The organism is Streptomyces sp. NPDC048248, from assembly GCF_043201875.1.
GTDB lineage: Bacteria > Actinomycetota > Actinomycetes > Streptomycetales > Streptomycetaceae > Streptomyces.
Genome location: NZ_JBICZL010000021.1, coordinates 1 through 54,979 on the forward strand (window position 1 = coordinate 1; position 54,979 = coordinate 54,979).

Annotated in this window: 55 protein-coding genes (1 of these 55 cut by a window edge); 31 read left to right on the forward strand and 24 right to left on the reverse strand. The window is 70.3% G+C overall.

Features of this window, described 5'->3' with window-relative positions:
* Positions 1 to 303: 303 nt before the first annotated feature.
* Complete coding sequence (locus tag ACGFZW_RS33120) at positions 304 to 1,662, forward strand: sugar transferase (RefSeq protein WP_393897088.1); 1,359 nt, start codon at positions 304 to 306, stop codon at positions 1,660 to 1,662.
* A 90-nt stretch (positions 1,663 to 1,752) separates the two neighbouring features.
* Here ACGFZW_RS33120 and ACGFZW_RS33125 read toward each other — a convergent pair whose 3' ends face one another.
* Positions 1,753 to 2,697: a GDP-L-fucose synthase family protein gene (locus tag ACGFZW_RS33125; protein ID WP_393897000.1), complete on the reverse strand. Its 945-nt coding sequence runs from the start codon at positions 2,695 to 2,697 to the stop codon at positions 1,753 to 1,755.
* A gap of 174 nt (positions 2,698 to 2,871) precedes the next feature.
* Between ACGFZW_RS33125 and gmd the strand changes: the two genes are divergently transcribed.
* Genes gmd through ACGFZW_RS33140 form a run of 3 tightly spaced genes read left to right on the forward strand, consistent with a single transcriptional unit; the run spans position 2,872 to position 5,539 of the window.
* A complete protein-coding gene (gene gmd, locus ACGFZW_RS33130) occupies positions 2,872 to 3,885 on the forward strand; it encodes a GDP-mannose 4,6-dehydratase (protein ID WP_393897001.1) in 1,014 nt (337 codons plus the stop codon).
* Entirely contained in the window at positions 3,882 to 4,418 is a 537-nt protein-coding gene (locus ACGFZW_RS33135; RefSeq protein ID WP_393897002.1) for a putative colanic acid biosynthesis acetyltransferase, read from the forward strand. Before gmd ends, ACGFZW_RS33135 begins: the two co-directional genes overlap by 4 nt.
* Entirely contained in the window at positions 4,415 to 5,539 is a 1,125-nt protein-coding gene (locus ACGFZW_RS33140) for a glycosyltransferase (protein ID WP_393897003.1), read from the forward strand. The genes ACGFZW_RS33135 and ACGFZW_RS33140 overlap by 4 nt, the downstream gene beginning before the upstream one ends.
* 45 nt (positions 5,540 to 5,584) lie before the next feature.
* Here the strand turns inward: ACGFZW_RS33140 and ACGFZW_RS33145 are convergent, their stop codons facing one another.
* The gene (locus ACGFZW_RS33145) at positions 5,585 to 6,808 is read right to left on the reverse strand and encodes a glycosyltransferase (RefSeq protein ID WP_393897089.1); all 1,224 of its coding nucleotides are present in this window, start codon (positions 6,806 to 6,808) and stop codon (positions 5,585 to 5,587) included.
* A gap of 186 nt (positions 6,809 to 6,994) precedes the next feature.
* On the opposite strand from ACGFZW_RS33145, the gene ACGFZW_RS33150 reads away from it, so the two are divergent.
* The 5 genes from ACGFZW_RS33150 (at position 6,995) to ACGFZW_RS33170 (ending at position 13,813) form a co-directional block, all read left to right on the forward strand.
* Positions 6,995 to 8,494, forward strand: a complete 1,500-nt coding sequence (locus tag ACGFZW_RS33150; RefSeq protein WP_393897004.1) for a hypothetical protein — start codon at positions 6,995 to 6,997, stop codon at positions 8,492 to 8,494.
* Positions 8,491 to 10,167 (forward strand): lipopolysaccharide biosynthesis protein, encoded by a 1,677-nt coding sequence (locus tag ACGFZW_RS33155; protein WP_393897005.1) that lies wholly within the window; start codon positions 8,491 to 8,493, stop codon positions 10,165 to 10,167. The genes ACGFZW_RS33150 and ACGFZW_RS33155 overlap by 4 nt, the downstream gene beginning before the upstream one ends.
* On the forward strand, positions 10,164 to 11,735 hold the full coding sequence (locus ACGFZW_RS33160) for an oligosaccharide flippase family protein (RefSeq protein ID WP_393897006.1): 1,572 nt from the start codon (positions 10,164 to 10,166) through the stop codon (positions 11,733 to 11,735). The genes ACGFZW_RS33155 and ACGFZW_RS33160 overlap by 4 nt, the downstream gene beginning before the upstream one ends.
* Positions 11,736 to 11,892: 157 nt before the next feature.
* Positions 11,893 to 13,362, forward strand: coding sequence for a fibronectin type III domain-containing protein (locus ACGFZW_RS33165; RefSeq protein ID WP_393897007.1), 1,470 nt, complete (start codon positions 11,893 to 11,895; stop codon positions 13,360 to 13,362).
* 22 nt (positions 13,363 to 13,384) lie between these two features.
* Positions 13,385 to 13,813 carry an adenylyltransferase/cytidyltransferase family protein gene (locus tag ACGFZW_RS33170; RefSeq protein ID WP_393897008.1) on the forward strand — a complete coding sequence of 143 codons (429 nt, stop codon included), beginning with the start codon at positions 13,385 to 13,387 and terminating at the stop codon, positions 13,811 to 13,813.
* 27 nt (positions 13,814 to 13,840) lie between these two features.
* Here the strand turns inward: ACGFZW_RS33170 and ACGFZW_RS33175 are convergent, their stop codons facing one another.
* Positions 13,841 to 14,572 carry a CDP-alcohol phosphatidyltransferase family protein gene (locus tag ACGFZW_RS33175; RefSeq protein ID WP_393897009.1) on the reverse strand — a complete coding sequence of 244 codons (732 nt, stop codon included), beginning with the start codon at positions 14,570 to 14,572 and terminating at the stop codon, positions 13,841 to 13,843.
* A gap of 41 nt (positions 14,573 to 14,613) precedes the next feature.
* On the opposite strand from ACGFZW_RS33175, the gene ACGFZW_RS33180 reads away from it, so the two are divergent.
* The 3 genes from ACGFZW_RS33180 (at position 14,614) to ACGFZW_RS33190 (ending at position 17,071) form a co-directional block, all read left to right on the forward strand.
* On the forward strand, positions 14,614 to 15,918 hold the full coding sequence (locus tag ACGFZW_RS33180; RefSeq protein WP_393897010.1) for a glycosyl hydrolase family 28-related protein: 1,305 nt from the start codon (positions 14,614 to 14,616) through the stop codon (positions 15,916 to 15,918).
* A 303-nt stretch (positions 15,919 to 16,221) separates the two neighbouring features.
* Complete coding sequence (locus tag ACGFZW_RS33185; RefSeq protein ID WP_393897011.1) at positions 16,222 to 16,434, forward strand: hypothetical protein; 213 nt, start codon at positions 16,222 to 16,224, stop codon at positions 16,432 to 16,434.
* A gap of 199 nt (positions 16,435 to 16,633) precedes the next feature.
* On the forward strand, positions 16,634 to 17,071 hold the full coding sequence (locus tag ACGFZW_RS33190; RefSeq protein ID WP_393897012.1) for a CBS domain-containing protein: 438 nt from the start codon (positions 16,634 to 16,636) through the stop codon (positions 17,069 to 17,071).
* 99 nt (positions 17,072 to 17,170) lie between these two features.
* Here the strand turns inward: ACGFZW_RS33190 and ACGFZW_RS33195 are convergent, their stop codons facing one another.
* The gene (locus tag ACGFZW_RS33195; RefSeq protein WP_393897013.1) at positions 17,171 to 17,935 is read right to left on the reverse strand and encodes a class I SAM-dependent methyltransferase; all 765 of its coding nucleotides are present in this window, start codon (positions 17,933 to 17,935) and stop codon (positions 17,171 to 17,173) included.
* Between the two features lie 285 nt (positions 17,936 to 18,220).
* Entirely contained in the window at positions 18,221 to 18,505 is a 285-nt protein-coding gene (locus ACGFZW_RS33200; RefSeq protein ID WP_393897014.1) for a hypothetical protein, read from the reverse strand.
* Between the two features lie 334 nt (positions 18,506 to 18,839).
* On the opposite strand from ACGFZW_RS33200, the gene ACGFZW_RS33205 reads away from it, so the two are divergent.
* The gene (locus ACGFZW_RS33205; protein ID WP_393897015.1) at positions 18,840 to 19,757 is read left to right on the forward strand and encodes a MerR family transcriptional regulator; all 918 of its coding nucleotides are present in this window, start codon (positions 18,840 to 18,842) and stop codon (positions 19,755 to 19,757) included.
* Positions 19,758 to 20,089: 332 nt separating this feature from the next.
* Complete coding sequence (locus ACGFZW_RS33210; RefSeq protein ID WP_393897016.1) at positions 20,090 to 20,380, forward strand: hypothetical protein; 291 nt, start codon at positions 20,090 to 20,092, stop codon at positions 20,378 to 20,380.
* A 104-nt stretch (positions 20,381 to 20,484) separates the two neighbouring features.
* Here the strand turns inward: ACGFZW_RS33210 and ACGFZW_RS33215 are convergent, their stop codons facing one another.
* The gene (locus ACGFZW_RS33215; RefSeq protein WP_393897017.1) at positions 20,485 to 21,180 is read right to left on the reverse strand and encodes a CAP domain-containing protein; all 696 of its coding nucleotides are present in this window, start codon (positions 21,178 to 21,180) and stop codon (positions 20,485 to 20,487) included.
* 381 nt (positions 21,181 to 21,561) lie between these two features.
* Here ACGFZW_RS33215 and ACGFZW_RS33220 point away from each other — a divergent pair, with 381 nt between their 5' ends.
* Positions 21,562 to 22,869 carry a phytase gene (locus ACGFZW_RS33220; RefSeq protein ID WP_393897018.1) on the forward strand — a complete coding sequence of 436 codons (1,308 nt, stop codon included), beginning with the start codon at positions 21,562 to 21,564 and terminating at the stop codon, positions 22,867 to 22,869.
* Between the two features lie 92 nt (positions 22,870 to 22,961).
* Here ACGFZW_RS33220 and ACGFZW_RS33225 read toward each other — a convergent pair whose 3' ends face one another.
* Positions 22,962 to 23,846, reverse strand: coding sequence for a SigB/SigF/SigG family RNA polymerase sigma factor (locus ACGFZW_RS33225; protein WP_393897019.1), 885 nt, complete (start codon positions 23,844 to 23,846; stop codon positions 22,962 to 22,964).
* A 357-nt stretch (positions 23,847 to 24,203) separates the two neighbouring features.
* Here ACGFZW_RS33225 and ACGFZW_RS33230 point away from each other — a divergent pair, with 357 nt between their 5' ends.
* Positions 24,204 to 24,668: a hypothetical protein gene (locus tag ACGFZW_RS33230; RefSeq protein WP_393897020.1), complete on the forward strand. Its 465-nt coding sequence runs from the start codon at positions 24,204 to 24,206 to the stop codon at positions 24,666 to 24,668.
* 158 nt (positions 24,669 to 24,826) lie between these two features.
* On the opposite strand, the gene ACGFZW_RS33235 is transcribed toward ACGFZW_RS33230, so the two are convergent.
* On the reverse strand, positions 24,827 to 25,036 hold the full coding sequence (locus ACGFZW_RS33235; protein WP_393897021.1) for a hypothetical protein: 210 nt from the start codon (positions 25,034 to 25,036) through the stop codon (positions 24,827 to 24,829).
* Between the two features lie 224 nt (positions 25,037 to 25,260).
* Here ACGFZW_RS33235 and ACGFZW_RS33240 point away from each other — a divergent pair, with 224 nt between their 5' ends.
* Entirely contained in the window at positions 25,261 to 25,479 is a 219-nt protein-coding gene (locus ACGFZW_RS33240) for a hypothetical protein (RefSeq protein WP_393897022.1), read from the forward strand.
* A gap of 158 nt (positions 25,480 to 25,637) precedes the next feature.
* Here ACGFZW_RS33240 and ACGFZW_RS33245 read toward each other — a convergent pair whose 3' ends face one another.
* From ACGFZW_RS33245 to ACGFZW_RS33265, 5 genes are all read right to left on the reverse strand, one after another.
* On the reverse strand, positions 25,638 to 25,847 hold the full coding sequence (locus ACGFZW_RS33245) for a hypothetical protein (RefSeq protein WP_393897021.1): 210 nt from the start codon (positions 25,845 to 25,847) through the stop codon (positions 25,638 to 25,640).
* Positions 25,848 to 25,988: 141 nt separating this feature from the next.
* Positions 25,989 to 26,774 (reverse strand): VOC family protein, encoded by a 786-nt coding sequence (locus ACGFZW_RS33250; RefSeq protein WP_393897023.1) that lies wholly within the window; start codon positions 26,772 to 26,774, stop codon positions 25,989 to 25,991.
* Between the two features lie 125 nt (positions 26,775 to 26,899).
* A complete protein-coding gene (locus tag ACGFZW_RS33255; protein ID WP_393897024.1) occupies positions 26,900 to 27,349 on the reverse strand; it encodes a DUF2267 domain-containing protein in 450 nt (149 codons plus the stop codon).
* A 72-nt stretch (positions 27,350 to 27,421) separates the two neighbouring features.
* Entirely contained in the window at positions 27,422 to 27,847 is a 426-nt protein-coding gene (locus tag ACGFZW_RS33260) for an Hsp20/alpha crystallin family protein (protein WP_393897025.1), read from the reverse strand.
* 179 nt (positions 27,848 to 28,026) lie between these two features.
* The gene (locus tag ACGFZW_RS33265) at positions 28,027 to 28,722 is read right to left on the reverse strand and encodes a hypothetical protein (RefSeq protein WP_393897026.1); all 696 of its coding nucleotides are present in this window, start codon (positions 28,720 to 28,722) and stop codon (positions 28,027 to 28,029) included.
* A gap of 555 nt (positions 28,723 to 29,277) precedes the next feature.
* Here ACGFZW_RS33265 and ACGFZW_RS33270 point away from each other — a divergent pair.
* Positions 29,278 to 30,333, forward strand: coding sequence for a YhjD/YihY/BrkB family envelope integrity protein (locus ACGFZW_RS33270; RefSeq protein WP_393897027.1), 1,056 nt, complete (start codon positions 29,278 to 29,280; stop codon positions 30,331 to 30,333).
* A gap of 42 nt (positions 30,334 to 30,375) precedes the next feature.
* Here the strand turns inward: ACGFZW_RS33270 and ACGFZW_RS33275 are convergent, their stop codons facing one another.
* Positions 30,376 to 30,606, reverse strand: coding sequence for a DUF6480 family protein (locus tag ACGFZW_RS33275; RefSeq protein WP_393897028.1), 231 nt, complete (start codon positions 30,604 to 30,606; stop codon positions 30,376 to 30,378).
* Between the two features lie 715 nt (positions 30,607 to 31,321).
* On the opposite strand from ACGFZW_RS33275, the gene ACGFZW_RS33280 reads away from it, so the two are divergent.
* The 6 genes from ACGFZW_RS33280 (at position 31,322) to ACGFZW_RS33305 (ending at position 39,068) form a co-directional block, all read left to right on the forward strand.
* Positions 31,322 to 31,669: a MerR family transcriptional regulator gene (locus tag ACGFZW_RS33280; RefSeq protein ID WP_393897029.1), complete on the forward strand. Its 348-nt coding sequence runs from the start codon at positions 31,322 to 31,324 to the stop codon at positions 31,667 to 31,669.
* 462 nt (positions 31,670 to 32,131) lie between these two features.
* Positions 32,132 to 32,335, forward strand: a complete 204-nt coding sequence (locus ACGFZW_RS33285) for a cold-shock protein (protein WP_393897030.1) — start codon at positions 32,132 to 32,134, stop codon at positions 32,333 to 32,335.
* A 252-nt stretch (positions 32,336 to 32,587) separates the two neighbouring features.
* Positions 32,588 to 35,191 (forward strand): class III lanthionine synthetase LanKC, encoded by a 2,604-nt coding sequence (gene lanKC, locus ACGFZW_RS33290; protein ID WP_393897031.1) that lies wholly within the window; start codon positions 32,588 to 32,590, stop codon positions 35,189 to 35,191.
* A 60-nt stretch (positions 35,192 to 35,251) separates the two neighbouring features.
* Positions 35,252 to 35,392: a SapB/AmfS family lanthipeptide gene (locus ACGFZW_RS33295; RefSeq protein ID WP_393897032.1), complete on the forward strand. Its 141-nt coding sequence runs from the start codon at positions 35,252 to 35,254 to the stop codon at positions 35,390 to 35,392.
* 119 nt (positions 35,393 to 35,511) lie between these two features.
* The gene (locus ACGFZW_RS33300; RefSeq protein ID WP_393897033.1) at positions 35,512 to 37,284 is read left to right on the forward strand and encodes an ABC transporter ATP-binding protein; all 1,773 of its coding nucleotides are present in this window, start codon (positions 35,512 to 35,514) and stop codon (positions 37,282 to 37,284) included.
* A complete protein-coding gene (locus tag ACGFZW_RS33305) occupies positions 37,281 to 39,068 on the forward strand; it encodes an ATP-binding cassette domain-containing protein (RefSeq protein WP_393897034.1) in 1,788 nt (595 codons plus the stop codon). The genes ACGFZW_RS33300 and ACGFZW_RS33305 overlap by 4 nt, the downstream gene beginning before the upstream one ends.
* A gap of 119 nt (positions 39,069 to 39,187) precedes the next feature.
* Here the strand turns inward: ACGFZW_RS33305 and ACGFZW_RS33310 are convergent, their stop codons facing one another.
* The 3 genes from ACGFZW_RS33310 to ACGFZW_RS33320 all read right to left on the reverse strand — a co-directional run bounded on the left by ACGFZW_RS33310 (position 39,188) and on the right by ACGFZW_RS33320 (position 41,770).
* Positions 39,188 to 39,886, reverse strand: coding sequence for an alpha/beta fold hydrolase (locus ACGFZW_RS33310; protein ID WP_393897035.1), 699 nt, complete (start codon positions 39,884 to 39,886; stop codon positions 39,188 to 39,190).
* Between the two features lie 211 nt (positions 39,887 to 40,097).
* Entirely contained in the window at positions 40,098 to 41,048 is a 951-nt protein-coding gene (locus ACGFZW_RS33315; RefSeq protein WP_393897036.1) for an SDR family NAD(P)-dependent oxidoreductase, read from the reverse strand.
* 134 nt (positions 41,049 to 41,182) lie between these two features.
* Complete coding sequence (locus ACGFZW_RS33320; RefSeq protein ID WP_393897037.1) at positions 41,183 to 41,770, reverse strand: response regulator transcription factor; 588 nt, start codon at positions 41,768 to 41,770, stop codon at positions 41,183 to 41,185.
* 319 nt (positions 41,771 to 42,089) lie between these two features.
* On the opposite strand from ACGFZW_RS33320, the gene ACGFZW_RS33325 reads away from it, so the two are divergent.
* Positions 42,090 to 43,238 carry a right-handed parallel beta-helix repeat-containing protein gene (locus ACGFZW_RS33325; protein ID WP_393897038.1) on the forward strand — a complete coding sequence of 383 codons (1,149 nt, stop codon included), beginning with the start codon at positions 42,090 to 42,092 and terminating at the stop codon, positions 43,236 to 43,238.
* Between the two features lie 87 nt (positions 43,239 to 43,325).
* On the opposite strand, the gene ACGFZW_RS33330 is transcribed toward ACGFZW_RS33325, so the two are convergent.
* The gene (locus ACGFZW_RS33330; protein ID WP_393897039.1) at positions 43,326 to 44,153 is read right to left on the reverse strand and encodes a pectate lyase; all 828 of its coding nucleotides are present in this window, start codon (positions 44,151 to 44,153) and stop codon (positions 43,326 to 43,328) included.
* Positions 44,154 to 44,605: 452 nt separating this feature from the next.
* Between ACGFZW_RS33330 and ACGFZW_RS33335 the strand changes: the two genes are divergently transcribed.
* Positions 44,606 to 44,854 carry a muconolactone Delta-isomerase family protein gene (locus ACGFZW_RS33335; protein ID WP_393897040.1) on the forward strand — a complete coding sequence of 83 codons (249 nt, stop codon included), beginning with the start codon at positions 44,606 to 44,608 and terminating at the stop codon, positions 44,852 to 44,854.
* 161 nt (positions 44,855 to 45,015) lie between these two features.
* On the opposite strand, the gene ACGFZW_RS33340 is transcribed toward ACGFZW_RS33335, so the two are convergent.
* The 4 genes from ACGFZW_RS33340 to ACGFZW_RS33355 all read right to left on the reverse strand — a co-directional run bounded on the left by ACGFZW_RS33340 (position 45,016) and on the right by ACGFZW_RS33355 (position 48,006).
* On the reverse strand, positions 45,016 to 45,444 hold the full coding sequence (locus tag ACGFZW_RS33340; protein ID WP_393897041.1) for a pyridoxamine 5'-phosphate oxidase family protein: 429 nt from the start codon (positions 45,442 to 45,444) through the stop codon (positions 45,016 to 45,018).
* 172 nt (positions 45,445 to 45,616) lie between these two features.
* A complete protein-coding gene (locus tag ACGFZW_RS33345) occupies positions 45,617 to 45,943 on the reverse strand; it encodes a plasmid stabilization protein (protein ID WP_393897042.1) in 327 nt (108 codons plus the stop codon).
* 193 nt (positions 45,944 to 46,136) lie between these two features.
* Positions 46,137 to 46,694, reverse strand: coding sequence for a hemerythrin domain-containing protein (locus ACGFZW_RS33350; protein ID WP_393897043.1), 558 nt, complete (start codon positions 46,692 to 46,694; stop codon positions 46,137 to 46,139).
* A gap of 523 nt (positions 46,695 to 47,217) precedes the next feature.
* Positions 47,218 to 48,006 (reverse strand): SigB/SigF/SigG family RNA polymerase sigma factor, encoded by a 789-nt coding sequence (locus tag ACGFZW_RS33355; RefSeq protein WP_393897044.1) that lies wholly within the window; start codon positions 48,004 to 48,006, stop codon positions 47,218 to 47,220.
* A gap of 445 nt (positions 48,007 to 48,451) precedes the next feature.
* On the opposite strand from ACGFZW_RS33355, the gene ACGFZW_RS33360 reads away from it, so the two are divergent.
* From ACGFZW_RS33360 to ACGFZW_RS33375, 4 genes are all read left to right on the forward strand, one after another.
* The gene (locus ACGFZW_RS33360; RefSeq protein ID WP_393897045.1) at positions 48,452 to 48,613 is read left to right on the forward strand and encodes a hypothetical protein; all 162 of its coding nucleotides are present in this window, start codon (positions 48,452 to 48,454) and stop codon (positions 48,611 to 48,613) included.
* Between the two features lie 21 nt (positions 48,614 to 48,634).
* The gene (locus ACGFZW_RS33365; RefSeq protein WP_393897046.1) at positions 48,635 to 49,012 is read left to right on the forward strand and encodes a hypothetical protein; all 378 of its coding nucleotides are present in this window, start codon (positions 48,635 to 48,637) and stop codon (positions 49,010 to 49,012) included.
* Between the two features lie 338 nt (positions 49,013 to 49,350).
* A complete protein-coding gene (locus tag ACGFZW_RS33370; protein ID WP_393897047.1) occupies positions 49,351 to 50,640 on the forward strand; it encodes an ATP-binding protein in 1,290 nt (429 codons plus the stop codon).
* 270 nt (positions 50,641 to 50,910) lie between these two features.
* On the forward strand, positions 50,911 to 52,116 hold the full coding sequence (locus tag ACGFZW_RS33375) for a cytochrome P450 (RefSeq protein ID WP_393897048.1): 1,206 nt from the start codon (positions 50,911 to 50,913) through the stop codon (positions 52,114 to 52,116).
* A 42-nt stretch (positions 52,117 to 52,158) separates the two neighbouring features.
* Here the strand turns inward: ACGFZW_RS33375 and ACGFZW_RS33380 are convergent, their stop codons facing one another.
* A complete protein-coding gene (locus tag ACGFZW_RS33380; RefSeq protein WP_393897049.1) occupies positions 52,159 to 53,061 on the reverse strand; it encodes a glycoside hydrolase family 19 protein in 903 nt (300 codons plus the stop codon).
* Positions 53,062 to 53,352: 291 nt separating this feature from the next.
* Complete coding sequence (locus tag ACGFZW_RS33385) at positions 53,353 to 54,513, reverse strand: glycoside hydrolase family 64 protein (RefSeq protein ID WP_393897090.1); 1,161 nt, start codon at positions 54,511 to 54,513, stop codon at positions 53,353 to 53,355.
* 389 nt (positions 54,514 to 54,902) lie between these two features.
* Here ACGFZW_RS33385 and ACGFZW_RS33390 point away from each other — a divergent pair, with 389 nt between their 5' ends.
* Positions 54,903 to 54,979: the 5' end (the start) of an SAM-dependent methyltransferase gene (locus ACGFZW_RS33390; RefSeq protein ID WP_393897050.1), read on the forward strand. It continues 505 nt past the right edge of the window; 77 of the gene's 582 nt are visible here — the first part of the coding sequence; it begins with the start codon at positions 54,903 to 54,905; the stop codon falls past the right edge of the window.

Consider the following 54,979-nt stretch of genomic DNA (forward strand, 5'->3'; position numbering starts at 1 on the left):
TAATTTTTATTAAACCCCGGCAACAAAACAAAAAAAAATTTAGTAAACCGGCTGGGGGGCCGCCCCGCTTGTTCCCGCGCCCCCCCCCCCCCCCGGGGGGGGGGCGGGGGGGGGCCCCCCCCCCGCCTCGTAAGAATGGGGACGACCAAGTGGGGGGCCATGGGGTTGTTCGAAGCTGCCGGATCACGGGTGATCGAGTCACCCGCCGGGACAGCCAAGCTGCACCGCGCGTGGGAACACGAGAAGAGAGGTAGACACAGGCCGGCATTACGGGGACTTCTCCAACTTGCTCTTTTCGTGGACATGTTGGGTGCCGCGGTGCCGGTCGGGGTGCTCTGCGCCGCGACCCGGCAACCGCACCCGCTGCTCGCCGCGGCACTGGCCGGCGCGTCCTGGCTCGCCGTAGCAGCAGCAAAGAATCGTTACGTCAAGGGCTCGGTGGGCGACAGCGGTTCGGTGCTGCCTGTCTTCCGGGACTGGCTGACCACGGTGGGCGTGTTCGCGGTCGCGTGCCTCGCCGCGCGCGTCGAGATCTCCGCCGAGGTCTGGGTGCTCGCGCTGCTGCCCTGTCTGGTGGTGACCGTGGTCCGGCGCAAGCTCATGCACCGGTATCTGCTGGCCATCCGCCGACAGGCGCAGGGGCTGCGCCGTGTCCTGATCGTCGGGGAGTCGGGCGCCGTCGATGTCGTGCTCGCCGAATTGGCACACCGCACCGACCACGAGTACATCGTCGTCGGCAGCTGCCTCGTCGGGGACGGTGCCACGGACTCGGCGCTGCCCTTGCCGGCCCGGCTCGCGGTCGACGGTGCCGCGCCGGAGGGGGCGGAGGACGGAGAGACCGTGCTGCGTTGCGCGGTCGAGCTCGATGCCGATCTCGTCTTCGTGGCGCCGGGTCGGCAGATGACGGCCGAGCGGATACGCAGGCTCGCCTGGGCCCTGCATGACGAGGGCCGGGATCTGGCCATTCTTCCCGGCCTGATCGATGTCTCGCAGCACCGGGTCAGGCTGGCCAAGGCGGCCGGCTTGACGGTGATGCACATAGACCCCGCGGCGAAGCGCGGGTTTCCGGTACTGCTGAAGCACGCCACCGACCGGTTGGGGGCGCTGCTGCTGCTCGTACTGCTCTCCCCCGTCTTCGCGGTGGTGGCCGCGGCGATACGGGTCTCCTCCGCGGGGCCGGTGTTCTACTGCCAGATCCGGGTCGGTCGTCATCAACTGCCGTTCCGTATGTGGAAGTTCCGCACGATGGTCGTGACCGCCGACCGGATGCGGGCCGCGCTGGAGGCGGCGAACGAACACGACGGGGCGATGTTCAAGATGCGTCGGGACCCGCGGGTGACACGGGTGGGGAGGGTGCTGCGCCGCTTCTCGCTGGACGAGCTGCCGCAGCTGTACAACGTCCTCGTGGGCCATATGTCCTTGGTGGGCCCGCGGCCCCCGCTTCCCGAAGAAGTCGAGCGCTACGACGGGACGGAGCTGCGCCGGCTTGCCGTCAAGCCGGGGCTCACCGGACTGTGGCAGGTCAGCGGGCGGTCCGATCTCTCCTGGGACGAGACGGTCGCGCTGGATCTCAGCTACGTCGACAACTGGTCGTACGCCCGCGATATCGACGTCCTGGTGCGCACCCTGCGTGCCGTGGTGGACGGGCGCGGTGCGTACTAGATGAGCGAGTTGCGCCATGGAAGGCCGCGGGGTGCGGCCGGTGTCCCGCCTCTGGGCGGACGCCGACCGCACCCCGCGGGCGCGGCGGGATCACACCGGGGCCGGCTCCGACCGCCACGCGTGATAGGTCCGGGCGATGCCCTCGGCGAGCGGAATGGTCGGCGCCCAGCCCAGGGCGCTCAGCCGGCTGATGTCGAGGAGCTTGCGCGGTGTGCCGTCAGGGTGGGACGGGTCGAAGGAAATGCGGCCCTCGTAGCCCACGGCGGAGGCGACATGGGAGGCGAGGTCGGCGATGGTGAGGTCCTCGCCGCATCCGACGTTGACCGTCTCCTCCGCGTCGTAGCGGCGCAGCAGCAGTTCGCATGCGGCCGCCAGGTCGTCGACGTGCAGGAACTCGCGCCGGGGCGTTCCGGTGCCCCAGAGCGTGATGTCCGGCAGCTCCTTCTCCTTCGCCTCGTGAAAGCGGCGGATGAGCGCCGGCAGCACATGCGAGGTGGCGAGGTCGAAATTGTCGCCGGGCCCGTACAGATTCGTCGGCATGGCGGAGATGAAGGACGCACCGTACTGCCGGCGGTAGGAGCGGATCTGGAGCAGGCCGGCGATCTTGGCGATGGCGTACGCCTCGTTGGTGGGCTCCAGCGGGCCGGTCAGCAGTGCGTCCTCGGTGATGGGCTGGGCTGCGAGCTTGGGGTAGATGCAGCTCGATCCGAGGAAGAGAAGCCGGCGCACTCCCGCTCGGTGGGCGCCGGCGATCACGCTGAGCTGGATGCTGAGGTTGTCCTCCAGAAACTGCACGGGGTAGGTGCTGTTGGCCATGATGCCGCCGACCTTCGCCGCGGCCAGGACGACCGCATCGGGCCGGGCCGCCCGGAGATAGGCGGCGGTGGCGTCACCGTCACGCAGATCGAGATCGGCGCGGGTGCGGGTCAGCACCTCGTAGCCGCTCGCGGCCAGGCGCCGGGCCACGGCGGATCCCACCAGACCGCGGTGGCCTGCGACAAAGATTCGTGCGGGTGTGGGCAGCAAGTCATCCATGGCGCGGATTGTGCCAGTCAACCCGATAGATCCACCGGCCATTTCAGGAAATATCTGCCGCACTCGGCTCTCGACCGCCGGCCACCGAGCGGGTAGCGTCCCTCCGCCGGAGATCTCCGGCGGGGGAATTCACCGAACAACCATTGAGCGCGTCACTTCTCGTGGGGGGAAGCCATGTCCAAAACCGCAGTCATCACCGGTATCACCGGCCAGGACGGTTCGTATCTCGCCGAATTGCTGCTGAGCAAGGGCTACACCGTGCACGGGCTGATGAGACGCTCGTCCAGCTTCAACACCGAGCGCATCGACCACATCTACCAGGACCCGCACACCCCGGACCGGCGGCTGGTGCTCCACCACGTCGACCTGTCCGACGGTGTCGCGCTGGTGAACCTGCTGCGTGACGTGCAGCCCGACGAGGTCTACAACCTCGGCGCCCAGTCCCATGTCCGGGTCTCCTTCGACGCCCCGCTGTACACCGGGGACGTGACGGGTCTGGGTGCCCTGCGGCTGTTGGAGGCCATCCGGGCCAGCGGTGTGCAGACCCGGCTGTACCAGGCCTCGTCCTCGGAGATGTTCGGCGCCACCCCGCCGCCGCAGAACGAGTCGACGCCCTTCCACCCGCGCAGCCCGTACGGCTGCGCCAAGGTCATGGCGTACTGGTCCACGGTCAACTACCGTGAGGCATACGGCCTTTACGGGGTCAACGGCATCCTCTTCAACCACGAGAGCCCCCGCCGCGGCGAGACCTTCGTCACCCGCAAGATCACCCGCGCGGTGGCCCGCATCCAGGCCGGCCTCCAGGAGCACCTCTACCTCGGCAACCTCGACGCGGTCCGCGACTGGGGCTACGCGCCGGAGTACGTGGAGGCCATGTGGCTGATGCTCCAGCAGGACGAGCCCGATGACTACGTCGTGGCGACCGGTGTCCCCGCGACGGTGAGGGACTTCCTGCGCGCCGCCTTCGACGCGGTGGGGCTGGACTGGGAGCGCAGTGTGCGCTTCGACCCGAAGTACGAGCGCCCGTCCGAGGTGGACGCGCTCATCGGCGACCCGTCCAAGGCCAAGAGCCTGCTGGACTGGTCCGCGAAGGTGCAGTTCGACGAACTCGCCCGGATCATGGTCGAGTCCGATGTCCGCGAGCTGGAGGACGAACTGGCCGGCCACCGGGTGCGGGTGGACCGATGACCGCTCCCGTCACCGCCCGTAGCCTGCGCGGTTTCAGCGGCGCAGGCTATGACAAGGGGCGCGGGCTGCTGATGCAGGCCGCCTGGTTCGCCGCGCTCAACGTGCTGTTCGTGAAGTGGTGGTTCCCGCCGCGCCTGCGGCCCGCGCTGCTGCGGGCCTTCGGCGCCCGTGTCGGGGACCGGGTGCTCATCCGGCACCGGGTGCGCGTGCAGTGGCCATGGAAGCTGACCGTCGGCGACGACGTCTGGGTGGGCGAGGACGCCTGGCTGATCAATCTGGAGCCGATCACCATCGCCGACGACGTCTGCGTGTCCCAAGGCGCCGTCCTGTGCACCGGCAGCCACCAACGCCGCTCCCCCACCTTCGAGTTCGACAACGCACCGATCCACCTGGAAGCGGGATCGTGGGTGGCCGCGCGCGCCATCGTGCTGCGCGGCGTCACCGTCGGGGCGGGCGCTGTGGTCGGCGCAGGGGCGGTCGCCCACCACGACGTCTCCCCAGGAGACGTGCTGACCACCGGGGGCCGAGGATGAGAATCACCCATGTCGTGACCCTGGTCAGCGATGACGGGGCATACGGGGGGCCGGTAAGTGTGGCCACCGCCCAATTGGGCGAACTGTCCGCGCGCGGCCACGACGTCGAGCTGGTTTCGCTGTGGCGGGGGCGAAAGGCGCCCCCACGCATGGTCGACGACGTTCCGCTGCGCGCGTTCAGGGCCCGCACGCTGGTGCCCGGCCAAGGGTTCCTCGGGCTGTTCCACCCGGCGCTGCTCCCGGCGCTCTGGCGCCGGGCGGGCCGGTCCGACGTATGGCACATCCATGCCGGGCGCGACCTGGTGTCGCTCGCGGCGCTCGCCGTGGCCGTGCTACGCCGCCGCCCCTTCCTGGTGCAGACGCACGGGATGGTCCAGCCTCGGCGATCTGCCATTGCCGCGGTCTTCGACAGGCTGTACGTCCCATTGCTGCGCAGAGCGCGCGCGGCCCTGGTCCTGACGGAGGAGGAAGAGGCAGGGCTGCGCCGGGTACTGGGCAGGGACGGGCCGCGTCTGGTCCGGCTCGCCAACGGCGTGCGCGCCCGCTCCGACACCACGGAGGGCAGCGAGACGGACGTGCTCTTCCTCGCCCGGCTGCAGACCCGCAAACGCCCCGAGGCGTTCGTGCGTATGGCCTCGCTGGTGCACCGCAAGCGCCCCGACGTGTCGTTCACACTGCACGGCTCGGACGAGGGGCGGCTGGCGGAGGTCCGGAGCCTGATCGCGAGCGAGGGCCTGGCCGACGCGGTGACGTACGGCGGTGCGCTGGAGCACGACGCCGCGGTGGAGCGGACGGCGCGGGCCACCGTGTATGTCCTGCCCAGCGTGGACGAACCGTTCCCGATGAGCGTGCTGGAGTCGTTGGCGGTGGGCACGCCCGTGGTGTGCACGCACAGCTGCGGCATCGCCGCCGAACTCTCGCGCCGGGAAGCGGCGTTGGTGACGGACGGTTCACCGGAACAGCTGGCCGACGCGGTGCTGCGACTGCTGGAGGACCGTCCGCTGCGGGAGCGCCTGACCCGGGCAGGGCTCGACGCCGTCGATACGGAGTTCTCCCTGGCGGCGGTGACCGACCGACTGGCGGAGTGGTACAGCTCCGTCAGCCGGCCCGCCACGAAGTGATGCTGTCGGCGGCTGCCGGGCGGACGCCCCGCAGCCGCCGACCGATCACGACCGGTCCACCCCTGCGGGGCGCTGCGCGAGGCCAAGCAGCGCGGTGATCCGGTCCAGACCTGCCCGGCTGCTGAGGTGCCGTTCGGCGTAGCGCGGGCCGTGCGCCCCCAGCCGGGTGGCACCCTCCGGGTCGTCGGCGAACGAACGGATCTCCGCCAGCAGCGCCTTGGGGTCCTCGGGCGCCACCACCGAGCCTGCGCCCGACCTCAGCACCTCCTTGGCGGTGCCGCCCTCCGCCGCCACCGACGCGATCACCGGCCGGCCGGTCATGAAGTAGGACGTCAGCTTGGACGGCAGGCTCATGTCCAGTACGGACGCCTTCTGGGTCACGACGAGCACATCGGCGGCGGCCAGCACCTCCGGGAACTCGTCGGCGTCGGCCGGCGGCAGGAACGACAGCGCGGGAACCCCCGCCGCGAGCTGCTGGAGCCGCTCTCGTTGATTGCCGTCGCCCATCAGGACGATGCGCACACGGGCGCCCTCCTGCTCGGCGAGCCGGGCGGCTTCCACCAGGACATCGAGCCCCTGCTTGAGCCCCATGTTTCCGGCGTGCAGCACCACGGTGTCCCGCGCGGACCAGCCCAGCCGTTCCCGCGTCAGCGCGCGGTCGCCGCTCGGCCCTTTCACATGCGCCCAGTTGGGCACCACGTGCACCCGCTCACGCGGCACCCCCATCGCCGTGACGCGGTCCACGAACGACTCGTGCACCACCCCCACGACGTCGGCGCGGCGCAGCACCCTGCCTTCCAGCCCTCCAGCCAGGGCGGCGACCCTGCCGCCACCCTGGATGCCGCTCTGCTCGGCTGCGGCACCCATCAGGTCCTGGACGATCACGACATGCGGCACGCGTGCGCGCCGCGCCAGGCGGTCGCCCAGGACGCCACCGGCCAGGCTTGGCATCTGCGTGAGCACCACATCGGGACGGACGCGCGGTGGTGCCAGGACTCCGTGGGCGAGGATGCTCGCTTCGAACAAGGCCCTGCGCAGGGCGGTTTGACGCGGCGGTACGGTGTGCCGCCGCCGGTGGATCGTGACGCCGGCCCGGACCTCGCACATCCGCCACCTGCCCGCGTAGCCCTCCCCCACCCGCCAGGCCGGGTAGTGCGGCATCCCGGCGAGCACGTGTGTGTCGGCTCCCGATGCGGCCAGGTGTTCGGCTATCTGGGTCGAGTACGGCCCGATGCCTGTGTGTTCGGGCGCATAGTTGGTCGAGACCACGAGCACGCACCGGCCCGTTAACGAGTTTTCCACGACTGGCCCCCTCTGGCTGTGCGGTCATCGTAGGAGTCGGCGGACGCCGGCGACCGCGAATTGGATTGCGATTGTGTCCCGAAGACGACCTTGTGACCCGACGTCCCTTAGATTGTGGACGTTGGTGGGGAGTTGGGGGGAGGTGGGCCGCTCATGCCCGGAAGGCTGCGCACTGTCGTGCGTTCGCGTGGCGTCGCCGCGCTCTGCTGCTGGACGCTGCTGTTGGTGCTGTTGCTGCCGGTGCTGATCCTGCACTCGCTCGACGCGCGCTTCGGTGCGGCGCTCGCCGTGCAGGGCGTGGTGGTGGTGCACTCCGGCACGGCGCTTGCGCGGGTGCTGACCGACGTCCGGGCTCGGGTGATCGCCTTCGGGTTCTGGCTCTTCACCTATGTATGGCTTGGCCTCGCCCCGTTGGCCATGCTCGCCACGGACGCGTATCCCCGCGGCTTCCTCGTCGACGCGCACACGGCGTTCCTGTCAACCGCCGTGGTGGAAACCGGACTTCTTGCGTACAGCGCGGGTTCCGCCCTTGCGTCCTGGCAGTCCACCCGCACCTCCACGTTCCTCGAACCGGTTCTCGCGCGGCGGCTGACGTCCGGCCGGGTGCTGCTGCTGTGCGGTGTGGCGCTGCTGCTCGCCGTCGTGCTGATTCCGGGCCAGGGCGGGTTGTCCGCGTTCTTCCTCAGCAGGCAGGCGGCCAACGAGGCCGCGGCACAGGCGGCGCCGTCAGGGTCGGCGGACCGGGCGATGGCGGCTTGGGTCCTTTCGGTACCGGCCTTCTGGGCGCTGGTCGCCCTCGTGCACGTACCCCGCTTCCGGTCGGGCGACCGCACCCTGCGTGGCGTGCGCTGGATCCTGCTGCCGCTGCTCATCATCGTCAACGCCGTGGTCAACAACCCCATCAGCCAGCCGCGTTTCTGGGCCGGGACGGTGCTGCTCGCCCTCGTCTTCAGCGCCTCCGCGCTGCGCGGGCCGCGGGCTTTCCGGATCGGCGCGGCCGCGGTCACCGCCGTGGTGCTGGTGGTCTTCCCGTACAGCGATTACTTCCGCTACGACAAGCGCGAGCCCGTGCAGGTCGTCTCGCTCGCCGAGCAGTTCACCTCTAACGGTGACTACGACGCCTTCCAGCAGATCGAGACGGGCATGGACTATGTACGGACGCACGGGTTCACGCCGACCTCCGCGCTGGGCCCCCCGCTGTTCTTCGTGCCGCGCGCGGCATGGCCGGACAAGCCCGCCGACGCGGGCATCCAGCTCGCCCGGCACGCCGGCTACACCTTCGAGAATCTCTCCGCACCGCTGTGGATCGAGACGTACATGTGGGCCGGATTCCCCTCGGTGGTCGGAGTGTTCGCCCTGATCGGCGCGGTGGGGAGGCGTATCGACGACATCCGGCACCGGCTGCGGCGGCATCGTGGCACACTCGCGGCACTGCTGGTGCCCGCGTTCGGCTTCTACCAACTCGTCCTGTTGCGCGGCAGCCTCATGGCGATCGTGGGCCCGCTCGCACTGCTGCTGTTCATCCCGCTTCTGATCACCCGTAAACAGGGGCGGCGACTCCCGCCGTCCGCCGGACAGCAGTCCGCGAGCGCGCCCGCAGCCGATGCGCGCCCCGTCGCTGTGCCGTCACCCACAGGAGGAGCACGTACGTGAGCGTCTTCGACGAGCCCTCGGAGGAACCGGACCAGCTGCGTGATCAACTGCGCCAGCTCTTCCGGTACCGCGCCTTGCTCCTGCTCGGCCTGGTGCTGGGCATGCTGGGCGGCGGTGCGGTGTCCCTGTTCGGCGGCTCGACCTACACGGCGACCGGCGAAGTCGTGGTGCACGCGATCAGCACCGCCCCCTTCGAGGCGGGCGGCGTCTCGGTGGACAAGCAGATCAGCATGGGCACCGAGCGGCAGATCGCGCAGAGCGCGTCGGTCGCCGCGGCAGCCGCCAAGGCCCTGGGTGACAGCGCCGAGCCGGCCGTGCTCCAGCGCGATCTGCGGGTGAGCAACCCGCCCGAGACCCAGACCCTGATGTTCGAGTACAGCGCGGACTCCCCGCGGCGGGCTGCGGCACTGGTCAACGCGTTTGTGCACGCGTATCTCGACTACCGCCAGAACGCCGCGACCCAGCGGATCGACACCACCGTCAGCAAGCTCAGCGACGAACTGAAGCCGCTGACCGATCAGCGCAAGGTGCTTGACCGGCGGATCGCCAACGCGGGCGGCGGGACTGCGCAGGCCACCGACGAGTCCGAGCGCAGCAACATCATCTCGGAGATAGCGGATCTGCAAGGGCGGATCTCCAGCCTGAAGTCCCTCGACACCACGCCCGGGGACGTCGTGCGCAAGGGCGACCCGCCGGCCTTCCCGTCCAGCCCCGGCCTTGCCGTACTGCTGCTCGCCGGTGCGGTGGCCGGTCTGGCGCTGGGCATACTGGCGGCCTGGATCCGCTCGGTTCTGGAGCCGAGGGTGCGGTCGGTGGCGGATGTCCAGGACAACCTGCGCGCGCCGGTACTCGGCATACTGCCGCGCCGGCGGGGCGGCGAGGCATTGCTTGAGGTCGGCAGGGCCGGTCGCGGCAACCGCGCCGAGGCCTATCGCACGATCGCCTTTCGACTGGTGCACGACCAGCGCTTCGCGGGACGGGGCAGCCTGCTGATCGTCGCCCCCCGCGAGAACGCGGACGCCGTGTCCGTCGCGGTGAATCTGGCCGGCGCCTTCGCGGAGATCGGCAACGACGTCCTGCTGGTCGAGGCGAACCTGCGCACCCCCGAACTCACCGGGCGGCTCCCGCTGCGCCCCGGCCACGGCCGGCCGGTGCCGGGCAGTTGGTCGGACGGCGAGCGGCTCGCGGTGGAGGCAGGTGTCGACGGACGCTTCGACCTGTTGCCCGGCCGTGAGGTGCCGAACCCCGCGCGGGCCCTGTCCTCCCCGGACTTCGCCCGGCTGCTGACCGCACCGGCCGACCCGAACGAGAACGTCGTCGTCGTCACCGGGCCGCTGCTCTCGCACGCGGACGGCCTGGCCGTCGCGAAGCAGGCGGCCGGTGTGGTGGTGGTCTGCGACCTCAACGAGGTGCGCAGGGACGACCTGGACCGGGTGTGGGAGCTGATCACCGGGGCCGGTGGGCACATCCTGGGCGCGGTCCTGGACAAGGGCAGCCACCGGCGGCCGCTGCGGGGACTCACGGACGGCGGTCCGACACAGCGCAAGCGCGGCCGCAACCACGCCCGAGCGCCTCTTGCCGCACCGGTCGTCACGCCGCAGCCGCCTCGGGCGGGCCACCCGCCGATGGGCGGGGCGCCCGCCGACGTCGACACCACCTCACTGCGCGGATGACGGCACTCGGTCCCGCCGGGTCCGGCGCGGCGCCGGCGGGGCAGCACCCCGACACCGGCGCGGCCGGCCGGCGCGGAGTCGCCACGACCGCGCGCGGCGGGGCGTTCGGTCTGGTGGGCTCGGCCGCGAACGCCCTGTTCGGCTTCGTTCTCGTGGCCGTCGTCACGCACGGCCTGGGAGCGCGTGGCGCCGGTGCGGTCTTCACCGGAGTGGCCGCCTTCACCATCCTCAGCAACGCGTTCAAGCTGGGGGCCGACACCGCGCTGGTCCGCTTCGTCTCCCGCGATCTGGAGCTGACCGGGGGCGGTGGCGTGCCGGGGCTGCTGCGGACGTCGGTGCTGCCGACCTTGGTGGCGAGCACCGCGGGGGCGCTGGTGATGTTCTTCTCCCCCGGGCTCGCAGGCTGGCTGCTTCCCGACCTCGACCCCGACCGGGCCACGGTGATACTGCGGCTGTTCGCGGTGTTCCTTCCGGTGACGACGGTGTCGCTGGTCCTGCTGGGCGCCACCCGGGGGTTCGGCTCGGTGGTGCCGTTCGTGGGCGTGGAGCAGATCGGCAAGCCGGTGCTGCGCGTCCTTCTCGCGCTCCCCCTGGTGCTGCTGGCGCCGAGCGTGGTGGGGGTCTCCGCGGCGTGGCTCGCGCCCGGTCTGCTCGGTGCGGTGGCGGCCGGTCTGTCGCTGCGCCGTTCCTGCCGGGCACGTCCCGGCAGCTCACGGCCGCCGTCGCAGGCGCGGGAATTCTGGGCCTTCGCCGGTCCTCGGGCGGCCTCCTCGGTCTTCGACATCGCCGCGGTGTGGATCGGCGTGATCCTGCTGTCGGTGCTGGGCACCAGCGCTCAGGCGGGCGTCTACACCGCGATCGGGCGCCTGGTCACCGCCGGGACGCTGCTGCAACTGGCGATCAGGCTCGCGGTGGCGCCGCAGATCAGCCGGCTGCTCGCGGGGGGCGACGAGCCCGCGGCCCATCATCTGCACCGGGTCTCGACCCGGTGGATCGGTCTCTTCTCCTGGCCGGTGTTCGTAGTGCTCGCCGCGTTCCCCGGCGCCGTGCTGTCGCTCTTCGGGCCGGACTTCGGCGGGGGCGCGGCGGGGCTGGTGGTCCTGTGCGCGGCGTGTCTGATCAACGTCGGGGTCGGCAATGCGCAGACGGTCATCCTGATGGCCGGACGGAGTGTCTGGAATCTGGGGGTCGCCGGTGCGGCGTTCCTGGTTCAGCTGGGCACGGGTGTGTGGCTTGTTCCGCGCTACGGGGTGCTGGGTGCTGCGGTGTCGTGGGGTCTGGCGATCGTGGTGGACAACGTCGCTTCGGCCCTGCTGGTCCGCTACCGCCTCGGCTTCCGCACCGTCGACCTCGGCTATCTGCGGGCGGCGCTGGTCGGCGTAGGGGTGGTGGCGCCGCCGGCGTTCGCCATGCGGACGATTTTCGGCGACAGTTCGCTCGGTGCGTCCTTGGGAATTGTTTTAGCCATTGGGGCTTTCTGCGCCTCCGTCTGGCGCTATCGTTTGCCGCTGGGGGTAGGGGAGTTCTTCGGAGCGCTGCGCAAGCGTGGCTCGGGAAACTCGCGATGAACGCTGGGCCCATTTCCGCACAGAACTCATCTCGGTTCCGCTTCCCATCCTGTCACTTTCGATCGCGCTGTGCTTCCAGGGGGGACCTGTGCGCCAAAGAAGCAGACACATCAATCTCTTGCTCGCCGCTGCCGTACTCGGCACCGCATCCACGGTAATGGCCGCCGGGCCGGCGCAGGCCGCCGGCGAGCCCACGCTTACCGCCGATCCGCTGAGCACGTGGCAGACCGACGGCATCGTGTGGGCCATGGCCTACGCCAAGGGCATCGTCTATGTGGGGGGCACCTTCACACACATCCGGCCACCGGGCGCCGCGCCCGGCACCGGTGAGCTGGCCCGTACGAACTTCGCGGCATTCGATGCGAAGACCGGTCAACCGCTGTCGTGCGCCCCGGCGTTCACCGGCGGAACGGGCACGATCCGGGCCATGAAGGCCTCGCCCGACGGCTCGCTGATCTACGTCGGAGGGTCCTTCAGCAAGGCCGGATCGGCCGGCCGGTCCAACACCGCCACCCTCAACACCGCGGACTGCACGATCGGTTCCGCGTGGAAGCCGACGGTCAGCTCCACCGTGCGGGCCATCGACGTCACCGCCGACACGGTCTACGTCGGCGGCGGCTTCGACACCGTGCAGGGACAGACCCGCGAACGGATCGCCGCGCTGCGGCCGACGAGCGAGCTGCTGCCCTTCAAAGCCACGATCCGTGGCTCGTCGGTCTCCAACGACCCGACGCCCGCGGTCAACGCGATCACGGTCGCGCCCCAGCTCAACAAGGTCATCATCGGCGGCCGCTTCACCTCGGTCAACGGCAGCCTGTTCGGCGTGCACGCGCTGGCCGGCCTGAACGCGACCACCGGCAAGACCGTCAACAGCTTCACCGGCTGGATCCCCAACAGGTCCGCCGTGAAGGCGCTGGTCAACGACGGCACGAACTTCTACCTGGGCGCCGAGGGAACCGGCGGCGGCGTCTTCGACGGCCGGGCCGCCGGCCGGCTCTCCGACGGCTCGCAGGTCTGGAAGGACACCTGCCTGGGCGCCACCCAGGCCGTCCTGCCGTACAAGGGCGTGCTCTACAGCGGCTCGCACGCGCACGACTGCAACTCCACCCCGGGCGGATTCCCGGACATCGAGAACCGCCAGCACTTCCTGGCGCAGTCGATCTCCGACAAGACGATCCTGCCGTGGTTCCCGGACACCAACGACGGCATCGGCGAGCAGATCGGCCCGCGGGCGCTGACCATGGCGGACGGCATCCTGTGGGCCGGGGGCGAGTTCACCACCGTCAACGAGAAGGCCCAGCAGGGCCTGACGAGGTTCGCGGCCGCGCCCGACACCGGGGCCCCGCAGGTGCCGATCCTCAGCGGGACGAGCTCCTCCCGGGGCAAGATCACGCTGAACTGGAAGGCTTCCTGGGACCGCGACAACGGCGTTCTGACGTACAAGATCTACCGCGACGGCGTCTATCTGACCTCGCGAAACCAGGATTCGCGTTACTGGAACCGCCCCAACATGAGCTTCACGGACACCGTGGAGCCCGGCGCCGAGCACCGCTACTCGATCGAGGTCACCGACGGCACCAACGTCTCCGGGCGCAACGGCCCGGTCTACGTGACCGCCAAGCGTTGATCGCACGCCGAGTGGGGGGTACATGACGCACCGAGTAGGTTACGCACCCGGGGTCTACGACCTATTCCACGTCGGGCACCTGAACATTCTCCGGCACGCCAGAAGTCAGTGCGACTATTTGGTGGCGGGTGTGGTGTCGGACGAAATGGCTGTACAAGCCAAGGGAAAGGCTCCGGTCATTCCGCTCAGCGAGCGGTTGGAGATCGTGCGCAGCGTGCGATTCGTCGACGCGGCCTTTGTCGAGACCGTGCCCGACAAGCTGGAGACCTGGCAGCAGGTGCGCTTCGACGTCATCTTCAAGGGCGACGACTGGCGGGGCACGGAAAAGGGCAGCAGACTCGAACGCGACTTCGCGACGGTGGGGGTGGAAGTGATCTATTTCCCCTACACCGTGCACACGTCGAGCACCTTGCTGCGCAAGGCACTCGACGGGCTCGCGGCTTCCGCCTGATCTGAAGAATCGGCCGTCCCCGGCGCCTCAGCGCCCGGGGGCGGCCAGTTCGCGATACCACTTGACCAAGAACGCCACCATGAACAGGACGTGCGCGGCGAGCAGGACGCAGTAGAGCGTCACGAACAGGTCGCGGCTGCCGAACGCCAGGAAGATCGCGCAGAAGACCCCGTAGTCGACCGGCAGCAGTGCGACGGAACGCAGGGTGGACGCGGGGGCCACGGCAGCCGGCCCGCCCGCAGTGCTCTTGAGCCGCTCCGCGCGCTTGAGCTGTTCGGTGAGGATGCCGCCGAAGAAGACCATGACCGCGGCGAACTGGAACGCGACGGGAACGAGCAGATACACGGGGGCGGAGAAATCGAAGTGGCGGTAGAACGAGATGAGCACAGCCATGTGGAGGGCCAGCATTTTCGCGCAGTCGACCACATGATCGAGCCACTCCCCGGCGGGGCTGCCGGTGCCGGTGAGCCGGGCGAGTTGCCCGTCGGCGGAGTCGAGTGCGAAACCGAGCACCAGCGCGACGAAGACACCGAGCGCCACCGCGGGCGAGGGACCGAGCGTCGCGATCAGCGTGCCGCCCGTCAGGGTGAACAGCGCACCGATCAGCGTTATTTGATTGGGCGTCAGCTTCATGCTGTAGCCGACGGCGGCGAGTATCCGGCCGGCCGGCCGGTTCACGTAGCGCGAATACAGAGACACCCCCTTCGCGGATTTCTGCGCCGCGGAAAGCTCTCTGATCGCGTAACCGAACTGGCTCATGTCCCCCACCTGACGACTGGACCCCCCGAAGGAGCAACATCATGGCAGGAAGGCTCTCCCGGTCAACCGGCGGCGCCACCCGCAGGGCGGTGCTGGCGGGTACGGCCGCCGCGTTGGCGGCCGGTCTCACGGGCTGCGACTCCCAGGAGTCCCCGCCGTCCCCCGATCCTCAGGACGACGCCAAGGCCCGCACCGTGACCGGCCGCAAGCCCAAGGGCAAGGACGTCGTCGACGTGGTGGCGGACTTCGGCGCCAAGGGCGACGGACGCACGGACGACAGCCGCGCGTTCGCCCGTGCGTACACCTACGCGGCGGGCCGGGTGTGGGACCACATCGGCCGTACGGTGATCGACGTGCCGGCCGGGACCTACCTCATCCGGGAACCAAACGCCCTGATCAACGCCGGCGGCGGCAAGCTGAAGGCCAACGGTCTCCGGTTCCGGGGAGCCGGCAAGCGCATGACGCAGATCCTGTTCGCTCCGGCGCGGGCCGAGAACGCCTACCTGTGCCGCAACGAGGACAGCTGGGCGAACATCATGTTCGAACAGATCGGATTCCGTTCCGGTACTCCCGGCGCGTCGTTCTTCTACTCCTACTCCACCGGTCAGGCGCAGGACTACCGCTTCACCGCGTGTGAGTGGACCGGCGAATGGACGTACGGACTCGCGTTGGACGGGAGCAACACCAACTCGGAGATGCGCTGGGACGCGTGCCGGGTGGGTGGCGCCTACCGCAAGGCCTTCCTCTACTCCGGGCTCTCCCAGAAGTCGACGGACCCGCGGCAGCAGGACCAGTTCCTCAACTACTGGTTCAACGACATGAAGGTCGAGTACGAGTGGGGCAACTTCCTGGAGTTCCCCTACGGCGGCTCCATCACCTGTCGTGGCGGCTCGTACATCATCACCGGCCGGCGCCCGCAGGCGTCCGGTGCCTACGGGCGCACCAGCACGTTCTTCCGCTTTCCGCGCGGTCCGCACCACGATTCCGTGCAGCGTTTCCACGCCGAGGACATCCGCTTCGAGGTGCGCGGCCCGGACACCGTGGTGATCGACTGCGCGTGGGGCAGCGGGACGGTGCACTTCAACGACTGCGACGACACCGCGCAGTCCTTCAAGCCGTTCGCGAAGGGGACCCGTCCCCATCGCTATCACATCGGGGCCCGGGGCCCTCTGGTGCGCTACGACTCCTGCCAGCTGTCCGGGCAGCACCTCTACGAACAGGAGGACGCCGGCGGCTCCGGCACCCGCGCCCGCTACGACATGTGCCTGCTGCGCAACCACTCCCAAAAGAAGTTCGTCACGGGCGGGGGCGGCCGGGTGAAGTTCGTCGACTGCATCGGTTCGTGAGCTGACCCTCACCAGGTCCCGCGACACGGGCCCCGGTCGGAGGACGACCGGGGCCCTGTGCGGATGTCCGCGCGCCGGGAGCGCTCAGTGGTGGCCGTGAGCTGTCCGAGGCGCCACCGAAGAACCGGGCGACAGCTCGGAACGGCCGGGTGTGCGATCCGACGAGGATCGGGTACGCGAGGAACTCCGCACCCTTTCGGTGCGGGCCCTTCGCCTGGTGGGCCGGGGGCGTGGCCGGGATGCGCCACGCTCCGTGGGTGCACACGGTGGAGGGTGTACGTATCGGCAAGATCTGGAGTGGTCATGAGCAACGAGGAGCACCGGGAGCAGCAAGGCGTCGCGCCCGAGGTCGCCGAGCGCGAACGCGATCAGGCGGACGAGGCGCAGCGAAAGGCTGCTCAGGAGGCCGCTCCGCCGCTCACGCCGCCGCGCCACGAACCCATGGCGGCGCAGGACGGCGGCGGGACGGGATCGGCGGCCCACGACGACTCCCGCGAGGACGACTCCCCGGAATGATCGCGCACCCGGCTCGCGACGTGCTCGAACGCGTCGCGCCACCGCTGCGGGAACGTGCTGTGACCTGCGGTGAACCGCCCTTCTCAGGGCGATGGCCCGCTGCGGTGGGCCGCCCTACCCCAATGGGCGGCGTTGAGCCATTCGTGGTGTGATCGAAGGTGGGGGTCAGGCAAGGAACGCTCCGAAGGCTGGAGGAATCATGGCCAAGAACCTGCGAGCCCGCGACATCATGACCGACGGGGTGCAGTGCGTCGGCGCACACGAATCGCTGCTCGACGCGGCGAGGATGATGCGCGACCTGAAGGTCGGCGCCCTGCCGATCTGCGGGGACAACAACAAGCTCATGGGCTTGATCACCGACCGCGACATCATCATCAAGTGCGTCGCCGAAGGAATCGACCCGTCCACGGTCCAGGCAGGGACCCTGGACGGTGAGCTGCACTGGATCGACGCCGAGGCGGATGCCGCCGAGGTCCTGCAGACCATGGAGAGCCACCAGATCAAGCGCCTCCCGGTGATCGACGTGGGCAGCGGCCACCGTCTGATCGGCATGATCACGGAGGCCAATCTCGCGAAGAACCTCAGCGATGAGCAGATCGCGGAGTTCGCGAGCCGTGTGTACGCGACCGCCGGCTGACCCGCCGGGCTCCGTACGTCACCTATGAAGTCGCCGCAGTTGCACCGCAGTTGAGGGTGGAGCTGCGGCTCTTCCTCGACCGGGGCCGCCTCCGCGGCACTACGCTCCCGCACGTGAGTCGTCGGCCTGGGCCCGGCGGACGGTACGGAAGAGGGCCGCCCACAAGAAGGGCGCGCCGTAGTGCGGGGATTCGTCGGGCTCGTCGTGCATGCGGCGCAGTTCGATCTCTGCGAGGTCGGAGAAGATCCAGCGCAGGGACTCCCGCGTGTAGGCCAGACCGCCGTGGAGCCGGGACTCACGGTAGTAGGCCGCGTCGGGGAGTTCGGACCCCATCTCTCCGGCCGCGAAGCAGGTGAGCCCGAAGTGACCGCCGGGGGCAAGGAGGCGGTCCAGCAGGGCGAGGTAGCTGATGCGACGGTGCGGCGGCAGGTGGTGGAAGCAGCCCGAGTCGTAGATGAGGTCGTAGGGGCCGCCCAACTCGCTGTCGGTGAGGGCGAAGACATTGCCGCGGTGGAACCGGATGTCGGCTCCGGCCTCTTCGGCGCGCTCTTCGGCCCAGGCGATGGCTGCCGGAGAGAGATCGACCGCGTCCACCTCGAAGCCCAGGGAGGCCAGTTGGAGGCTGTTGCGCCCCGGTCCGCAGCCCAGGTCGAGCGCACGGCCCGGCGTGATCAGGCCCCGTTCCAGATAGGCGACCAGGTTTTCGTCAGGCTTCGCCACGAAGAACGGCACCGGCCTGGAGCGGTCGCCGTAGAAGGCGTCCCACCAGGTGGCGGCGTCGGCCGTCCAACGATCGGCATCCGGCGCGAACAGGCCGTCCAAGAGCTCCAGCACATCGTCGACGGTGCGGATGTTCCGGTCCATCCGGTCCCCCTTTCACGTGCCGGGAGACTAGCCAGAAACCCCACAAATGCCCAGGTCAGAGGTGAAACGGCGAGGCCGCCGACGAGGCGGACGGCGCCTGCGCGCGCACGGAGGGCATCCTGCCTCCCGCCATACCCGCACGGTCGTACGCGCCCCCGGCGAGAGCCGTTTCGACGGCTTGCCGGGCATACCTGAGGCGTCTTTTCCGGTGGCTCGCGACCGGCCCGGGGCTTGCCCCCTGATCCCCCGCCACCGTCTCCCCCGCCGCCCCGGCCCGACCGTCCGTCACCGGTCCCGGAAGCAGTCCATGGCCAGCCGGACCTTGGCCGCGGCCTCGTCCATCGCCCGTTCGCAGGTGGCCAGTTCGGCCGCGGTCGCGGCACTGGTTCCCGGCTGCTCCGCGGCGCGGCGGCACAGAGCGGCGACCGGGTGGCTGAGAGCGCCGATGGTGTTCGCGACGGCGTAGAGGACTTCGTGGGGCGCGTCGGTTTCGGCGATGTCGTCGACCAGCGCCATGCGCGAGGCGGCCGACCGCAACTCGGCGGCGAGGGACACAGCGGCACTGGACACGGCAGCTCCTTCTCTTTAGCACCTGCCGGTGGGAGCCCAAGACGCCCGCCCCGGTAGCGCGGGTCACCGGCCCGACGCGAAGACCGTACGACACCATCGTGCGCGCCGAACGATCGTCCGCGGCCCGCCGCGACACCTCACCGAGCCCCTCATCCGGGAGAAATGGGCAGGTCAGAAGCGTTGATGCGACGCCGGCTTCAGACGCGGGCAAGGCGCGGGAAAGACGTCTCAACTCGCACGGCCGCGGGCGTGTCACTGCCCGCAGCAGCGCGCGCCGCCGCACCTGCCCAAAACCCTTGAGTCTCCAGCCGGTGGAAGGGCGAGACTCCCTCCCATGAGCGATCCACACCCACAACTGCTGACCATCGGGCAACTCGCCCGGCGCACCGGTCTCGCCGTACGCACCATCCGCTACTGGTCGGACGTCGGCGCGCTCCCGCCCGCAGGCCGGTCCGAGGCCGGCTACCGGCTGTACGACGCGGAGTCGGTGGCCCGCCTGGAACTCGTTCGGACCCTGCGGGAGCTCGGCATCGGGCTCGGGGACATCCACCGGGTCCTCAGCGGGGACAGCACCGTCGCGGAGGTCGCGGCCACGCATGTGGCGGCGCTGGACGCCCGGATCCGCGCTCTCAAGGTGAGCCGGGCCGTGCTGTCCACCGTGGCGAAGCGCGGTTCCACGGCGGAGGAGACAGCACTGATGAACAAACTGGCCCGGCTGTCCGCCGCCGAGCGTCGGCAGATCATCGACGATTTCACCGCCGAGGTGTTCGAGGGACTGGCCGTCGCGTCGCGCACCAGCGGGCGCATGCGGGCCCGTCCGATCGAGCTGCCCGAAGATCCCGCACCTGAGCAGGTGGACGCCTGGATCGAACTGGCCGAGCTGGTTCAGGACCCGGATTTCCGCTCGCGGATGCGCACGCTGATGACGCTCACCGCGGCAGGGCCGGGAGAGAAACCCCCGCCAGGCGCCTCCGTCTGGTTCACAGGCCATGCCGTACAGGTGGCGGGGGCGGCCCGCTCCCGCGGGGTGGACCCGCTCGGCCCGGACGCGGCCGCCGTACTGGCCGACCTCTTCGGGGAGGCCGACCGGGCCGCCGTACTGCGGAGTCTCCGGGCCGGCATGCGCGCCGAAGCGCAGAGGTACCGGCGGCTCGTGGCAATCGTCCGAGGACACCAGCCGCAGCCTGCTCACACGGAGGAACTCCACTGGCTGGAACGCGCTCTGCAGGCCGAGCTGCAGCAGGCCCCCTGACCTACCGCGCCCGCGCGCACCGGTCACCCGACCACCACACACCGCCCGATCGTGCCAGTCGGCCTCACTGTGGAGGCAGGACCGACGACCACTCCCATGGCGGTGTGCCGCCGCTCGGCTGCCCGGCCGCGAGGTGGCGGGGTCAGAAGTGATCAGGATTGTCATTACGGGCTTGGCCCCGCTCGCGGCGCCCTCGTCGGGCGGACCGCACATCGGCCGTCCACCGCCCCCCTGGCGCCCCGGCTGATGTCCTGCGGCGCTCTACGGCAGATGCCAGACTTGAAGCACTGCGCCTGGCCGCCGGCCGGGGCCCCGCCGCCGAGGGGGAGCACATGACCTGGGCCTCCTGGACCACCATCGGAATCCACGCACGCCGCGGTGCGGTGCGCACGGCGGAAGCCGGCGTGATCGAGGGCGACCTGACCATCCACACCACCTGGTCCGAAGACGAGGCGCACGTCGCGGTGCAGTACACAGGCGCCACGGAGTGGTACACCATGGCCGGCAGCCCCGTGCCCTGCCATTCCGAGGAAGCCAGCCGCAACTTCCATCAAGCCGTCGTCGAAGCCGTACGGGGCGAGGAAGACGACGCGCCTTCTCTGAGCGACCTCTTCCACCAGTAGGGCCGCGGCCGGGCGGCGGCGTCCCGGCCGGGCACAGCTCGCGGCGCATTCGCTCGTGACGCGTGACGCGTGACGCGGCACGCGTCGGCTCTCGACTCGCGCTCTCAGCGGGGAGCCGCGAAAATGGCCGTCCACCACGGGCCCTGCCGACCGCCCTGGACGCCCACACCCGCGTCCCGGAAGGCGCAGGTGACCAGGATCGTGTGGTGCTTGTGGCTCTCCCGCCAAGCCCGGACCACCGCCGCGGGGCCTCGCTGTCCCCGCGCGATGTTCTCGCCCGCCCGGCTCCACCGATACCCCTGGCCGGTGAGCCGACTGCCCGGATCGGTGCCGGCGCTGCCGGTGTGGGAGAGCGACTGGGCCTCGGCCATGTCGTCGCTGTGACTCCGGGCGGCTCTCGACAGTTCGGGCTTCTTTCGCACCGGCGGGCAGTCGGCCTTCGCCCGCACCCTGTTGATCAGTCGCAGCACGCGGTCCGGCGCGCCGCGGAGCGCGGCCGGTCCTCGCCGCTGCCCGTTTCCGGCGTGCGAGCCGACGGCGGGCGGCCGGCGGTCCGGGCGGTGCTGTGGCCGCCAGACCTCCTGCCACACCGAGGCGAGAGCCGGTGGCCGGTCCCGGTACGTCACCGGTGGAGGCGCCGCGAGGAGCGAGCCCTGGCGGGAGTGGTGGAGTGGAGCGGCGCGGCTCGCGGGCTGGTCGACGCTCCCTCCCGCCCCGGTCAGCGCCGCCGCCGTCAAGACGATCGCCGCGGCCCGCAGGCCGAAGCTCCCCCGTCGTCCCGACCCGCTCCCCTTGGGCACTCCCGCTCCTTCATGCCGTGTCGTGTGAATGGCTGCTGCCTACCCGTGCGACACCGAGGTCCTTCCGGGCGGCTCCGCATGTCATCCGAAAAAGTGAAGGGATGACGGGTAAACCGGGACAGTGGAAGGTACGGGAGGCTCCCTGAGGGCAGCGCTACGGAGTGCCGTCGCCGCCGGCTCACACACCCCCGGTCGATTGATGCTCAACTCCAGTTCAAATCAAGCAACTTGGTGACGACGGTCCTCGGTTCCCCTCGTCCTTCGACCGGCGCGCGAGTTCACCTCGCGCTCGCTCGGGCATCGCCTATTGGATGCCGGGCCGTCATGACACGGTCCCAGGCTCACGCTGTTCGCCATGTCCCCGACACACAGGAGCGCTCCGTGGCCAGGTACCGTCCCGTCCCTGCACTCGCAGTCGCGCTGGGCACAACCCTCGTGGCACTCGCCGCCGCGACCGGCCCCGCCGACGCGAACTCCGGCACCGGCGCCGCACTGCCCGCCGTCACACCGAAGGCACAGACGCCCGCATTATTCGACGACGAGGCGGGCGGCAACGCCAACGCCGACGACCCCGCGATCTGGCGCAACACCGCCGACCCGGACCGCAGCCTGGTGATCGCCACGGCCAAGGAGGGCGGGCTTCGGGTGTACGACCTGGACGCGCGGCAGGTGCAGTCCCTTCCCGCTCCCGCCGCCCCCGGCCCGGACGACGCTCCCGGCCGGTTCAACAACGTCGATCTGATCTCGCGGATGCAACTCCCCTCGGGGCGGGCCGACATCGCCGTGGCCAGCGACCGCGGCCACGACAAGCTGCGCATCTACCGCATCGACCGCGACCGTCCCGGTGGTCCGCTGACCGATATCACCGACCCCGCCGCGCCGGCCGTCTTCTCCTCCGGCCAGGACGAGATCAACGAGCAGCGGACGGCCTACGGACTCGCCACGTGGACCGATCCGGCGACCGGCCGTTCCTACGCGCTGGTCAGCCGCCGCAATCGCACCGGCGTCGCCCTGCTGGAACTCACCGCCACCCCGCGCGGCACCGTCGGCTACCGGACGGTGCGCACCCTGGACCTGCCGTCGTCATTCCGGTTGCCCAACGGCTCCTCGTGGACACCCTGCGCGGAACCCGGCGAACTTCCGCAGGTCGAGGGCATGGTCGTCGACCCGGCCGACGGGATGCTCTACGCCGGTCAGGAAGACGTCGGCATCTGGCGGGTTCGCGCCGACCTGACCGGCGCGCCGCAGCTGCTCGACAAGGTCCGCGAGTACGGCATCCCGGGTGTCTACGACGAAGAGACCGACGAGTGCACGGCCGGCGCCGACCCCGGTTACGGGGGCTCGCACCTGGCAGCCGACGTCGAGGGGCTGACGCTGCTCACCGAGGCCGACGGCGACGGATACGTCCTGGCGTCCAGCCAGGGGGACAACACCTTCGCCCTCTACGACCGCGACGTCGCGGACCGCAACGAGTACGAGGGCGGCTTCCGGGTGACCGCATCGGGCGCTGTGGACGGTTCGGAGGAATGCGACGGCGCGGCGGTGCTCAACGCCCCGCTCGGCAGGAAGTACCCGCACGGGCTGCTCGTCGTCCAGGACGGCCACGTCACCCCCGCGGAGGGCGAGCGCGAGGCCACCGGCTTCAAGTTCGTGGACCTCGGCAAGGTCATGGACGGCGTCGACGACTGAGTCCGGTTGAACCGTCCCCAGAGGCGTCCTCCTCCGGTGGACCCGTGCCGGCGCAGCGGCTGCGGTCCACCGGAGATTCCGGGCCGGGACACTCAGGTTTCGGCGAGGAGTCCGTCGCGCAGCTGATTGCAGGCGCGGCTCAGCAGCCGCGAAACATGCATCTGCGAGATACCGAGTTCGTCACCGATCTCGGACTGTGTCATTTCCGCTCCGAACCGCAGCTGAAGCAGGGTCCTGGCACGGTCGTCGAGCTTTTCGATGAGCGGCTTGAGCGCCTGGACGTCCTCGGCACGGGCGAGCGCGGGGTCTTCCTTGCCGATCAGGTCGGCGACAAGTCCGCTCTGCTGCTTGCCACCGCCGCCTGCTTCGATGGGCCGGTCGATCGAGTCGGCGCTGTAGCCGTTGCAGGCGACGAGTCCCTCGATCACCTCTTCCTGCCCGAGGTCCAGGTGCTCGGCGAGTTCGGCGACACTCGGGTCGTGGATGCCCTGCGCTTCCAGGTCTTCCCGGGCGCGGGCGAGATCGACGCGCAGTTCCTGCAGTCGGCGGGGAACATGCACCGACCAGGTGGTGTCGCGGAAGAAGCGCTTGATCTCGCCGACGATGTAGGGCACGGCGAACGTGGTGAACTCGTTCTCCAGCGCGATGTCGAACCGGTCGATGGCCTTGATCAGACCGATCGTGCCGACCTGCACGATGTCTTCCATTTCCTGCCCACGGCTGCGGAAGCGGCTCGCCGCGTAGCGCACCAGCGACAGGTTCATCTCGATGAGGGTGTTGCGGACGTACTGATACTCGGCGGTGCCTTCCTCCAGCAGCGCCAAGCGGTCGAAGAACATTTTCGAGAGCCGGCGGGCGTCGCGCGGAGCGACGCGGCGGGCCTCCTCAACCGGCGGCAGAGGGGTCTCCAAGCGGGCGTCCGGGGCGACCTCCGCCCGGTCGGCCGTCGGCAGATCCTGCACCGCTGCGGTCTCCATGTCCTGCTCCTCTCCCCTGGCCGGAACGTTATGCGTCGTCTACCCACTGGTCATGCGAAAAACCTCTCACCCGTGGCCCGTTGAGTTCCCTCCCGCCCCTCGGCATTCCCTGACGCGTACCGAACCACTTTCCGGCCATGTGAATGACCAGGGCGTGCGGATGAGTGAATGCAACGCTCCTGCGGGTGACGTCCCGGCGCAGGCAACGGCGCGCGGTGAGCAGCAGCCGTTGGAGTGAGCCGGTGAGCCGCAGTCCGCCGACCGCGGACCGGGGTTCGTATGTCCGTCGTTCCTGACCGAGTTCCTGGAGGCTTCGTGTTCGTACGCTCCCGACGCCGCGCCGCAATGCTGACCGCCGTGACCGCTGCTGCCCTCGGAGTCGGCGCCTTCACCTTCGCCCCGCCCAGCGGTCCGGCCCACGCGAGACCGGAGAGCAGGAACACGAAGAAGGTCGAGTGGATCGCGGTCAAGAAGGTCCACACCCAGCCTCAGCACCCGCGGGCCGGGGACAACTGGACCCTCTACTTCGACCTGCACCAGAGCCGCAACGGTAAGCCGGGGCGCACCGTCGGGGACGGCAGCGCGCAGTGCAGTGCGGTCCAGGTGACGCCCCAGGGCGCCATCGCTCAGTGCCAGTACGTCCTGCGCAGTGATCACGGCACTCTGGCCCTGACCTCGCTGATGGACCGCTTCGGCCCGGGCCCGCACACCGCGGGAGCGCCGGTCCGTGGGGGGACGCGCGCGTACGCCGAGGCCGAGGGCGACGCGGTGGTCACCATGCACCACGAGCGCATCACCTTCCGCGTCCGCCTCGACGACTGACGAAGCCCCGCGCCTCCGGCCGCCGCATGCCACGCGGAGCCGCTCGTTCAGCGATGCGCGGGACGCCCGGCAACGCGGCGACCGGGAGGAGGCGGGCGTTGTCTGCCGGTGGGCCGACGCGGCGTACGGGTTGAGCGGGTGTGGGACGACGAGGCTTCTCAGCCGCGCGTCCAGGCCGAAAGGGCCGCCGCGAGGATCGTCACCACCGCGAGGCCGACGACCGCCGCGCGGACCGCGCCGCCCGTCGCCGTGCGCACCGACGACGGACGATCCGCTGCCCGCCCCCAGGGAGATGGGCCGTAGTGCGGGGTGTCCAGCCAGTACGCCCCCAGCAACTCGGCGTGCGAGAGCGGCTCGTCATGCTTCATCTCAAAAGGGTCCATATCACCGCCAACGAGAGACGCCGTTTTCGGCAACGAGACACGCGCGCACCGCAACCTGATCGTCATCGACACCGCACGCGTGCTGCGTGCCGCGCCAACGGCAGCCCGTGCGACCCGGACGTCCCTCTAGATGGTGCAGACGGTGAACAGGCCGCCGTCGGGGTCGCGGATGACCGTGCGGGCACGGCAGGTGCTGCAGTGCGGTCCAGGTGACGCCCCAGGGCGCCATCGCTCAGTGCCAGTACGTCCTGCGCAGTGATCACGGCACTCTGGCCCTGACCTCGCTGATGGACCGCTTCGGCCCGGGCCCGCACACCGCGGGAGCGCCGGTCCGTGGGGGGACGCGCGCGTACGCCGAGGCCGAGGGCGACGCGGTGGTCACCATGCACCACGAGCGCATCACCTTCCGCGTCCGCCTCGACGACTGACGAAGCCCCGCGCCTCCGGCCGCCGCATGCCACGCGGAGCCGCTCGTTCAGCGATGCGCGGGACGCCCGGCAACGCGGCGACCGGGAGGAGGCGGGCGTTGTCTGCCGGTGGGCCGACGCGGCGTACGGGTTGAGCGGGTGTGGGACGACGAGGCTTCTCAGCCGCGCGTCCAGGCCGAAAGGGCCGCCGCGAGGATCGTCACCACCGCGAGGCCGACGACCGCCGCGCGGACCGCGCCGCCCGTCGCCGTGCGCACCGACGACGGACGATCCGCTGCCCGCCCCCAGGGAGATGGGCCGTAGTGCGGGGTGTCCAGCCAGTACGCCCCCAGCAACTCGGCGTGCGAGAGCGGCTCGTCATGCTTCATCTCAAAAGGGTCCATATCACCGCCAACGAGAGACGCCGTTTTCGGCAACGAGACACGCGCGCACCGCAACCTGATCGTCATCGACACCGCACGCGTGCTGCGTGCCGCGCCAACGGCAGCCCGTGCGACCCGGACGTCCCTCTAGATGGTGCAGACGGTGAACAGGCCGCCGTCGGGGTCGCGGATGACCGTGCGGGCACGGCAGGTGCTGCTGTCGGTCGCCGGCAGTGGTGTGACGGTGCCCCCGGCGTCGACTGCGGCCGCGGTGGCCTGTGCGAGATCGTCGACGGGGAAATGAACGCTCCACCGGGGCCGGACCTTGGGGTCCGGGTCGGCGGCGATGCCTCCGCCGCGCAGGACGGCGACGGTACGCGCGCCGTCACGCACGACGACCCGGCCGTCCTCCTGGATCGCGGTGCAGGTGCCCGGCTGTTCCGAGGAGGACCAGTCGAACACCTCACCGTAGAAAGTGGCGGCGTCGGACTCGGCACGCGTCCGCAACTCGACCATGGCCGGGGCCTTGCCCTGTCCGACCGACCACGGCAGCACCTCGCCTTCCCAGAATCCGAAGACCGCGCCGTCACGGTCCGCGGCGAGCCCCGCACGGCCCTTGCCGAGGGCGAGCGGCCCCACCGCCATGGTGGCGCCTCGCTCGCGGATACGGTCCGCGGTGTCGTCCGCGCTCTCCACGGCGAAGTACGGCGTCCAGGCAACCGGCACCTGAAGGCTCTGGGCGAGGGCACCGATTCCGGCGACCGGCTGCCCGTCGAGCAGCGCGACGGAGAACTCCTCCCCCAGGCTTCCGGGCCGGTAGCTCCAGCCGAGGACCGCCGCGTAGAACTCCTGGGTCGCCCGCAGGTCGCGGGCGACAAGGTTCGCCCAGCACGGTGCACCGCGGGCCGGCGTGCTGTGCGCTGTTTCCGACATGGCTTCCTTCCCACTCGATTCGGCCGCTCCCCGGCGAGAGTGCCCCGGTGTACGCAGTGCAATCCCGGAGGGGACCAAAGGTGTTGGCGCCGGTCCGAAAGACCGGCGCCAACACCATGGCGACGTCATGCGGCCCAGGTCAGCTCGGCGCGGCCGAACAGCAGGGCGTAGCCGCGCGGAAGCCGGCTCAGGATGCGGGTGACGAGGTCGTCGCCGACGACGTTGCCGATGACGGTGAGGACGGAGCCGATGTGCCAGCGCGCGGTGGCGGGTGTCGCTCCCGGCAGGCGTGCGGCGACCGCGGCGGCGAAGCCCGGCGCGTCGAGCGGCTGCTCCAGCGGGATCTCGTCCGCGATGGTGCGGGCGGCCTCCTCGGGGAGGCTCCGGGCCAACGCGACGCGCTCCTCGCCCGTGACGTGTGCCCCGAGGGTGGCGAGTACCGCGCGTGTCACCTCCTCGGCCTCGGCGTCGGTCTCGTACCCGCCTGCCACCGCTACGGCGACGAGCAGTTCCCTGAACGTCATGTCCTTCTTCCCCTCCCTGCGCGGCTGGGCGAGCCGGCGCACGGTACGCATTTGTCTCCGGTACGCGGTTGTTCCTGTACTGAGTTCTCATGGGCCGGCTTCTCGGTATCCGGCGCCACCGTGTCAGCTGCTGATCTGCCGGCGGGCGTCGCCGTTCGCGATCCGGATCTTGCGCGGCTTGGCCTGTTCGGCGACGGGGATGCGCAGCGTCAGGACGCCGTGCCCGTAGGACGCTTCGATGCGCTCGGTGTCCAGGGATTCGCCGAGGAAGAGCTGCCTGGCGGCGGTGCCCGCGGGGCGTTCCGCTGCGACGAGTTCGGCGCCCTCGGGAGCGGTCCTACGGCGCTCGGCGCGGACGGTCAGGACGTTCCGCTCGACATCGAGGTCGATGGACTCCGGGTCGGCCCCGGGGAGGTCGAAGTGGACGACGTAGGCGTCGCCGGAGCGGTACGCGTCCATCGGCATGGGCGCCGGCTTCGCCGTGGAGCGGGCCGCTCCCTGCGGGTCCGAGTGGTCGAACTCCTCAAACAGGCGGGTACGCATGAGCATCACTGTCTTCTCCTTCGGTATCTGGTGCGATGCCCGACGAATATTTATATAGCCCACTCGACATAAGTTGACAAGCTGACGCTCAAGTTGGGTGTGTGCCGACCGCCCGACACGCCGCAGGCGCCGCGGGCGACCCTCCTCGCAGCGCCTGTCCGGCTCGCTCGCTGATGCCGGTCGATTCAGTTGATGTCGCAACCGATGCCGTCGCCGTCCCGATCGAGCCGGTGCGGGTCGTCGTCGCCGACCCACACGGGCCCGTCGAGGTCGGCGCAGTCGACGTCAGGGACACCGGCGGGCGGGCCCGGGGGGTACAGCTTGCTGTTCTCCTCGTTCGGTGTCTGCTCCGGGCCGGGACTCGAGTCGCCCAGCTCCTCCACGTCGGCGCTGGTGATGACTCCGCCGCTGACGGTGTAAGTACCTGCGTAGTGACGCACGGCCCCGTCCGTCTGGAGCGCGTCGAGCGTTACCGAGACGGTGTTGCCGGTGACGTCGACGATGCCGACGCTGTCCCGGGCCGTATCCGCGAAACCCGCCTCGAAGGACTCGTAGGAGCCGCCGAGGTTCTTGCCGCCCAGCTCCCACGCCCGGCGGAAGTCGTGCGCGTTGACGGCCGCGAAATACGCCTTGACGGTGGATTCGGCGTCAGCAGGCGGCTTGGCGGCCGGTTTCGACGGTGCGGGCGGGGCCGTGCGCGATGCGGGAGGAGGATTCGACTCCGGCTTCGTGGGCGTCGGGGGCTCGGTGACGGTCTGCGTACTGGTGACCGTCGCCCCTTCCTGCGCTGCTCCGCCACCTGAGGCACAGCCGCAGAGACCGGCCAACGCCAGCGTCCCGGCCAGAAGCAGGGCGGAGCTTGCGGGGAGTATCCGGCTCATCGGTCACCTCACGGTGCTGATCGCGCTCTGGCCTCAGTGTGCGCCGCCCGCCACGGGAGCGCCCGTGGATCATCCTCGGCACCTCCGCCCGCGCGCTTCGGGCCCTCTGCGCAGGACACGGCTCCGACACGCCTTCAACGGTTCGACGCGCCCGGCGGACCGTGGAGCAGGCGTGACGTCCGATTGTCTGTGGCGCGGGCGCCCAGGGGCACGCCTGCACGCCACCGGACGAACCCAACTGCGGGCAGCAGCATTCGATTTGCGAGTCGAGGCTCCCCTGACGACGCGACCTGACTGGGTATCACCCACAGCTGCCTGGCGCGCGTACGCCCTCGGGTCGGCACCAGACCCCGGGCCGCGGTGTGCACCATCGCTGCGACACCCTCGCCGAGCGGTGCGAGTGAGCACGGCACGGCCCGTCATGGTCGGCGACGCGTCGTGCTCCAGGCGGCGGATCCCGGCGGGCCAGGTCCTCGCTCCGGCGGAAAACTGGACCGGAAGCCGGAGCCCTCGTCCGCCAGGTCCGGGCCCGCATCCAGGAAGGGGCGATGACCCATGACAACGCCGCACGAAGGCGAGCCCGAGGGTGGCCACGGCCCCACACCGGGCGGCGAGCAGACCGGGGCCTCGAACCGCGGCCCGGCCGGGGCGGACACCCCGGGCGCCCCCGGCGCTTCGACGACGGCCGGCGAATCCGCCCCCGAGAGCCCCACCGCCCTGCGCAAGAGCTCATGGAAGGACGCTCTCAAGCGCACCCTGCGGGAGTTCCAGGCCGACAACCTCAGCGACTGGGGGGCCGCACTCACCTACTACGGCGTGCTGGCGATCTTCCCCGCCCTGCTGGCCCTGGTGTCCATCCTGGGCCTGCTCGGCAGCTCGACGATCAAACCGCTCATCGACAACCTCGGCAGCTTGGCCCCGGGGTCCGTCCGGGACGTCCTCACGAGCATGCTGGAGCAGATGGAGAACAGCCAGGGCGCGGCAAGCCTCGCCCTGGTCGTGGGCATCGTCATCGCCCTGTGGTCCGCGTCGGGGTACGTCGCGGCGTTCATGAGGGCCTCCAATGTCATCTACGACATCGGCGAGGGCCGGCCGGTGTGGAAGACCTTGCCGGTACGCCTGGGGATCACCGTCGTCGTGGTGGTACTGCTGGCTCTCACGGCGATCGGGGTGGTGTTCACCGGACCTCTCGCCCGGAAGATGGGGCAGGTCCTCGGGCTGGGCGACACGGCGCTGACGGTGTGGAACTTCGCCAAGTGGCCGGTGCTCGTCGTTCTGGTCTCCCTGATCTTCGCGGTGCTGTACTGGGCCGCTCCGAACGTGAGGCGAAAGTTCCGCTGGGTGACCCCGGGCGGCCTCCTGGCGGTGGTGATCTGGATCGTCGCCTCCGCACTGTTCGGCCTGTACGTGGCCAACTTCAGCAGCTACGACAAGACGTACGGCAGCTTCGCGGCGGTGATCATCTTCCTGGTCTGGCTGTGGATCTCCAACATCGCGATCCTGCTGGGCCTGGAGTTCAACTCGGAGCTCGAACGGTCCAGGGCCATCGAGGGCGGCCTCCCGCCGGAGGACGAGCCCTACGTCGAACCGCGCGACACGCGCAAGCTCTGACGCGGGCGCAGCCCAGGACTGGCCGGCCCGCGCCTACCTCGATCAGAGGGCGTAGAGCACGGCGTAGCCCATGAAGAATGCCGCACAGAGGATGACGACGATGCCGATGATGATGGCGGGGCCTTTGGCCCAGCCCCGTGAGAGGTCGTCGCGAGGTCCGGTTTCCGTACCCGTGCTGCCCTCACCGGGCGGGGTCTCCCCCGGAGGCACCAGGCCACCGGGGTCCAGGCCGGGAGTGCGACGAGGCTCCGGATCCGGTTCTTGCGTGTCCATATGTCGAGCTTGCCCGATAACAGCCGATTCGGCAGCGAACGACGCCGGATCATCACCCCGGCCGCCCGGCACGCCACACCACCGACCAGCAAGGCGGCACCGGCCCCCGAAGGCCCCCGGCGCTGCCTGCGATGGCCGCCCGAACCTGCCGTGAGCTGCGACTTCGACGGCGACGCGAGCCGCAGCACCCACCTCCGCAGCCATGGAGCGGCAGATAACCTCACTCCCGAGCCCGGGAAAATCTGCCGTGGTGAAGGTAGACATGGAAAATCGACGCGGCTAGGGTTTCTCGGGTAGCCGACGAAGTCAGCGATATGCGGCGGAGACGAACCGCCGCGAGGTAACGCGGCACGGCAGTGGAGTGGTGGGGCCGGAAGCGCGTGATGGTCCCACGGCTGATTGCCGGGCCGGGCGGCCGCAGGGCCGCCACCCGCAGAATCACCGCACAGAGCAAGAAGTCCGACCGAGGAATTGAGAGAGGAGTCGACACCATCAGGATGGCCCGAGCAAGGCCCAGGCCGCTCGGGAACCGCAGGCCCCGGAATGGAAGGTGGTCCCCGGTCAAGCATTCACGATCCCCGCATCTCCCACCTCCCGGACGGAGACGCGGAAACAGAAGGTCGGCGCCCGGCGCCGGCAGATGGTGTTGAAACCCCTCGGGGCCCCGGTGTCTTACGGCACCGGGGCCCCTCGACGCGTCCCAGACGAGGTGCAAATGCCCCCAGAAAATCCCCCGAATGCCACCGACCGACTTGATGATGACGATTACCCTGCCTACACCATGGGCCGCGCCGCCGAGATGATCGGCGCCACGCCCACCTTCCTCCGCGCCATCGGCGAGGCACGCCTGATCACCCCGCTGCGGTCCGAGGGCGGCCACCGCCGCTACTCCCGCTACCAGCTGCGTATCGCCGCCCGCGCCCGCGAACTCGTCGACGACGGCATGCCCATCGATGCAGCGTGCCGCATCGTCATCCTGGAAGACCAGCTCGAAGAGGCCCTCCGGCTGAATACCGCACTGCGCGATTCCACGGCCGACGCGGGCGAGAGCGCGCACCCCTGACCGTGCGCCGCCCGACGCCTGCCACCGGGCAGCAGACGCCAACTGCGTAAGGGTGACACTCCGTCGCCGTCCTCTCCCACGTCCACCGCGACCCGGGAGGGACGGCGACCGAGCCCCCGATCGGGGCCCCCGTCAGCGGAAACGCCCGTCCGCCCTGCGGATCGTGCGGCCCGTACGAACGAATATCTCCAGCCTCAGGCGCAGACTTTTTTGCGATCCGCGACAAGAGTTCACGACCCGACAAGCGGAGCGATATTACTCGCCGCGCCCGTTCGCATGCACCGTGTTACTGTCGATCACAGTTGCAGTTGTGGTTCCCAAAGACTTCAAGTGCGCTTAACGGCTTTCCGTGCCGGTGGGTGTGCTTTTGTATTTCCGGTGCATTCCGGACGGGGTAATCATCGCGGCAACGCCGGCCTCGCACAGTGCGTGGCCCGGGAATTGCCCCGAAGGAGATATGGCATGGCTACCGGCACCGTGAAGTGGTTCAACTCGGAAAAGGGCTTCGGTTTCATCGAGCAGGAGGGTGGCGGCGCCGACGTCTTCGCCCACTACTCGAACATCGCCGCCCAGGGCTTCCGCGAGCTTCAGGAAGGCCAGAAGGTGACGTTCGACGTGACGCAGGGCCAGAAGGGTCCGCAGGCGGAGAACATCGTCGTCGCTTGACGCATGGACGCTCGACCCGGTTGGGGCCCGCACCGTGAGGTGCGGGCCCCAACTGCTGTGTTGCAAGGGGAGGTTGAGCTTTCCCCGACCCTGCGACCCCAGGGCGCCCCGCCACCCTCGCGGGCCCTCACTGCCTGGCCACCGGTATGTGCGGATCCATGCATTCTGCACATCCTCTTCATGACAATCACGACTGTTTCACCTCTCGGCCGCATGACAGCGTTCATGGCATCACGAGGCCGAGGGAGTGGGATGAACAAGGGCTACGCCGTCTTCTGCGACGCCGACCGGCAGTTCTACGACGCCCCGCATCGGCTTCCGGTGACCGGCAAGAGCAGCGCCGGCCTCTACGAGACACTGCGGCAGGAGCTGCCGGACGGCTGGCAGAGCCACCGCTCGGGCGACTGGCTGGCTTTCCGCCCGCTCGATCGTGAACTGCCCAACCAGGGCTGGAAGATCCATGTATCCGCGTGCTTGGACAACGCCGAGAAGGTGCTCGACCGGGTCTGGGACTACTGCGTACCGAGGGCGATCGCCTTCAAGTGCATGCCGAGCCGCTATCTGCTGCACACCCGCAACGCCAAGTACGCCGACCGCGGGGCCAGCGGGAAGTTCCTGACCATCTACCCCGCCGACGACGCGCAGTGCCGCGTCATCGCGGAGGACCTGGACGCGCTGCTCGGCGGCGAGCCGGGACCGTACATACTCAGCGATCTGCGCTGGGGTGCCGGACCGGTGTACGTCCGCTACGGCAGCTTCACCGAGCGGCACTGCTACGACGACGCGGGTGAGCTGTGCCCCGCGGTGGAGGACGCGCAGGGCCGGCTGGTCCCCGATCGCCGGGAGCCCACCTTCCACGTGCCTTCATGGGTCACGCTCCCGGACTTCCTGCAGCCGCATATGGCCGCCCGCTCCGCCACCACCGTCTCCGACATCCCGTACCGCATCGAGCGCGCGCTGCACTTCTCCAACGGCGGCGGGGTCTACGTCGCCCGCGACCTGCGAACCGACGAGCAGGTGGTGCTCAAGGAGGCCCGACCGCACGCCGGTCTGGCCGCGGACGAGGCCGACGCGGTGACCCGTCTGCGGCGCGAGAGAGACGCGCTGCGGCGACTGTCGGGGCTGGGGTGCACTCCCGAGGTGCGCGACTGGTTCACGCTCGGCGATCACTCCTTCCTGGCGCTGGAGTACATCGAGGGGCGGCCGCTGAACAGTTTCTTCGCCCACCGCCACCCGCTGATCGAAGCGGATCCGAGCCAGGAGCGGCTCGCCGAGTACACCGAGTGGGCCCTGCGCGTGCACGGTCTGGTGGCGGACGCGGTCGCGGCGATCCATGCCCGGGGCGTGGTCTTCAACGATCTGCACCTGTTCAACATCATGCTGTCCGAGGACGAGACCTCGGTGGTGCTGCTGGACTTCGAGGCGGCCGCGGTCGACGACCAGAGCGTCCGTCAGGTCATCGCCAACCCGGGCTTCGTGGCACCCGCGGACCGTCGGGGCTTCGACGTCGACCGCTACGCCCTGGCATGTCTGCGTCTGGCCCTGTTCCTGCCCCTGACCAGCCTCTTCGCGGTGGACCGTAAGAAGGCGGTGCATCTGGCGCGCATCGCCGCCGAACAGTTCCCGGTGCCGCGGGCGTTCCTGGACGAAGCGGTGGCGGAGATTCTGCGCGGGCACCTGGCACCTGCCACGCAGTCGAGAGCGTCTGCGGGCGACGGGGCGGACTACCTGCCGGTGGCACTGGAGGACTGGCCGCGCAGCCGCGACTCCATGGTCCGAGCCGTTCTCGCGTCGGCCACGCCCGACCGGGAGGATCGCTTCTTCCCGGGCGACATCGCGCAGTTCGCCACGGCGGGTGGCGGCTCCACCGTCGCCCACGGCGCCGCCGGAGTCCTCTACGCGCTGGCCGAGACGGGCGCCGCACGCTGCCCCGAGGCCGAGGAGTGGCTGCTGCTGAGGTCGAAGGCACCCGCATCCGGCAGTCCGCTCGGCTTCTACGACGGCCTGTCCGGCGTCGCCTGGGTGCTGGACCGGCTCGGACACCGCGAGCACGCCCTCGCGCTCGTCGAGCGGATCACCGCCGAGAGCTGGGCCGACATCGCTCCCGATCTGCACAGCGGGCTCGCGGGACTCGGCCTCGCCCTCGACGCCCTCGCGACGTCCACCGGAGAAAGCGCGCTGCGGGACAAGGCTCTGCGGTGCGCCGAGCTTATCGCCGACAACGCCGACGCGTCCGGGACCGAGGGCGCCGAGGCCCGCCCGGCGGCCCGCGCCGGTCTGCTGTACGGAGCCACCGGCACGGCACTGCTCTTCCTGCGCCTTTACGAACGGACCGGTGACACCGCGTTGCTGGACCTGACCGCCGACGCGTTGCGCCGGGACCTGGCCCGCTGCGTACGAGGCGCCGGCGGCGCATTACAGGTCGACGAGGGCTGGCGGACGATGCCGTACCTCGGCGCCGGCAGTGTCGGTATCGGCATGGTGCTCGACGACTACCTCGCTCATCGTGCGGACCCGGAGTTCGAACTGGCACGGAACGAGATCGTGCGGGCGGCACAGGCCAAGTTCTACGCCCAGCCGGGGCTGTTCCGAGGCGCGGCGGGCATGGTGCTGTACCTGAGCCGCACCACCGCCGGCGGCCCCGGAACGCACACCGCCGATCTGCGCCGGCAGATCGCCTCACTCGCCTGGGGCGCCGTCCCCTACCAGGGGCACCTGGCCTTCGCCGGGGAGCAGATGATGCGCCTCTCCATGGACCTGAGCACCGGCACCGCCGGGTGCCTGCTCGCGCTGGGCAGCGCGCTGCACGACCAACCCGTGCACCTGCCCTTCCTCCCGCCGCTACGGCGGCCCTGAAGCCGGCCCCTCCAGGGGCCGAAACGAAAAACCCTGTCCCCACCTATGAGAGGAACCACCATGACCCTTCTCGACCTTCAGACGATGGAAACCCCCAAGGCCGAGACCACGGACGAGTTCACCGGTGGCGGTGGTGGCGGCAGCCGCGCGAGCCTGCTGCTCTGCGGTGACAGCAGCCTGAGCGTCACCACCTGTAACTGACGGCCGTCTGCGCCGAGGCTCCGGCCTCCGCGTGATGTGCTCGCGGCAGCCCCGGGCGGACCACCGTCCGGGGCCGCCGCTCCGTCGTACCCGTCCCACGGAGTCGAGGTCCGCACCGCATGGCCCCCACCTCCAGGCCCGCCACGCCCCGGCGGCCTACCGCACCCGAAGCGGCACCGGACGCCGGTGCCCGCCGCCTGCTGGCCGGCGCCCTCCGGCACAGCACGGGCCGGACCGTGGCCGTCTGCCTCTTCAGCACCGCCTCCGCCGCGGCGGCCGTCGCCCTGCCCGCCGTGCTCGGACACACGCTCGATCTCGCACTGGAGCACGCCGCGGGTCTTCCCCGCGCGATCGCCCTGTGTGCGGTCCTGCTCGCCGCCGAGGTGCTGCTCGACACATTGGTGGCGTGGACCAGCGGCGTCACCACCGCCCGTGGCACCGCGTGGCTGCGGCGCCGCGGCGTCGATCATCTTCTGGCACTGGCCCCGCACCGCGCGGCCGACCGTTTCTCACCGGGCGATCTCGTCACCCGGCTCACCGGCAACGCCGCCGAAGCGGGGTCCGCGCCGACGACGGCGGCCACCGGCCTCGCCGCCGTCCTCACACCGGTGGGCGGTCTGCTGGCCCTCGCGCTCACCGACCTCTGGCTGGCCGCGGTGTTCCTCGCCGGAGTTCCCCTTCTCGCCCGCCTGTTGCGGGTGTTCGCCCGCGGCTCATCCGACAGCGTCTCGCGCTATCAGCGGGTGCAGGCGGACATCGCCGGCCGGCTCGTCGAAACGCTGGGCGGCGCCCGCACCGTGGCCGCCGCCGGCACTGCGGACCGTGAGCGCGCCCGAGTCCTCGCACCGCTTCCCGAACTGGGCACGCAGGGACGGCACATGTGGCAGGTGTACGGGCGTGCCGTGGTCAGCAGCGGCATCCTGGTGCCGCTGCTGACGACCGCCGTCCTCGCCGTCGGCGGAGTGCGGCTCGCGCACGGCGGCCTGTCCGTCGGAGAGCTGCTTGCGGCTTCCCGCTACGCGGTCCTCGCCGCCGGCCTCGGCGGTGTGATCGGACAGCTCAACTCCTTGCTCCGCAGCCGCGCCGCGGCCCGTCGCATGGCCGATCTGCTCGCGGTGGCACCGATGCGCAACGGCGGCCGGGCCCTGCCCGACGGCGGCCCAGGCCGGCTGGAGCTGCGCGCGGTCACCGTGGTTCGCGGGGGCGCCGGCGTGCTGCGCGACGTCGACCTGGTCGTGCCGGGAGGCACCACCATGGCCGTCGTCGGGCGGTCCGGAGCGGGCAAGTCGCTCCTCGGCGCCGTGGCCGGCCGACTGACCGATCCCGACGCCGGCCAGGTCCTGCTGGACGGGGTCCCGCTGACCGAGGTGGACCCCGCGGCGCTGCGCCGGGAGGTCGGGTACGCCTTCGAGCGGCCGGCGCTGCTGGGTGACACCGTCGGGGCCGCGGTCGCCTTCGGGCCGTACCACCCGCCCTCCGGGGAGATCGAGGCCGCGGCGCGCGCGGCCGGCGCCGACACCTTCGTGCGGCTGCTGCCCGAGGGCTGGGACGCGCCACTCCGCGATGCCCCTTTGTCCGGCGGCGAGCGCCAACGCCTGGGGCTGGCACGGGCGTTCGCCCATGCAGGCCGGCTGCTGGTGCTCGACGACGCGACCTCCAGCCTGGACAGCGTCACCGAACTGCACGTCGGCCGCGCCCTGGTGCACGACGTACGGCCGGGCACCAGGCTGTTGATCGCCCACCGGGTCTCCTCCGCAGCCCGCGCCGATCTGGTCGCGTGGGTGGAGGACGGCCGGATACGTGCCGTCGGCCCGCACGACCGGCTGTGGGAGGACGCCGCCTACCGGGCGGTGTTCGCGCACTGCGGTGACGACGAAACGGCGGCTCCGTGACAGGGGCACGCGAGCGGCTGCTGCCGCAGGCACTGGGCTTCCTCGGCCGACGCAAGCGGGTGCTGCTCGCTCTGGCCGGCTGGTCGCTCCTGGAGTCGGCACACACCTTCCTCGGCGGCTACGGCATCGCCATGGCCCTGGACCACGGCTTCCTGGCCCGCCGCACCGGCACCGGGTTGGTGTGGCTGGGCGTGGCGGCGCTGGCGGTGGTGGTCGGCGGGCTGGCCGGCGGCGGGGTCTTCCGCGGGCTGGCCGATCTCGTCGAACCGCTCCGGGACGGACTCGTGCGCCGGGTGGTGGGGCGGGCACTGACCCAGGCCGTGTCGGACCCGGCGCACGCGGCCGACAGCGCCGTCGTCTCCCGACTCACGAACCAGACCGAGATCGCCCGGGACAGCTTCGCCGGGCTGGTACTTGTCGCGCGCTCCTTCGTCTTCACGGCCGTCGGCGCGTTGCTGGGACTCGCGTCGCTGGCACCGCAGCTGCTGCTGCTCGTACTGCCGCCGCTGCTCGTGGGCCTGCTGCTCTTCCTGGCGACGCTCCGGCCCATGGCCGGCTGCCAACGCGCCTTCCTGCAGGCCGACGAGGCGGTGTCCACGCAGGTGGGGGCGATCGCGACCGGGCTGCGGGACGTGGTGGCCTGCGGCGCGCAGGAGCTGACGGCTGCACGGGCGCACGCCGTGATCGCGAGCGAGGAGCGTGCAGCGCGTTCCCTCGCCCGATGGGCGGCCGCACGCGCACTGTCCCTGGGCGTGGCGGGGCATGTGCCGGTCCTGCTCCTGCTGATTGCCACCCCGTGGCTGATGCGTCAACAGGTAACGGCGGGCGCCCTGTTGGGAGCCTTGACCTACCTGACCCAGTCCCTCATGCCGGCTCTGCACACCTTGATGAACGCGCTCGGTGCGGCCGGCACCAGGCTGCTCGTGGTGCTCGACCGACTCACGGAGGGCCCGCACGGGCCGGGCCGCGTGCAGGAGGGCCACGGCCCCTCCGTACGGCCTACGGCGCGCTCCACCCAACGCGCTGCGCACTCGTCACCGCCGGCACGGCCCCACCAGGACGGCTCCCGGGTGGAACTCCGCGAGGTGACGTTCGCCTACGGTTCCGCTGCCCAGCCCGTGCTGCGCGACCTCGATCTCACGGTCGAACCGGGCGAGCACCTGGTCGTCGTAGGACCGAGCGGTATCGGCAAATCCACCCTGACCGGATTGGTGGCCGGCCTCCTCGACCCCACGCACGGCGAGGTGCTGGTGCAGGGAGGACCGGCGCGCGCCCCGTCCACCGACGATCCCGCGCGGCTGCGGGTGCTCATCCCGCAGGAGGCGTACGTCTTCACGGGCAGCGTGCGCGAGAACCTGCTCTACCTGTGCACAGCGGGGGCGTCCGCCGCGGCTCTGGAGGCGTCGTCGGAGGCGGTCGGCCTCGGTCCGCTGCTCCAGCGACTGGGCGGTTTCGACGCCCAGATCGATCCCGCGTCCTTGTCACAGGGCGAGCGTCAGCTCATCGCGCTCGGCCGTGCCCACCTCTCCCCCGCGCCGCTGGTGTTGCTGGACGAGGCGACCTGCCACCTCGATCCGGCGGCCGAGGCCCGAGCGGAACTGGCCTTCGCGGAGCGGCCGGGGACCGTGATCGTCGTGGCGCACCGGATCAGTTCGGCCCGGCGCGCGGACCGCATCCTGGTCCTGGACGGCACCCGCGCCACCTGCGGCACACACGATGAGCTGCTGGTCCGCTCGGCGCTCTACCGCGATCTGGTCGGCCGTTGGCACGCGGAGCGCCTCTGAGGGCGCACGCCTGTCGCGGCAGCCGCCCCTCGCACGCACCGTCCGATCCCCCCGGCGAGTGGCTGTGACCAACGCGGCCGGTGCACGCCCGGTGCACGCCCGTCGTCACCACACCGCGATCACCCCCGGGTCGCGTCGAGGAGGATCCGAGCCAGCTCATGCGGCTGGGAGAACATCGGCCAGTGGCCGGTCTGCATCTCGACGAGCTGCCAACGCTCGCTCGTCAGCAACTCGGTCACGTCGTCGGTCGGCTCGTCGCCGTCGAGCAGGCACTTGATGTACGTCGCCGGCAGCTCGCCGAGCGGGCGGGTCAGCACGGCGGGTTCGGTCAGCGTGGCGGCCGGGTGGGGCGTGGCACCTCCCACGAGCCGGGCGATCTGCGAGTCGTCGAGCCCCTGACCCGCGCAGTCGGTGGGGGTCAGGGGCACCCAGAAGCCGTCACCTCCCGCAAGCAAGGCTTCGAACTTCTCGCGTCCCTCCCACCAGCAGGAGGCGAAGGACTCCCCGTCGGCCGGGACGAGAGAGTCGACAAAGACCACGCGGGCCAGCCGGTCGCCGATCCGTTCAGCGGCCTGGCCGACCGGGATGCCGGAGTAGCTGTGCCCCACGAGGACGACATCGCGCAGATCGAGGCGTTCGATCTCGTCGACGATGTCGCGCACATGCGTCTGTTGCCCAGCCGGCCTGCTCTGCTTATCGGCGAGGCCGGAAAGCGTCAGCGGGTGGGCGCCGTGCCCGGAAGCACGCAGCTCCGGCACGACCTCGTCCCACGCCCACGACCCGAGCCAGGCCCCTGCGACCAGTACGAAGTCTGTCATGGCGGCAACGTAGCGGAGGGGTCTGACAATCACCCCGGAACGACTTCCGACTCGCGTCCCGGTGCCTGTGTGAAGAGGAGTGATCCGACGGTTCCGGTCCGGCGCCGCGTGCGTCCCGGTGGCTGCTCGCCCTGCGAGTTCCCACCACAACGCCGCCGGGCCGAACCCGGCAGTTGACCAGCGGACAGCTGCCCTGGCCGTTGCTCCGCGCCTACCGAAAGCCGAGGTACGGATCGGTGCCGACCAGCTCACCGCCGGCCGCCCACAGGCGAGCGGCGACTGCCGGATCGGCCATATGAGAGGGGACCGGCTCACGCCGTGGTGTGCCACGCAGGCCGAAGACCCTCGGCCCCCACAGCTGCCCTCCCTTCACCTCCGAGTCGAGGACGGCGCGTACGACGGGCCAGGCTCCGGCGTCCTTGCCCTGCACGAGGAGCCCGGCGGGCAAGGCACGCAGCCGCTCGCCGGGGGTTGTCACGCGTATCTGCGGGCGGGACGGGGTGAGGGAGTCCAGTGCGCCGCCGGGGTGGGCCACCACACTGAGCACCGTGCTGCCGACGGCCCGCAGGCGCCGATCGAGTTCGAAGCCGAAGTACATCTGGGCCAGCTTCGATCGGCCGTAGGTGCGCTTGGGACGGTAGTCCTGGGTCGACTGCAGATCGCCCAGGTCCAGTCGCTCGGACCGCGCCGCGAAGCTTCCCACCGTCACGATGCGGCCCGCCGACGCCGCCGACAGCAGGGGGGCCAGCCACTGGGTGAGTGCGAAGTGGCCGAGGTGGTTGGTACCGAACATCAGCTCGTGGCCGTCCGCGGTCTCCCGACGCTGCGGGTCGTCGAGCGCCACACCTGCGTTGTGGACCACCGCGTCGAGATGATCGAGGTCCAGCCTGTCCACGGCGGTCTTCAGGGACGACAGATCGGCGAGGTCCAGTTGAAGGTGCCGCACCTGCGCGCCGGGGACGCGCGAGCGGATCGAGGCCATGGCGGCATCGGCCTTCGCGGCGTCCCGGCTGCCGAGCACGACGACGGCGCCGGTGGCGGCGAGCTGCTCCGCTGCGAAGTAGCCGATCCCGGCGTTACCCCCGGTGACCAGGAAGATCCTGCCCTCGGCGGACGGCAGCCGGTGAACGTCCCACGGTCGGCTGCGGGATGCGGAAGACACGATGACAGGCTCCTTGCGCTCCGGGCCCCCAGGTCATGGGGAGCAACTACCCGCCCACGATTGCAATCTCCACCGACATACCGCCGACAGACTGCCGACTCTGCTCCGGAGAACCACTGAACCGCACACAGATCCTAGAGCCAGCCCGCCCCCTGGGAGATGCGGATGGCGTCGACCCTGTTGCGGGCTCCGGTCTTGCGGTTGATCGCGGCCATGTAGTTGCGGACCGTGCCGTTGCTCAAGTGCAGCTCGCGAGCTATCTCCGGGACCGAGGCGCCACCGGCGGCGAGGGTCAGTACGGCCAACTCGCGTGCCGTCAGCGGCATTTCGGCGGCCTGCAGAAAGTCGGCCGCGAGCGAGCTGTCGACGTAGCGCTGCCCGGCGGCCACCAGTCGTATCGCACGGAGCAGGCGCCCGGGAGGGGTGTCCTTGTCCACGATGCCCAGGGCGCGGGCGGCGACGGCACGGCGCAGCACTCCGGGCCGGCATGCCGTGGCCAGAACCAGCAGGGCGCATCCCGGCCCCCCGGGCCCGTTCGGGAATTCCGTGGTGCCGGATGTGTCGCCGTCGACGATGCAGACCTGTGGACGGAACGCCCGCGCACGGCCGGGTGCTTTGGTCCAGGGGGCCGCGGTGACCTCGATGTCCTCCTCGTCGCTCAGTAACGCGGTGAGCGCGGAGCGCATCAGCCAGGTGTCGTGCACGAATAAAACCCGGATCACGTTCGCCCCTGTTCCTGAAGTTTCGAACCTTGCACCGAGCACGTCCATTAGTACCCGGTTCGATCGAATCGCTGCCTTCGCTTTTCGGCCATTGGGGCGCACGCCGGAGCGCACAATTTTCTCTGCGCGCCTGCCGGCGCCGAAGGGGTGCGACGAGGCCCACCCCCACACGCCGCACCGAAAGGGTCAGGCCCTTCGAAACCGCTCGGTCGGCCGGTGGAGAGGGGCGGCAACCTTTCGCCTCTCGGCGGCGACCAGTTGGTGTCAGCGAGCCGGGAGCACTGCCCCGCTCGTACCCCGTGGAAGGGAACCACCCGCTGTGAGCAGCACCGCAGGACGCCATCGGCGCACTCGTACACTTTCGCTCGCCGTCACGACCGCGGCCGTCCTGGGCGGCGCGGGCTATCTCGCGGTGCCGTCCCATGACGCCGGCGCCTCGTCCGCCACCGTGGTGGTGTCCAGTACGGCGGCCCTGGAGGGTGCGGTACGCGACGCGCGGGCCGGTACGGTCATCCAGGTTCGGGGCGGGACGTATTACCCGGCCGATACGCTCAAGTCCTCGGCCGACGGCACGGCGTCGAACCGGATCACGCTCAGCCCGTACGGGTCCGAGAAGGTGGTGATCGACGGATCGAAGTTACCGGCCGGCTCCTGGCTCGCGGCGATCCAGGGCGATTACTGGACCATCTCCGGCATGCGGTTCCAGCGCTCACCCGCACAGGGCGTGGTCGTCACGTCGTCGACCGGCGGTATCTTCAGAAACCTCACCACCAACGACAACGGCGACTCCGGATTCACCCTGCGCGGCGAGAATTGCAACGACAACCTCATCGCCAACCTGGACTCGTACCGCAACTACGACCCATCGCAGCACGGGCAGAACGCCGACGGTCTCGCGATCAAGTTCGGCTCCGGCAGCGGCAACAAGGTCACCGGGGCGCGGCTGTTTCACAACGCCGACGACGGCATGGATCTGTGGCAGTGGGCGAGCGCGGTCACCGTCGAGCACTCCTGGGCGTACGGCAACGGCGAGAACCGCTGGAGCGACCCGCCGTTCGAGGGCAACGGCAACGGCTTCAAGCTCGGCGGCGGTGGAGCGACGGCCGCACATCTGGTGAACAACAACGCGACCTGGGACAACGCGTCGAACGGCTTCACGGAGAACAGCAACACCGGCGCCATCGCGCTCAACCGCAACACCGCCTACCGGAACGCGGGCACCGGCTTCTACTTCGCGACCGGCCGGGCCCGGCTCGCGGCCAATCTGGCCGTCGGTGGAGCCGCCGAGGCCAAGCTGGGCGACTTCACGGTCTCCGCGCGCAACAACTGGGACGCGGGCATTCCCACCCCCGCCGTGAACGAGTCCGGGGCGGCCTCTGCCCAGGGCCCCCGTAAGGCCGACGGCTCACTGCCCGCGACCGACTTCCTCGAAGTGAGCGGCGGCGGGATCGGCTCCACCATGAACTGACAGACAGGGGCGGGGACGAGTCGGTTCCCTGCGGTGGTCCACCGCGGAGAACCGGCTCGCCGCCCCCTCACCGCTCGCGGTCGTAACTCAGTCGTAGCTGACGTTCCCGGGTGCGTAACGGCAGTTGATCCCATCGGGACCGCTTCCGGTCCTGGCCGGCTCCGCGCCACTGTTGTTGCCCAGGTAGCGCACACAGGGCTCGATGTCACCGCCGTCCCCGTGGATACGGATGTCACGCAGCTCGGCGGTATCACCGTAGTTGACGTTGATCGCGGCTATACGCTTGCCCGGGGCGGTGAGATCGACGTCGTGCACGATGACCGATCGCCGGTACTGGTCACGGCAGTTGCTGCACGAGCCGACCAGCTCGCCGAAGTCGTCGGCCTCGAATCCGCGCAGCACCACCTTGCCCATTCCGTTGAACTCGAAGACCCGGTCGGCCGCATGCCGCGCGCCGCCACCGGTCACCGTGTAGACGGCGTCCGCCGACGTCCCCTCGAACCTGGCGGCCTCTTCGCCGACGTCCTCCCACCACACGTTCCGCAATGTGCAGCTGCCCAGGCAGCGGACGCCGGTGGCGCCGGGAGTGCTCAGTACGACGTTGGTGAGCACGGCGCCGTCCTTGAGTGTGAAGACGGCGCCCCTGCCCTCTTCCTGACGATCGTCGCCAAGCTCTCCGTCGGCGCGATAGCGCTTGAGGCCGCCGTCAAAGGTGCCGGACACCTCTATCGACTCGGCGACCGCCGTTCCACCGCTGGGCGTCGGCCAGGAGCCTGCCGCACCGGCGGGGGCCAGCAGAACACTGGTGGTGAGGGCGGCTCCGGTCATGCCCAGGGCGGTGACCAGCCCGGCCAGGGTGCGCCGCCGCTGCACCCGGCGCCTGTGGATCCTGCGTCGTTGGGCTCGGGTGGTCATCGGTGGTTCCTCCGTTGTGGGGGCTGAGCTCGCGGCCCTTGAACTTCCGTCGGAGAGCAGGGGATTGTCATGGGCTCCGGGCTACCGTGCCGCCCCCTGGCCGCAACGCCCCGGGGCGAAGTCCCCGTGGACGGTGCGGCTCCGCCCTTCCGCGCGGCCACAAGCCATCGGCGGTCGGCGCTGCGCACCCGAACCCACCGCTGCCATAACGTGGCCGGCGCATCCGCGACGAGGGTGTCCGCGGCCTCCGGTCCTCCGGTCAACAAGTGGGCAAATGGACCGAGTTCGGCGTGGTGCCGTGCGAAGAACACGTGGGACTCGGCGGATACGTCATTGACGACCATGTCCGCTCAAGCCTCTCGTCGTGACGTGCCCATGCCCAGGCTCATTTCCAGGAGAGGGGGAGAATAGCAGCGGACAGTGATGAGGCGGCGGGCGGGCTCTCCGCCCTCGTGCGTCCCGGGCGGTCAACTGCCCGACCGCTACAAGGGACACGGGGAGGGTCAACCCTGGTTCAGTTGCCTTGCCCGGCGCCTGTCGCGCCTCGGAGTCCGGTTGCTCCCTGCTCCAGGACGTGGGTAAGAAGCTCGCGCGCTGTGGGCCGGCAGGCGAATGTCAGCGGCTTCAAGGTCCAGAGCAACGAGGGGCTGCACGACGCCCTGTGGGCGCTGCCGTTGTTCCCGGGCGTTTCCTGTGCATGAAGAGGGGCGTGACGCCGTTGGCGCCCCACCACCCGTGGGCTCTGGCCGCGACGGTGTCCTGACCGGCCACGTTCATGGTCGCGCCGAGCCTGGGACTGAGAGAAGGGCTGGGCGAAGGGCTGAGCGCGGTCGTGCGTCTCCTGGGCCCGGCAGCTCGCCGCTCACGTCAGTTGATCGGTCGCACACTCGACGATGAGCGGCGGTTCCCGGGTGAAATCGCTGTACCGCACCCAGCGCGGCAGCACCCGGACATGCGTGATGCCGGGCCACGCCAACCGGTCGCGTCCATCCGGATAGGCGTCGAAGTAGCACTCCCGGACGCGTTGGAGTTCCCGGCCCTCAGGGAAGTCGGCGACGCCCTCGATCTGTGCCGTGATCGCGTCGTCCCATCCGATGACGAGCGCGATCCGTGGATCGGCCCGCAGGTTGCGGTACTTGCGTGTCGTGTCGACGGTGTCGAACACGATCTCCAGCGCGTCACTCACCGCGAACCCCACGACCGCTGCCTGGGGCGCGCCTTCCGGCGCGACGGAGCACTGAACGGCGAGCCGGTGCCTCCGCAGGAACCGCTTCAGATCTTCGCGCTGCACGCCACTCCCTCTCACCGGGACGATGGGCGGGCCCAACCGCATCACCGCTCGACGGACGACCCGGTGCCGGCGACAGCAGGCCGTCGCCGGCACCGGGACCTGCTCGCGTCGCGGGAGCCCTCGCCGTGGGAGGCGCCCCCGCGGTCAGCCCGGGTGGAACTCCTGAGCCCGGTCAGCGGCCGAGCGCCTTGCGGAGCTCCTGCTTGTTCATCGAGGAGCGGCCTTCGACATTGCGCTTCTTCGCCTCCTCGTACAGCTGGTCCTTCGTCGGCCCCTGGGGGCCGCTGTGGGAGCGTTCGCCGCCGCGCTGCGGGGCGGACTTCGGGTCCCGGGTGGAGACCTTGCTCGCCGACTTCGCCTCGCCGGACCGTGCCCGTTCCTTGTTGACAGTGCGGGCTGCGATCTCCTTCGCCCGGCCGGTGGAGGTGCCTCGTTTCTCGGCGCCCTCCTTGACGTGCTCGTACTGACGCTCCCGCTTCTTGCTGGAACCTGCCGGCATGACGCCTCCTTGTGATCGGACAACCTTCGCGGGCTGAGTGTTCTTGCGACATTCCGCGCGTACCCGGGCGGCCGGTGATTCCACCCGGCCGTCGGCCGCGCTACCGGTGCACGCCGAACCGCCCTCGCCCGCGACACGGGCCCGGTCAAGCGCCGAAAGCCTTGCGGCCCGTTTCCAGGGCGCGGCCTGCGCCCTACCGTCCGCGGCCGGTTACGTAGTCACGAGCCCTGTCGACCAGCCCCACTCCCGGCGCCAGGAGCTTGTTGGCCGGCGGAGTGCTGGGAGCGGTGGGATGCGGACGCGTGGGGGCGGTCTTCTTCGCGTCGCGGATCTTGTTGCCGAGGCTCTCCAGGACGTACGGGTGGCATGACTCGCGGAGTTGGACGAACAGGTTGGTTTCCTCGTCCTGAACGTGGGCGGTGACTTCCGTCCGCACCTTGGCGACGAGACGGTCGAAGTCGCTGTCGTCCGCCTCGCGTCCCTCCAGGTCCTTCAGCAACCGCTCGACCCGGGCGTGATCGTCGATCTCCTTGTCGGCGAGGGCGTCGCCGTCCTGTACGTGCTCACGCACGGCCGGGTAGAGATGCTCTTCCTCGGCGACGGAGTGCCGCACCAGCTCGATGGTCAGCGCGTCGAGGAGCGACTTGCGATCCGCGCTGCCCGAAGGAGCCTGCGCGAAACGCTCGAAGAGCGTGTCCACCTCACGGTGATCGGTGGTGAGTTCCTCGATGACGTCTCCGCCATGTCCCATGAGAGATACGCCTCCTGGTGATGCGTGCGCCTGCCCGGACGGCCCGGGGGCGCCAAGGAACGCGTTCCCCTCACCCTGAGCGGATAACGAGTCACACCACGGATTCCGCCGGATGCCCGAGGGTGGCCGGCGGGCGGAGCTGACTCGTCGGCCGGGCGAGGGTGGCCGAGCCTCCTGCCGGTGCCGGTTCCGGCTCAGGCCGATACGGGTCGGGGTCGCGGCCGGGCTCCGGCGGCGGTACGGGTTCGGGGTGCACGGGATCGAGGGGCCCGGGTGGCGGCGGGTCGGGCACCGGCCTCTCGGACGGATCGCTCCCCGGTGGCGGCTTCGGGTCCCGCTCAGCCCGCGGAACGCCCGCCTGCGGAGTCGGCATGCCGGGACGGTAGCGGGCTGTCGCGGCGCGGGCTGGTCCGAGCGGACCTGTGGTGAGGGTGTGCGGGTGCACGTCTGTCTCCGAACTGTCGAACATCATCTGGCGCGCGTGCCCTGTTCCGGTGCGGCTCAAGCTCAGGGCGGCTCGAACTCAGGGCTGGGGACTGAGGGCCTGCTCGCGTACGTAGTCGCACGAGCGCCGCAGCAGCCGCGAGACGTGCATCTGCGAAAGCCCGATCTGCGCGGCTATCTCACTCTGTGTCAGCCCCATGAAGAAGCGCAGGTACAGAATGCGCCGCTCACGCTCCGGCAGCAGGCGCAGTGCCGGGGCGGCCGCCTCCCGGTCGTCGACCAGGCCGAGTGCCGGGTCCTCCTGCCCCACCCGGTCGCTGATGGTGTGGGTCTCCTCGCCGCTGATGGGACGCTCCAGGGACAGCGCGGTGAAGGTCTTCTGTGCGTCCAGGCCGATCAGCACGTCCTCCACGGGCAGGCCGGTATGCGCGGCGACGTCCTGGACGGTGATCGACTTGTGGTCCGGCCTTGCCGAGAGCTCCTCACGCGCCCGGTGCACCTGCGCGCGCAGTTCCTGGGCGCGCCGGGGCACGTGGACGGCCCACAGCGCGTCCCGGAAGTGGCGTTTGATCTCACCGATGATCGTGGGCACCGCGAAGGCACCGAACGGCGTGCCGTTGTCCGGGTCGAACCGGTCGACGGCTTTGAGCAGGCCGACCGCCGCGACCTGGCGCAGGTCGTCGTCACTCTCGCCACGGCCGTGGTAGCGCCGGGCGAGCCGGTGGGCCATGGGCAGCCAGGCGCGGACGATCTCCTCCCGCAGTTCCCGCCGGCGCGGGCCGTCCGGCAACGTCCTCAGCTCGGCAAACGCGGCGCCGGTATCCGGGTCCTTCTGCGGATACCGTTTGGGCCTGGCAAGGGAAGTCATCCGAACTCACGCCTTCCGATCGGTTGCCCCGTATCGCATCGCGTCCGGGCGGCGCAGGCCGCCTGGCCTTCCCGTTCCGTCCACTCCACTCTGCGACAGTCGTCCCGCCCCCGCGACAGGGGCTGCGGGCGCGCGGGCGCGGGGCCTCGCCGGCCGGCCCTCCGGACCGATCGAGGAAACGGGCACGAGCGGGCCGGAACAGGCCCGACGAGCGTTCGTGACCGTGAGTAGCCGACCGCTCCTGCTGCGCGCAGGCCCGTCCGGGATTCGCACTCCGCCGCCGCCACGCCATCGCGGGCGTTTGCCACATACCGCCTCCAGCGCCGACGCTGGAGTAGTGGTCCTCGTTTCCGGGTCCGCACGACCGGCCCGGCCCGGATGCGCACGACCCGACCGGCCCCGATCATGGAGCCGTGGAGCCGCCGATGCGGCAAGGAGGCGACGCATGAGATTGCCCGACCAGGTCAAACGGCTGCTGACTCTCGGTGACTCACGGCACTTCGTGCCTGGTGAGAACGACAAGCCGCCCGCCGCCGACCAGCCTCAGGAGCGCACACGCCCGACCGATACCAAACGCCGGAAACGGTCCAGCGCCGCCCATCGGTGACGCGGAACCGAGGGAGCCACAGTGACGAAGCACAGGAAGTCCTCGCAACCGAAGATGGGCGAAGGCCCCAGTAGGCACAAGGGTTCCGACCAGCACGGCTGGTCGCCCGACATCGACGAGGCGAAGCAGCAGAAGAACCCGAGCGCGGAACGGTCCTTCGACCCGCAGCGCCACGCCCCCGACAGCCCGCCCCGCAGGGAGACCGCGGAGGAGGACAAGGTTCCGCCGGCCAGCGAGGTCAAGAGCACGTCGCGCAGCGGTGAGCGGATCGCCGCCCAGGAGAGCGAGGAGGGCATGCGGGACACCGGCGAGAAGGGCCCGTCCCGACGTCCCAGCGGGAGCAAGGACGCCGAGGCCCATACGGGTGTCGACCCGCAGAACCCCAAGCGCAACCCCTGACCTTCCCCGGGGCCCGCAGCCCCGTACGCAGCACGCCGAGCGGCCACGTGGGCCGGACGCCGGCTGACCACAACCGCAGCTCGACACCGGACGAGCTGCCGAGCAGCCCACGGGCAGGACCGGAACAAGCGCCCGGCCGGGATTCCCGGCCGGGCGCTCTCCACGCCCCCGAGCGAGCCGACCCGCATCAGCACCCGCCTGCGGCCCATCCCGCGTGCCCGTCCCTGGCTACATACGGAACGTAGAATCCGCCCGCCCGGATTGTTCATCGCGGAGCAGGACCCCCTCACCCCCCACCCCTAGCCTCACTGCAACATCACCAACGAGGGGCGGTACCGGTGAACTGGCTCATCCACGACTACCGCGAGAACGATCTCGCCGAAGTGGTCCACCTGATCGACTCCACGGCCGAGCTCGGACAGGAATCGGTGTTCTCGCTCGCCGAATGCATCAGCGCCCTGACCTCCCGGCAGCCCGCGGTGGTGGCCGTCCACCAGGGGGTGCCCATCGGAACGGCACTGGCCTGCGTGGCCGGCGAGCGCGGCTGGGTGATGCGGATCGCGATCTCCTCCGCCTGGCGCGGCCGGGGGCTGGCGAGCGCGTTGCTGGTTGAGCTGGAACGGCGGCTGATCGCCGCCCGGGTGAGCCGTATCGCCTATGTACTCCCCGAGGAGGACCTGCTCGGGGAGGGCCTGCTCAACGCCGGATACACCCGGCAGCCCGCCGTGGCCTACTTCGAGAAGGTCGAACCGCACCACGGCCCTTCGGCGAGCCTTCTGGACGACCTGGGCGGCCGGTTCCTGCCCACCGACCTGTGGGCCAAGGTGGCCGGCATGGAGTCGGAGAAGGACCTGATCGAGCGGCGTGTCGTGCTGCCCCTGGCGGAACCGGAGCGGGCGGCCCGCCACGGCGTCCGGCCACCTCGCGCCATCGCCCTCTTCGGCCCCCCTGGCACCGGAAAGACGACCTTCGCCCGGGGTATCGCCTCCAAGCTCGGCTGGCCCTTCGTGGAGCTGCTGCCCTCCCGGCTGGCCGATGAGGGCAACCTCGCGGCGGCGCTGCGCACCGCGTTCGCGCGCATCGCGGAGCTGGAACGGGTCCTGGTCTTCATCGACGAGGTCGAGGAGATCGCACCGGTACGCAGCGAGCCCGCGCAGCCGGGGGGCCTGCACGGCGTCACCAATGAACTCCTCAAGCTCATACCCGGGTTCCGCGAGCGGGACGAGCGGCTCCTGGTGTGCGCGACCAACTCCATCCGCTCCCTCGACCCGGCGTTTCTGCGTCCCGGCCGCTTCGACTATCTGATCCCGATCGGCACGCCGGACGCGGCCGCCCGGTCGGCGATCTGGTCGCGCTACACGGACGGCCGGGCCGAGGTGGACGTGGCGGCCCTGGTGGCGGCCACGGAGCTGTTCACGCCCGCCGACATCGAGCACGCGGCCCGGATCGCGGCCCAGGCGTCGTTCGAGCGGGACCTGGAGTCCATCGGCCTGGGGGCGGGCGCGACGAGCCGCCTCGGCGCCGGCACGGAGGACTATCTCGCCGCCATCGCCCGGTGCCGGCCGACGGTCACACCCGCGATGATCGACGAGTTCGACGCGGACATCACCGCCCACGCCCGCTGCTGACGGAAGGGCGCCCTGCGGCACAGCTCCTCGGGGCGCCCGCGCACCTGAACACCCTGCCCTCACAGCGGGGTTGACCGTCCCCGATAAGGCCACCGCTACACCCGTCCACGGGCCCGACGCCCGCCCTGCGGAGGACATCGGACGCACTACGGACGGAGGACACCACCGGGCGCGAGTCCTCCGCCGGGGCGATGCCCGCTCCGGACCTCGCGCGTACGGTGACGTGCAACGTCGAGTGCGGCGCGTTATCGAGAGAAGCGGGGGCAGCGCATGTCGGAGATCGTCGACCTGGGCGCTTACGGTACGGACTTCATCAGGGACCCCTATCCGTACTACGCCAAGTTGCGCGCCCAGGGGCCCGTGCACCGCGCGCGGATTCCCGAGGTCCAGGAGATGTGGCTGGTCGTCGGCTACGAAGCGGTCCGCTCCGCGCTCACCGACCCCCGCCTGACGAAGGACCTGCGCAATTCCGGGCTGTACGACGCCGCTGCCGGTGATTCGCCGCTGTTCACCCACATGCTGGACTCCGACCCGCCGCACCACACGCGGCTGCGGAAGCTGGTGGCCAGGGAGTTCACCTCCCGCCGCGTCGAAGCGCTGCGGCCGCGGGTGCAACAGATCACCGACGAGCTGCTCGACGCGATGCTCGCCGCCCCCGACGGCCGCGCCGACCTCGTGGAGTCGCTCGCCTTCCCGCTGCCGATGACCGTCATCTGCGAACTCATCGGCGTCCCGGACATCGACCGGGAGGATTTCCGCGCCTGGTCGAACGAGGTCGTCGCACCGACCGCACCGGAAGCGACCCTCGCGGCCACCGAGGCGATGACCGCCTACCTCGTCCGCCTCATCGAGGCCAAGCGCCAAGAACCGGGCGAGGACCTGCTCAGCGCCCTGATCCGCACCAGCGACGAGGACGGTGACCAGCTGTCCCGCGACGAGCTGGTCGGCATGGCATTCCTGCTGCTGGTCGCCGGGCACGAGACGACCGTCAGCCTGCTGGCCAACGGCGTCCGCGCGCTGCTCAGCCACCCCGACCAGCTGGCCGCGCTGCGGGCCGACCCTTCCCTCCTCGACAACGCCGTGGAGGAGATGCTGCGCTACGACGGTCCGGTGGAGACGTCCACCTTCCGCTTCACCTCCGAGCCCGTCGAGATCGGCGGCACGGTGATTCCCGCCCGGCAGCCGGTGCTGGTCGTGCTCGCCTCAGCGTCCCGTGACCCCGAACGCTTCGCCGCCGCCGATGACTTCGACATCACCCGCGAGCCCCGCGGCCATGTCGCCTTCGGCCACGGTATCCACTTCTGCCTCGGCGCCCCGCTGGCCCGCCTGGAGGCCCGTATCGCCCTTCGCGCACTGCTGGACCGCTGCCCGGACCTCGCCTTGGACGTGGATCCGGATGCCCTGAACTGGCGTACCGGCATGCTCATCCGGGGCCCGGAGCAGCTCCCCATCCGCTGGACGGAGCCGAGCGCGTAACGACCGCGCTGCGACCCCGTCCGCCCCGTCCCGCCGGCCGCGTCAGCAGCTCAGGTTGCCGCCGGGAGTGGTGCCCAGGATCTGCACGAAGTTCTGGTAGCTGTTGATCCGGCTCTGCACCTGGTCGGGGTTGCCGCCGTTGCACTCGATCGATCCGTTGATGCTGCGGATCGTCTCACCGAAACCGGCTCCGCTGACCATCGCCTGGTGCGGCGTCATCGTGCCGGGGCCGGTCTGGGTGTTCCAGTACCAAAGGGCGGTCTTCCAGGCGACGGCGGAGTCCTGCTCGACCAGGTAGGGGTTGTTCAACAGGTCGATGCCCAGCGCGTCACCCGCCGCCTTGTAGTTGAAGTTCCAGCTGAGCTGGATGGGGCCACGGCCGTAGTACGCCGCCTGACCGGCCGGGCAGCCGTACGGCTGGGTGGCGTCGCAGTAGTGCGGGTAGTTCCCGGTGTTCTGCTCCACGATGTGGACCAGGCCGCCGGTTTCGTGGCTGACGTTCGCCAGGAAGGCCGCGGCCTCCTGACGCTTGACGGTGTCGCTCCCGGTGTTCGCGAATTCCGGGTAGGCGCTGAGCGCGGCCGTCAGACCGCTGTAGGTGTAGAACGCGTTCCGGTTCGGGAACATCTGGTTGAACTGCGCCTCGCTGACGACGAACCCCTCGGCCGACGCGTCGGCGGCGGCAGCCCCGTTGGCCCCAGGAGCGGCACAGGCCCCGAGGTCCGACCAGGAAGCGCCGTGTCCGGGCGCCTCACTGTGAGTGCGCTGCCTCGCGGACCAGTTGTGACCGTCGTACGACGTGGTCTTCCCGCCGGCATAAGTGGCAGACGCGTCCCACGACGGGGCGCATCCGGCCGCGGCCGCCGCCGGCACTGCGGGCACGAAGAGGGCTACACCCGCCGCCATGGTGGCGGCACTGAGCACTGCGGCAATACGTGATTTCATCGCGTGACTCCTTCGCGAGACCGGTCCCCTGAGGGAGGGCGGCCCGTCTGTGGGGGGAAGTGGGAGGCGGAGGCGATCCGTTGGCGGTCTGCGCCAAGCGATCCGGCACGCGAGGAAGCAGAGAGACATCGATCGACCTCCGCACGTCGACGGAAGGTCTCCTCGGCGGCAGGGCACGACCAATACCCCGCCGCACAAGTGGAGATGCGGTCTAGACCAACACACTCAGGCTATGACCGCTTCGGCGAGCATGTCCATACCAATGGCGCTCGAAAGACGGCCGTTCGGTGGTCAGCTGAAGGGATCCAGCGTGATGGTGGCCTGTTGCGGGTTCCCGTCGTGGACCAGCGACTCGTGGTTGCCGACATCGTCGAAGGCGAAGGCGTACGCCTTGCCGTCGGCCATCTGCGCGTGAATCGTGCGGGCGTAGTGGTTGGTCACCGCGTCCTGATAGAAGCCCGCGGAACCGGCGTCCGGCTGGTGGGAATTGGTCAGCAGCGTGGACCGGTTGAAACCGGCGCACAGCGTGCGGGAGATCGGGCCACGCACCAGGTCGTTCGGCGCGTCCAGCAGCTTGTAGCAGCCGAAGATGCTGTCCGCGTCAGGCTTCTGGAAGGAAGTGACGACCGCTCCGGAGCTGTTGGTGAAGTTCATGACGTTGCCGGAGACCCGGCCGTGGTACGTGGTGTTCGGCTGGTCGGCGAACGGCGTCACCGTCAGGGTCTGGCCGGCGTACTTGCTCCACACCCGGTCGATGTAGTCACTCATGACGGATGCGGGCAGGGCACCGGACTCGATCCCGTGGCCAGGGGCGAGGGCACGCAGGATCGTGCCGTCGGAGCGGGTCTGGATCAATCCGGCCCAGCCTCCCGGCTGCTGTTTGAGGGCGCTGAAGACTCCGTTGTAGCCACCCGGCTTGAGGTGCCCCGTACTCGTGGTCGTTCCGTCCGCGCGTTGGACGCCGACCGCGTAGGGAGCCGAGAACATGTCGACCTGCGTGCTGTTGAGCCACAGACCGGCATCGTTGAGCGTGTACTCCGACCAGTTGAAGAGGATGTTCCTGTTGGGGTCGCTCGGATTCTGCACCGCCGGCTGCACAAGGCCGCCCGTGGTCAGCTTGAAGACGAGCTTCTGGCCGTAGGAGAAGTAGATGCGGCCGGAGAACTTCGGCATGCGGATGGTCAGGGAGCTGCCGTTGGCCGACCCCGCGATCGACGCGTCGGGGGCGGGAGTCGGCGGATTGCCGCCCGCCGGCCAGGGGTGGAACGTACCGTTCGCATCCGCCCAGCCCTGCTGCCCCGTGGCGAGCAGGGTGCCGATGTTGTAGACGTAAATCTGCTCACTGCGACCGGAATTGTTGGTGAACCGGAGCGGGATGGTCGCGGGCACCGCCGCCTCGTCGGCTGCCACGGTCCGGGGCGTGGCCGCCTCGGCGGGGGCGGCTGCCACCATTCCCGCGGCGAAGATCACCGCGGCGGCCAGGGATCTGAGCACTTTGGGTAAGGCCGGCACATCGTCCTCCTCATCGGTCGAACTCACCAGGGCTGGAGCGTGCGGCGCGGATCCTTGGGCGCGGGGAGGCGCGGGGAGGCGCGGGGCGGACGCGGCGCGAGCGGGCCGGCCGACGAGAGCAAGTACGCGCCCGCACGCCCACGCCGTATGAGAGCGCTCTCATACATGCGTCCTCAGAATCACCCCCCGCGATGAGACCGTCAAGAGAAAGCACGGAACGCACCAACTCAGCGTGTAGGGCGTGTACTTCACGGCACCATCCGGTCCAGTCGGCGCTCCGCACCCCTCTCCCCCGCGACCTCCACCACCCGGGAGTGTCGTCCCCGCCCGTGACCGCATCCGGCGTCGTCGACACCACCCGCGCGTTCCACGACGCCGCGCCCGCCGAGTACGACGCACACTTCAG

Excerpts from the sequence above, each read along its gene's own strand:
- ACGFZW_RS33120 (WP_393897088.1), top strand. The coding sequence starts at position 304 with ATGTTGGGTGCCGCGGTGCCGGTCGGGGTGCTCTGCGCCGCGACCCGG.
- ACGFZW_RS33125 (WP_393897000.1), bottom strand. The coding sequence starts at position 2,697 with ATGGATGACTTGCTGCCCACACCCGCACGAATCTTTGTCGCAGGCCAC.
- gmd (WP_393897001.1), top strand. The coding sequence starts at position 2,872 with ATGTCCAAAACCGCAGTCATCACCGGTATCACCGGCCAGGACGGTTCG.
- ACGFZW_RS33135 (WP_393897002.1), top strand. The coding sequence starts at position 3,882 with ATGACCGCTCCCGTCACCGCCCGTAGCCTGCGCGGTTTCAGCGGCGCA.
- ACGFZW_RS33140 (WP_393897003.1), top strand. The coding sequence starts at position 4,415 with ATGAGAATCACCCATGTCGTGACCCTGGTCAGCGATGACGGGGCATAC.
- ACGFZW_RS33150 (WP_393897004.1), top strand. The coding sequence starts at position 6,995 with ATGCCCGGAAGGCTGCGCACTGTCGTGCGTTCGCGTGGCGTCGCCGCG.
- ACGFZW_RS33160 (WP_393897006.1), top strand. The coding sequence starts at position 10,164 with ATGACGGCACTCGGTCCCGCCGGGTCCGGCGCGGCGCCGGCGGGGCAG.
- ACGFZW_RS33165 (WP_393897007.1), top strand. The coding sequence starts at position 11,893 with ATGGCCGCCGGGCCGGCGCAGGCCGCCGGCGAGCCCACGCTTACCGCC.
- ACGFZW_RS33170 (WP_393897008.1), top strand. The coding sequence starts at position 13,385 with ATGACGCACCGAGTAGGTTACGCACCCGGGGTCTACGACCTATTCCAC.
- ACGFZW_RS33175 (WP_393897009.1), bottom strand. The coding sequence starts at position 14,572 with ATGAGCCAGTTCGGTTACGCGATCAGAGAGCTTTCCGCGGCGCAGAAA.
- ACGFZW_RS33180 (WP_393897010.1), top strand. The coding sequence starts at position 14,614 with ATGGCAGGAAGGCTCTCCCGGTCAACCGGCGGCGCCACCCGCAGGGCG.
- ACGFZW_RS33185 (WP_393897011.1), top strand. The coding sequence starts at position 16,222 with ATGAGCAACGAGGAGCACCGGGAGCAGCAAGGCGTCGCGCCCGAGGTC.
- ACGFZW_RS33190 (WP_393897012.1), top strand. The coding sequence starts at position 16,634 with ATGGCCAAGAACCTGCGAGCCCGCGACATCATGACCGACGGGGTGCAG.
- ACGFZW_RS33195 (WP_393897013.1), bottom strand. The coding sequence starts at position 17,935 with ATGGACCGGAACATCCGCACCGTCGACGATGTGCTGGAGCTCTTGGAC.
- ACGFZW_RS33205 (WP_393897015.1), top strand. The coding sequence starts at position 18,840 with ATGAGCGATCCACACCCACAACTGCTGACCATCGGGCAACTCGCCCGG.
- ACGFZW_RS33210 (WP_393897016.1), top strand. The coding sequence starts at position 20,090 with ATGACCTGGGCCTCCTGGACCACCATCGGAATCCACGCACGCCGCGGT.
- ACGFZW_RS33225 (WP_393897019.1), bottom strand. The coding sequence starts at position 23,846 with ATGGAGACCGCAGCGGTGCAGGATCTGCCGACGGCCGACCGGGCGGAG.
- ACGFZW_RS33235 (WP_393897021.1), bottom strand. The coding sequence starts at position 25,036 with ATGAAGCATGACGAGCCGCTCTCGCACGCCGAGTTGCTGGGGGCGTAC.
- ACGFZW_RS33245 (WP_393897021.1), bottom strand. The coding sequence starts at position 25,847 with ATGAAGCATGACGAGCCGCTCTCGCACGCCGAGTTGCTGGGGGCGTAC.
- ACGFZW_RS33250 (WP_393897023.1), bottom strand. The coding sequence starts at position 26,774 with ATGTCGGAAACAGCGCACAGCACGCCGGCCCGCGGTGCACCGTGCTGG.
- ACGFZW_RS33255 (WP_393897024.1), bottom strand. The coding sequence starts at position 27,349 with ATGCGTACCGTGCGCCGGCTCGCCCAGCCGCGCAGGGAGGGGAAGAAG.
- ACGFZW_RS33260 (WP_393897025.1), bottom strand. The coding sequence starts at position 27,847 with ATGCTCATGCGTACCCGCCTGTTTGAGGAGTTCGACCACTCGGACCCG.
- ACGFZW_RS33265 (WP_393897026.1), bottom strand. The coding sequence starts at position 28,722 with ATGAGCCGGATACTCCCCGCAAGCTCCGCCCTGCTTCTGGCCGGGACG.
- ACGFZW_RS33270 (WP_393897027.1), top strand. The coding sequence starts at position 29,278 with ATGACAACGCCGCACGAAGGCGAGCCCGAGGGTGGCCACGGCCCCACA.
- ACGFZW_RS33275 (WP_393897028.1), bottom strand. The coding sequence starts at position 30,606 with ATGGACACGCAAGAACCGGATCCGGAGCCTCGTCGCACTCCCGGCCTG.
- ACGFZW_RS33280 (WP_393897029.1), top strand. The coding sequence starts at position 31,322 with ATGCCCCCAGAAAATCCCCCGAATGCCACCGACCGACTTGATGATGAC.
- ACGFZW_RS33285 (WP_393897030.1), top strand. The coding sequence starts at position 32,132 with ATGGCTACCGGCACCGTGAAGTGGTTCAACTCGGAAAAGGGCTTCGGT.
- lanKC (WP_393897031.1), top strand. The coding sequence starts at position 32,588 with ATGAACAAGGGCTACGCCGTCTTCTGCGACGCCGACCGGCAGTTCTAC.
- ACGFZW_RS33295 (WP_393897032.1), top strand. The coding sequence starts at position 35,252 with ATGACCCTTCTCGACCTTCAGACGATGGAAACCCCCAAGGCCGAGACC.
- ACGFZW_RS33300 (WP_393897033.1), top strand. The coding sequence starts at position 35,512 with ATGGCCCCCACCTCCAGGCCCGCCACGCCCCGGCGGCCTACCGCACCC.
- ACGFZW_RS33310 (WP_393897035.1), bottom strand. The coding sequence starts at position 39,886 with ATGACAGACTTCGTACTGGTCGCAGGGGCCTGGCTCGGGTCGTGGGCG.
- ACGFZW_RS33330 (WP_393897039.1), bottom strand. The coding sequence starts at position 44,153 with ATGACCACCCGAGCCCAACGACGCAGGATCCACAGGCGCCGGGTGCAG.
- ACGFZW_RS33345 (WP_393897042.1), bottom strand. The coding sequence starts at position 45,943 with ATGCCGGCAGGTTCCAGCAAGAAGCGGGAGCGTCAGTACGAGCACGTC.
- ACGFZW_RS33350 (WP_393897043.1), bottom strand. The coding sequence starts at position 46,694 with ATGGGACATGGCGGAGACGTCATCGAGGAACTCACCACCGATCACCGT.
- ACGFZW_RS33355 (WP_393897044.1), bottom strand. The coding sequence starts at position 48,006 with ATGACTTCCCTTGCCAGGCCCAAACGGTATCCGCAGAAGGACCCGGAT.
- ACGFZW_RS33360 (WP_393897045.1), top strand. The coding sequence starts at position 48,452 with ATGAGATTGCCCGACCAGGTCAAACGGCTGCTGACTCTCGGTGACTCA.
- ACGFZW_RS33375 (WP_393897048.1), top strand. The coding sequence starts at position 50,911 with ATGTCGGAGATCGTCGACCTGGGCGCTTACGGTACGGACTTCATCAGG.
- ACGFZW_RS33380 (WP_393897049.1), bottom strand. The coding sequence starts at position 53,061 with ATGAAATCACGTATTGCCGCAGTGCTCAGTGCCGCCACCATGGCGGCG.
- ACGFZW_RS33385 (WP_393897090.1), bottom strand. The coding sequence starts at position 54,513 with ATGGTGGCAGCCGCCCCCGCCGAGGCGGCCACGCCCCGGACCGTGGCA.